The sequence below is a fragment of the Streptomyces sp. NPDC085481 genome (genome assembly GCF_044541845.1).
Taxonomy (GTDB): Bacteria; Actinomycetota; Actinomycetes; order Streptomycetales; family Streptomycetaceae; genus Streptomyces.
The window spans coordinates 166,812-222,128 of sequence record NZ_JBITTJ010000014.1; the positions used below are offsets into that span (position 1 = coordinate 166,812).

At 71.6% G+C, this 55,317-nt stretch carries 54 protein-coding genes, 1 tRNA gene and 3 pseudogenes (2 of these 58 running past the window's edge); 31 read left to right on the forward strand and 27 right to left on the reverse strand.

Going from position 1 to position 55,317, the window contains the following annotated elements; all coding sequences use genetic code 11:
* From ACIGEZ_RS26985 to ACIGEZ_RS27000, 4 genes and pseudogenes are all read right to left on the reverse strand, one after another.
* On the reverse strand, positions 1-762 hold the 5' portion of the coding sequence (locus ACIGEZ_RS26985) for a P1 family peptidase (protein ID WP_399835624.1). 288 nt of this gene lie to the left of the window's left edge; 762 of the gene's 1,050 nt are visible here — the first part of the coding sequence; the start codon lies at positions 760-762; its stop codon lies off the left edge, out of view.
* A 105-nt stretch (positions 763-867) separates the two neighbouring features.
* The gene (locus ACIGEZ_RS26990; protein ID WP_399835627.1) at positions 868-1,170 is read right to left on the reverse strand and encodes an SDR family oxidoreductase; all 303 of its coding nucleotides are present in this window, start codon (positions 1,168-1,170) and stop codon (positions 868-870) included.
* A 55-nt stretch (positions 1,171-1,225) separates the two neighbouring features.
* Positions 1,226-1,453: pseudogene (locus ACIGEZ_RS26995) on the reverse strand (winged helix-turn-helix domain-containing protein); the annotation flags it as partial.
* Positions 1,454-1,759: 306 nt separating this feature from the next.
* Positions 1,760-2,932, reverse strand: a complete 1,173-nt coding sequence (locus tag ACIGEZ_RS27000; protein WP_399835630.1) for a low temperature requirement protein A — start codon at positions 2,930-2,932, stop codon at positions 1,760-1,762.
* Between the two features lie 618 nt (positions 2,933-3,550).
* Between ACIGEZ_RS27000 and ACIGEZ_RS27005 the strand changes: the two genes are divergently transcribed.
* The 7 genes from ACIGEZ_RS27005 (at position 3,551) to ACIGEZ_RS27035 (ending at position 9,358) form a co-directional block, all read left to right on the forward strand.
* Entirely contained in the window at positions 3,551-3,865 is a 315-nt protein-coding gene (locus ACIGEZ_RS27005; protein ID WP_399835633.1) for a hypothetical protein, read from the forward strand.
* A gap of 85 nt (positions 3,866-3,950) precedes the next feature.
* On the forward strand, positions 3,951-5,129 hold the full coding sequence (locus ACIGEZ_RS27010) for an MFS transporter (protein ID WP_399835635.1): 1,179 nt from the start codon (positions 3,951-3,953) through the stop codon (positions 5,127-5,129).
* Complete coding sequence (locus ACIGEZ_RS27015) at positions 5,126-7,423, forward strand: molybdopterin oxidoreductase family protein (protein ID WP_399835637.1); 2,298 nt, start codon at positions 5,126-5,128, stop codon at positions 7,421-7,423. Before ACIGEZ_RS27010 ends, ACIGEZ_RS27015 begins: the two co-directional genes overlap by 4 nt.
* Positions 7,424-7,431: 8 nt before the next feature.
* A complete protein-coding gene (locus tag ACIGEZ_RS27020) occupies positions 7,432-8,031 on the forward strand; it encodes a 4Fe-4S dicluster domain-containing protein (RefSeq protein ID WP_399835640.1) in 600 nt (199 codons plus the stop codon).
* The gene (locus ACIGEZ_RS27025; protein ID WP_399835642.1) at positions 8,028-8,684 is read left to right on the forward strand and encodes a Rieske (2Fe-2S) protein; all 657 of its coding nucleotides are present in this window, start codon (positions 8,028-8,030) and stop codon (positions 8,682-8,684) included. Before ACIGEZ_RS27020 ends, ACIGEZ_RS27025 begins: the two co-directional genes overlap by 4 nt.
* Positions 8,681-9,100 (forward strand): hypothetical protein, encoded by a 420-nt coding sequence (locus tag ACIGEZ_RS27030; protein WP_399835645.1) that lies wholly within the window; start codon positions 8,681-8,683, stop codon positions 9,098-9,100. The genes ACIGEZ_RS27025 and ACIGEZ_RS27030 overlap by 4 nt, the downstream gene beginning before the upstream one ends.
* Positions 9,101-9,142: 42 nt before the next feature.
* A complete protein-coding gene (locus tag ACIGEZ_RS27035; protein ID WP_399835648.1) occupies positions 9,143-9,358 on the forward strand; it encodes a hypothetical protein in 216 nt (71 codons plus the stop codon).
* 19 nt (positions 9,359-9,377) lie between these two features.
* Here the strand turns inward: ACIGEZ_RS27035 and mscL are convergent, their stop codons facing one another.
* The 6 genes from mscL to ACIGEZ_RS27065 form a co-directional block, all read right to left on the reverse strand.
* Positions 9,378-9,866: a large conductance mechanosensitive channel protein MscL gene (mscL, locus tag ACIGEZ_RS27040; protein ID WP_399835651.1), complete on the reverse strand. Its 489-nt coding sequence runs from the start codon at positions 9,864-9,866 to the stop codon at positions 9,378-9,380.
* A gap of 111 nt (positions 9,867-9,977) precedes the next feature.
* Positions 9,978-10,517, reverse strand: coding sequence for a hypothetical protein (locus ACIGEZ_RS27045; RefSeq protein ID WP_399835654.1), 540 nt, complete (start codon positions 10,515-10,517; stop codon positions 9,978-9,980).
* Between the two features lie 214 nt (positions 10,518-10,731).
* A complete protein-coding gene (locus ACIGEZ_RS27050) occupies positions 10,732-11,610 on the reverse strand; it encodes an S-methyl-5'-thioadenosine phosphorylase (RefSeq protein WP_399835657.1) in 879 nt (292 codons plus the stop codon).
* A gap of 115 nt (positions 11,611-11,725) precedes the next feature.
* On the reverse strand, positions 11,726-12,037 hold the full coding sequence (locus ACIGEZ_RS27055; protein WP_399835660.1) for an FmdB family zinc ribbon protein: 312 nt from the start codon (positions 12,035-12,037) through the stop codon (positions 11,726-11,728).
* A 68-nt stretch (positions 12,038-12,105) separates the two neighbouring features.
* Positions 12,106-13,386 carry an MFS transporter gene (locus tag ACIGEZ_RS27060; RefSeq protein WP_399835662.1) on the reverse strand — a complete coding sequence of 427 codons (1,281 nt, stop codon included), beginning with the start codon at positions 13,384-13,386 and terminating at the stop codon, positions 12,106-12,108.
* Between the two features lie 272 nt (positions 13,387-13,658).
* Positions 13,659-15,215, reverse strand: coding sequence for a potassium/proton antiporter (locus ACIGEZ_RS27065; RefSeq protein ID WP_399835664.1), 1,557 nt, complete (start codon positions 15,213-15,215; stop codon positions 13,659-13,661).
* Positions 15,216-15,549: 334 nt separating this feature from the next.
* Here ACIGEZ_RS27065 and ACIGEZ_RS27070 point away from each other — a divergent pair, with 334 nt between their 5' ends.
* Entirely contained in the window at positions 15,550-18,276 is a 2,727-nt protein-coding gene (locus tag ACIGEZ_RS27070) for a penicillin acylase family protein (RefSeq protein ID WP_399835667.1), read from the forward strand.
* A 9-nt stretch (positions 18,277-18,285) separates the two neighbouring features.
* On the opposite strand, the gene ACIGEZ_RS27075 is transcribed toward ACIGEZ_RS27070, so the two are convergent.
* Positions 18,286-18,891 carry a 5-formyltetrahydrofolate cyclo-ligase gene (locus ACIGEZ_RS27075; RefSeq protein WP_399835671.1) on the reverse strand — a complete coding sequence of 202 codons (606 nt, stop codon included), beginning with the start codon at positions 18,889-18,891 and terminating at the stop codon, positions 18,286-18,288.
* 125 nt (positions 18,892-19,016) lie between these two features.
* Here ACIGEZ_RS27075 and galU point away from each other — a divergent pair, with 125 nt between their 5' ends.
* The 7 genes from galU (at position 19,017) to ACIGEZ_RS27110 (ending at position 24,601) form a co-directional block, all read left to right on the forward strand.
* Positions 19,017-19,916, forward strand: a complete 900-nt coding sequence (galU, locus tag ACIGEZ_RS27080; RefSeq protein WP_399835674.1) for a UTP--glucose-1-phosphate uridylyltransferase GalU — start codon at positions 19,017-19,019, stop codon at positions 19,914-19,916.
* A gap of 4 nt (positions 19,917-19,920) precedes the next feature.
* A complete protein-coding gene (gene glp / locus ACIGEZ_RS27085; RefSeq protein WP_399835677.1) occupies positions 19,921-21,330 on the forward strand; it encodes a gephyrin-like molybdotransferase Glp in 1,410 nt (469 codons plus the stop codon).
* Between the two features lie 57 nt (positions 21,331-21,387).
* On the forward strand, positions 21,388-21,873 hold the full coding sequence (gene moaC, locus ACIGEZ_RS27090) for a cyclic pyranopterin monophosphate synthase MoaC (RefSeq protein WP_399835680.1): 486 nt from the start codon (positions 21,388-21,390) through the stop codon (positions 21,871-21,873).
* The gene (locus ACIGEZ_RS27095) at positions 21,870-22,517 is read left to right on the forward strand and encodes a molybdenum cofactor biosynthesis protein B (protein WP_399835681.1); all 648 of its coding nucleotides are present in this window, start codon (positions 21,870-21,872) and stop codon (positions 22,515-22,517) included. The genes moaC and ACIGEZ_RS27095 overlap by 4 nt, the downstream gene beginning before the upstream one ends.
* Positions 22,514-23,131 carry a GNAT family N-acetyltransferase gene (locus ACIGEZ_RS27100; RefSeq protein ID WP_399835683.1) on the forward strand — a complete coding sequence of 206 codons (618 nt, stop codon included), beginning with the start codon at positions 22,514-22,516 and terminating at the stop codon, positions 23,129-23,131. The genes ACIGEZ_RS27095 and ACIGEZ_RS27100 overlap by 4 nt, the downstream gene beginning before the upstream one ends.
* Positions 23,132-23,277: 146 nt before the next feature.
* Positions 23,278-24,432: a gephyrin-like molybdotransferase receptor GlpR gene (gene glpR / locus ACIGEZ_RS27105; RefSeq protein WP_399835686.1), complete on the forward strand. Its 1,155-nt coding sequence runs from the start codon at positions 23,278-23,280 to the stop codon at positions 24,430-24,432.
* A 95-nt stretch (positions 24,433-24,527) separates the two neighbouring features.
* Positions 24,528-24,601, forward strand: a tRNA-Ala gene (locus ACIGEZ_RS27110).
* Between the two features lie 235 nt (positions 24,602-24,836).
* On the opposite strand, the gene ACIGEZ_RS27115 is transcribed toward ACIGEZ_RS27110, so the two are convergent.
* From ACIGEZ_RS27115 to ACIGEZ_RS27130, 4 genes and pseudogenes are all read right to left on the reverse strand, one after another.
* Positions 24,837-25,010: a hypothetical protein gene (locus ACIGEZ_RS27115; protein WP_399835689.1), complete on the reverse strand. Its 174-nt coding sequence runs from the start codon at positions 25,008-25,010 to the stop codon at positions 24,837-24,839.
* Entirely contained in the window at positions 25,004-25,570 is a 567-nt protein-coding gene (locus tag ACIGEZ_RS27120; RefSeq protein ID WP_399835692.1) for a hypothetical protein, read from the reverse strand. Before ACIGEZ_RS27120 ends, ACIGEZ_RS27115 begins: the two co-directional genes overlap by 7 nt.
* Before the next feature lie 245 nt (positions 25,571-25,815).
* Positions 25,816-25,911, reverse strand: a pseudogene (locus ACIGEZ_RS27125) (IS5/IS1182 family transposase); the annotation flags it as partial.
* A gap of 18 nt (positions 25,912-25,929) precedes the next feature.
* Complete coding sequence (locus ACIGEZ_RS27130) at positions 25,930-26,559, reverse strand: hypothetical protein (RefSeq protein WP_399835695.1); 630 nt, start codon at positions 26,557-26,559, stop codon at positions 25,930-25,932.
* 472 nt (positions 26,560-27,031) lie between these two features.
* Here ACIGEZ_RS27130 and ACIGEZ_RS27135 point away from each other — a divergent pair.
* Positions 27,032-27,807, forward strand: a pseudogene (locus ACIGEZ_RS27135) (IS5 family transposase); the annotation flags it as partial.
* A 93-nt stretch (positions 27,808-27,900) separates the two neighbouring features.
* Here ACIGEZ_RS27135 and ACIGEZ_RS27140 read toward each other — a convergent pair.
* The 4 genes from ACIGEZ_RS27140 to ACIGEZ_RS27155 form a co-directional block, all read right to left on the reverse strand.
* Positions 27,901-28,434 (reverse strand): hypothetical protein, encoded by a 534-nt coding sequence (locus tag ACIGEZ_RS27140; protein ID WP_399835698.1) that lies wholly within the window; start codon positions 28,432-28,434, stop codon positions 27,901-27,903.
* 91 nt (positions 28,435-28,525) lie between these two features.
* Entirely contained in the window at positions 28,526-29,131 is a 606-nt protein-coding gene (locus ACIGEZ_RS27145) for a DUF6461 domain-containing protein (RefSeq protein WP_399835701.1), read from the reverse strand.
* A gap of 208 nt (positions 29,132-29,339) precedes the next feature.
* Positions 29,340-30,332: a trypsin-like serine peptidase gene (locus ACIGEZ_RS27150; RefSeq protein ID WP_399835704.1), complete on the reverse strand. Its 993-nt coding sequence runs from the start codon at positions 30,330-30,332 to the stop codon at positions 29,340-29,342.
* Between the two features lie 151 nt (positions 30,333-30,483).
* A complete protein-coding gene (locus ACIGEZ_RS27155) occupies positions 30,484-30,975 on the reverse strand; it encodes a GNAT family N-acetyltransferase (protein ID WP_399835707.1) in 492 nt (163 codons plus the stop codon).
* Between the two features lie 50 nt (positions 30,976-31,025).
* Here ACIGEZ_RS27155 and ACIGEZ_RS27160 point away from each other — a divergent pair, with 50 nt between their 5' ends.
* Entirely contained in the window at positions 31,026-31,829 is an 804-nt protein-coding gene (locus ACIGEZ_RS27160; RefSeq protein WP_399835710.1) for an exodeoxyribonuclease III, read from the forward strand.
* Between the two features lie 12 nt (positions 31,830-31,841).
* Here the strand turns inward: ACIGEZ_RS27160 and ACIGEZ_RS27165 are convergent, their stop codons facing one another.
* The gene (locus tag ACIGEZ_RS27165) at positions 31,842-32,456 is read right to left on the reverse strand and encodes a MerR family transcriptional regulator (RefSeq protein ID WP_399835869.1); all 615 of its coding nucleotides are present in this window, start codon (positions 32,454-32,456) and stop codon (positions 31,842-31,844) included.
* Between the two features lie 220 nt (positions 32,457-32,676).
* Here ACIGEZ_RS27165 and ACIGEZ_RS27170 point away from each other — a divergent pair, with 220 nt between their 5' ends.
* The 5 genes from ACIGEZ_RS27170 to ACIGEZ_RS27190 all read left to right on the forward strand — a co-directional run bounded on the left by ACIGEZ_RS27170 (position 32,677) and on the right by ACIGEZ_RS27190 (position 37,288).
* Complete coding sequence (locus tag ACIGEZ_RS27170; RefSeq protein ID WP_399835712.1) at positions 32,677-34,200, forward strand: flavin-containing monooxygenase; 1,524 nt, start codon at positions 32,677-32,679, stop codon at positions 34,198-34,200.
* Positions 34,201-34,368: 168 nt separating this feature from the next.
* Entirely contained in the window at positions 34,369-35,244 is an 876-nt protein-coding gene (locus tag ACIGEZ_RS27175; protein WP_399835872.1) for an alpha/beta fold hydrolase, read from the forward strand.
* Complete coding sequence (locus ACIGEZ_RS27180; protein ID WP_399835715.1) at positions 35,241-36,122, forward strand: SDR family oxidoreductase; 882 nt, start codon at positions 35,241-35,243, stop codon at positions 36,120-36,122. Before ACIGEZ_RS27175 ends, ACIGEZ_RS27180 begins: the two co-directional genes overlap by 4 nt.
* 250 nt (positions 36,123-36,372) lie before the next feature.
* Positions 36,373-36,564 (forward strand): hypothetical protein, encoded by a 192-nt coding sequence (locus tag ACIGEZ_RS27185; protein WP_399835718.1) that lies wholly within the window; start codon positions 36,373-36,375, stop codon positions 36,562-36,564.
* Between the two features lie 190 nt (positions 36,565-36,754).
* Positions 36,755-37,288, forward strand: a complete 534-nt coding sequence (locus tag ACIGEZ_RS27190; protein ID WP_399835721.1) for a GNAT family N-acetyltransferase — start codon at positions 36,755-36,757, stop codon at positions 37,286-37,288.
* Here ACIGEZ_RS27190 and ACIGEZ_RS27195 read toward each other — a convergent pair.
* The gene (locus ACIGEZ_RS27195; protein ID WP_399835723.1) at positions 37,231-40,551 is read right to left on the reverse strand and encodes a S41 family peptidase; all 3,321 of its coding nucleotides are present in this window, start codon (positions 40,549-40,551) and stop codon (positions 37,231-37,233) included. The genes ACIGEZ_RS27190 and ACIGEZ_RS27195 overlap by 58 nt on opposite strands.
* Before the next feature lie 192 nt (positions 40,552-40,743).
* Here ACIGEZ_RS27195 and ACIGEZ_RS27200 point away from each other — a divergent pair, with 192 nt between their 5' ends.
* Both ACIGEZ_RS27200 and ACIGEZ_RS27205 read left to right on the forward strand, forming a co-directional pair.
* Complete coding sequence (locus tag ACIGEZ_RS27200) at positions 40,744-41,313, forward strand: TetR/AcrR family transcriptional regulator (protein WP_399835726.1); 570 nt, start codon at positions 40,744-40,746, stop codon at positions 41,311-41,313.
* 109 nt (positions 41,314-41,422) lie between these two features.
* On the forward strand, positions 41,423-43,609 hold the full coding sequence (locus tag ACIGEZ_RS27205; protein ID WP_399835728.1) for an MMPL family transporter: 2,187 nt from the start codon (positions 41,423-41,425) through the stop codon (positions 43,607-43,609).
* A gap of 107 nt (positions 43,610-43,716) precedes the next feature.
* On the opposite strand, the gene ACIGEZ_RS27210 is transcribed toward ACIGEZ_RS27205, so the two are convergent.
* Entirely contained in the window at positions 43,717-44,079 is a 363-nt protein-coding gene (locus ACIGEZ_RS27210; RefSeq protein ID WP_399835730.1) for an SsgA family sporulation/cell division regulator, read from the reverse strand.
* A 136-nt stretch (positions 44,080-44,215) separates the two neighbouring features.
* Between ACIGEZ_RS27210 and ACIGEZ_RS27215 the strand changes: the two genes are divergently transcribed.
* From ACIGEZ_RS27215 to ACIGEZ_RS27230, 4 genes are all read left to right on the forward strand, one after another.
* The gene (locus ACIGEZ_RS27215) at positions 44,216-45,247 is read left to right on the forward strand and encodes an energy-coupling factor ABC transporter permease (RefSeq protein ID WP_399835733.1); all 1,032 of its coding nucleotides are present in this window, start codon (positions 44,216-44,218) and stop codon (positions 45,245-45,247) included.
* Position 45,248: 1 nt separating this feature from the next.
* Positions 45,249-46,010, forward strand: a complete 762-nt coding sequence (gene cbiQ / locus ACIGEZ_RS27220) for a cobalt ECF transporter T component CbiQ (protein ID WP_399835736.1) — start codon at positions 45,249-45,251, stop codon at positions 46,008-46,010.
* Positions 45,998-46,753: an energy-coupling factor ABC transporter ATP-binding protein gene (locus ACIGEZ_RS27225; protein WP_399835739.1), complete on the forward strand. Its 756-nt coding sequence runs from the start codon at positions 45,998-46,000 to the stop codon at positions 46,751-46,753. Before cbiQ ends, ACIGEZ_RS27225 begins: the two co-directional genes overlap by 13 nt.
* Before the next feature lie 105 nt (positions 46,754-46,858).
* The gene (locus tag ACIGEZ_RS27230) at positions 46,859-48,022 is read left to right on the forward strand and encodes a serine hydrolase domain-containing protein (protein ID WP_399835742.1); all 1,164 of its coding nucleotides are present in this window, start codon (positions 46,859-46,861) and stop codon (positions 48,020-48,022) included.
* A 16-nt stretch (positions 48,023-48,038) separates the two neighbouring features.
* On the opposite strand, the gene ACIGEZ_RS27235 is transcribed toward ACIGEZ_RS27230, so the two are convergent.
* The 5 genes from ACIGEZ_RS27235 to ACIGEZ_RS27255 form a co-directional block, all read right to left on the reverse strand.
* Positions 48,039-48,545, reverse strand: a complete 507-nt coding sequence (locus ACIGEZ_RS27235) for an RICIN domain-containing protein (protein ID WP_399835745.1) — start codon at positions 48,543-48,545, stop codon at positions 48,039-48,041.
* A gap of 141 nt (positions 48,546-48,686) precedes the next feature.
* Positions 48,687-49,538: an EamA family transporter gene (locus ACIGEZ_RS27240; RefSeq protein ID WP_399835748.1), complete on the reverse strand. Its 852-nt coding sequence runs from the start codon at positions 49,536-49,538 to the stop codon at positions 48,687-48,689.
* Positions 49,535-50,026 carry a YbaK/EbsC family protein gene (locus ACIGEZ_RS27245; RefSeq protein ID WP_399835751.1) on the reverse strand — a complete coding sequence of 164 codons (492 nt, stop codon included), beginning with the start codon at positions 50,024-50,026 and terminating at the stop codon, positions 49,535-49,537. The genes ACIGEZ_RS27240 and ACIGEZ_RS27245 overlap by 4 nt, the downstream gene beginning before the upstream one ends.
* Before the next feature lie 165 nt (positions 50,027-50,191).
* A complete protein-coding gene (locus tag ACIGEZ_RS27250; RefSeq protein WP_399835754.1) occupies positions 50,192-51,841 on the reverse strand; it encodes a penicillin-binding transpeptidase domain-containing protein in 1,650 nt (549 codons plus the stop codon).
* Positions 51,842-51,942: 101 nt separating this feature from the next.
* On the reverse strand, positions 51,943-53,685 hold the full coding sequence (locus tag ACIGEZ_RS27255; protein WP_399835756.1) for a dolichyl-phosphate-mannose--protein mannosyltransferase: 1,743 nt from the start codon (positions 53,683-53,685) through the stop codon (positions 51,943-51,945).
* Positions 53,686-53,737: 52 nt separating this feature from the next.
* On the opposite strand from ACIGEZ_RS27255, the gene rsmI reads away from it, so the two are divergent.
* From rsmI to ACIGEZ_RS27270, 3 genes are all read left to right on the forward strand, one after another.
* The gene (rsmI, locus tag ACIGEZ_RS27260; RefSeq protein WP_399835758.1) at positions 53,738-54,625 is read left to right on the forward strand and encodes a 16S rRNA (cytidine(1402)-2'-O)-methyltransferase; all 888 of its coding nucleotides are present in this window, start codon (positions 53,738-53,740) and stop codon (positions 54,623-54,625) included.
* Between the two features lie 139 nt (positions 54,626-54,764).
* Complete coding sequence (locus ACIGEZ_RS27265; RefSeq protein WP_399835761.1) at positions 54,765-55,199, forward strand: hypothetical protein; 435 nt, start codon at positions 54,765-54,767, stop codon at positions 55,197-55,199.
* A 41-nt stretch (positions 55,200-55,240) separates the two neighbouring features.
* A protein-coding gene (locus ACIGEZ_RS27270; protein ID WP_399835764.1) for a TatD family hydrolase crosses the window boundary here: on the forward strand, positions 55,241-55,317 show its start. 793 nt of this gene lie beyond the right edge of the window; the window shows 77 of its 870 coding nt (coding positions 1-77); the start codon lies at positions 55,241-55,243; its stop codon lies off the right edge, out of view.

Here is a 55,317-nt window from a genome sequence, read left to right on the forward strand (position 1 = left end):
CACCGCGTCGGTGGCGACCACCGCCAGCGTGGTGTTCATGGGCGGCGGGGCGAGCTTCGCCCGGGCCTCGTCGAGCCGGCGCCGCGCGGCCTCGTGGACGGCGGGGTCGGGGTAGGCGGGGCGGCCGCCGGCGAAGTGGCTCCCGTACGGAACGCCCGTCTCCGGATCGACGGCCGAACCGACCGCGTTGACGACGACCAGGGCCCCGACGGTGATCCCCGACTCGAGAACGGTGCTCGCCGTCCCCACTCCGCCCCTCAGCCCGCCGACGACCGCCCCGGTCCCCGCGCCCACGGCACCCGTCTCCACCGGCGCGTGAGCGTCGGTCGCGGCGGCCGCCTCGACCGCGGCGCGGCCGGTGGAGGCGTCGGGACGGGCCGAGAAGTCGCCGCCCCGGCCGAGGTCGAAGACGCAGGCGGCGGGAACCACCGGCACCACATGCGCCGGATCGGGCCCGACCCGCACCCCGCGCCGCTGCTCCTCCAGCCAGGCCATCACGCCGGCCGCGGCGTCGAGGCCGTACGCGCTGCCGCCGGTCAGGACCACGGCGTCGATCCGCTGGACGACGTTACGGGGATCGAGCGCGTCCGTCTCCCGCGTGCCGGGCCCGCCGCCCCGTACGTCGACGCCGGCCACGACCCCGCCCTCCGGGCCGAGGACGACGGTGGTACCGGAGCGCGCGCCCGCCCCCCGCACACCCGCGTGACCGACCCGAAGGCCGGCCACGTCGGTGAGTGCGTCGTGCTGCTGGTGCTTGGTCATGCCTCCTGGGTACCACGGGGGTTGGGTGAGGGGGGAGGGCGAGAGCGAGGGAGCGGGAGAACCGGTCGCGGCCGGCGCGGCCGAGGGCCAGGGCGAGTGCGTCGCTCAGCGCTTGGGGCCGAGGTAGGTGCCGCCCGAGGCGTCGACCACGGTGCCGGTGATCCAGCGGCCGTCCCGGGAGGCGAGGAAGGCGACCGGGTCGGCGATGTCCTCGGGCTGACCGACCCAGGGCAGTGCCTGGCCGCCGATCAGCATCTCCTCCAGCTGCGGCATGGCGCTGAGCGCGGCCGTGAGGGCGGCGGTCCGGGTGGGGCCGGGGGCGACGGTGTTGACGTTGATGCGGCGGGCGCCGACGACGTTCGCGAGGGTGCGGGTGAAGGTCCCCATCGCGCCCTTCGGGCTCGGCACCGGTCAGCCGGTACCCGGCCGGCGAGTGCTCCACCGCCACGCCCTCCGGCAGGGCCCGGCGCAGTCGCGACACCTGCGACTGGAGGGCGTTGGCGGCGCCGGCCGGGGGCTCGTCGCCGTACAGCGCGTCGACGAGCCGCTCGGCGGCGACGGTCCGCCCCGCGTCGAGCGCGAGCAGCACGAGCAGCGCGCGAACCCGCGGGGCGCCGAGCGGGGGGAGCGGGTCGCCGGAGGCGTCGTACAGGGCGAGCGGACCGAGGAGGCGGAGGATCATGCGCCGCATTCCGGCGCAGGCGGGTGCGGCGGTCGCGGGTGGAGCGGTCAGGGCGGTGCGGTTCGAGCGCGACGACACGAACGACCCGCCCAGCGGGCGTCGCCACTCCGGCGGTACGACGGGGGCGGCCCCGCGGACAGGCGGCCCCCCGCTGCCGCGGCCCGTACGGGCCGCGGCGCCCGGGCGGTCACGCTCACGCGGTCCCGTACGGGCGGTCACGCTCACGCCCGCACGGGCGGTCCCGCACAAACCACCCCCGCACAAACCACCCCCACGCAGCCCACCGCGCTCACCCCATACCGCACGCCGCGATGCTCACGCGCCCCGCCGCGTGGCCGGGTTCCTCGTCGTGAGCGTCACGCCGACCGCCACCGTCGCGGCGGCGACGAGACCGGCCGCGAAGACGGCCCAGTGCCCGGCGAACGTACACATGAGGATCGCGAGGGAGGAGACCGGAAGTACGGACTGCTGGGCGATGCCCACCTTGAAGTACCGGGCGTGCAGCAGCCACACGCACAGGAGGAAGACGGCCGTCGGGATGGTGACGGCGGAGGAGGCGGCGAGCGTGGAGATGTGCGCCTTGCCGACCGCCTGCTCGACCGCGATCTCGATGCCTGCGCCGATCGCGGCGGCCGAGGTGAAGATCAGGTAGTGGCCATAGCCCCAGAGGAAGCCCTGGCGGTTGGAGGCGAGCCGGTCGTGGGCGGGTACGACGAAGTAGATCCACCAGGCGGCGAAGACGATGAGCAGCCCGCCGGCGGCGATCGGCAGGACCTCGCCGAGGGCGTCGTTCTCGGTGACGCCCGACTTCACGGCGACGGTAGCCGCGGCGATCGTCTCGCCGAGGACGATGATCGTGAACAGGCCGTAGCGCTCGGCGATGTGGTGGGGGTGCCACTGCGTGGTGACGTCCCGCTCGGCGAGCATGGGGACGCTCATCTCGGCGAGGGCCATGACGAGGAACACCCACGGGCGCGCGTCCTCGGGCACGAACAGGAGCGCCGTCCAGCCGACCTGGCAGGCGACGACGCCGCCCGCGTAGCGGCGGCACATGGTGCGCTCGGCGGGGTCGGTGGCGTGGTGGGCGGCGCGCAGCCACTGGGAGGAGAGGGCGAGCCGCATGACGAGGTAGCCGATGTAGACGATGAGGAAGTCGTGGTCCTCGAAGGCGCGCGAGACCCCGGCGGCGAGGATCAGGACACCGGCGATCTGGACGAGGGTGACGACGCGGTAGAGGACGTCGTCGTTGTCGTAGGCGGAGGCGAACCAGGTGAAGTTCATCCAAGCCCACCAGATGGCCCAGAAGACCATGGCGTAATTGACGATTCCGGACCCGGCGTGCCCCTCGGCGACGGCATGCACGAGCTCGGCCCCGGCCTGCGCGACGGCGACGACGAAGCAGAGATCGAAGAACAACTCGAGCGGTGTGGCGGCGCGATGCGCCTCGTCACGTGAGCGTGCGGTGAGCGGCAGCAAGGGTTGCGTCATGCCCCACAGGACAGCAGACGCGGGGGTGACGACGGGAGCACGACACCAGGGGAGGGCGGGCGGGTGCGGGTGGTTGCGGGAGGCGAGGGGCGGGTCGTGGGTGGCTGGCGGGTGACTGCAGTCCCGGGGGTGAGGGTTTCGGCCTGTGGCTGACCGGAGGTGCTGGGGGAGCGGGCTGGCTGTAGGGGTCGGAAGCGACGGGTTCCCACCTGGCAGCGGCAGGCAATGCAAACCCCGTTCTCCACGCCCGGCCCCCGGACGGCCCGAAGTCGCCTCACACGTCACACAAGTGACATGCCGTCCCATCCCGGCGCGCGAGATCGGAGAATGCACCACCGGGGGTGACCAGCGGGCCTGAAGCCCCGCCGGACGACGGCCGCCCGCCGCCAAGCCGGAGTCGGTGCACCCCACTCCACTGCCGCGCACCCCCAACCGGCCGGAAGGGCCCCACCCGCCCCCACCCACCGGCCCGACGGCCGCCCGCGGCGCCCGGCCACTACCCGGCCTCACCACCCACCGGCGGGCTTCCTGGGCGTCCGCGCGACCGAGGCTCTGCTGCGCGACACCGACCTGGTCCTTCGCGACATCAAGTCCTGGGACCCGGACACGTACAAGAAGGTGACCGGCCGGCCGCTGCAGCCGACCCTGGACTTCGCCCGCCGGCTCGCCGACCTCGGCCAGGAGGTTCACGTCCGCTTCGTGCTCGTCCCGGGTCTCACCGGCGACCCCGCCAACATCGAGGGAGTCGCCGCCTTCGCCGCCGGTCTCGGCAATGTCTCCCGCGTGGACATCCTCCCCTTCCACAAGCTCGGTGAAGCGAAGTGGCAAGCGCTCGCCAAGCCGTTCACCCTCCACGACACCCCCTCACCGACTCCGCAGCAGGTCGCCGTGGCCCGCACCGCGTTCCAGGCCCACGGCCTGTACGCCGTGTGAGTGACCCGGGGCCGTCGTGCGACACGGTCACCCCCCTGCATTGCAAAACAGGACAAAAATGAACTAGTCGCCCTACGGTGACCGCGTGACCGAGCCACCGAAGGCCCCCGCCGAGCCACCGAAGGCCCCGGCCGAGCCACCGAAGACTCCTGCCGAGCCACCGCGGGCCCCCGCCGAGATGCCGTCCGTCCTCGTCGACCCGCCGCCGCAGACACCCGCCCAGGTTCGCCGCCGCGCGACCCTCGCGGGTGTCGCCGTCTCCGTGCTCCTGATCGTCGCGATCGTCCTCGGCAGCCGGCTGCTGCGCGACTTCGACTCGGCCCTCCTTCCGTACGCGGTGGCGACCGTGTTCCTCGCCTTCGGCGTCGCCTACCGCTATACCGTCTGGGTCTCCGCCCCGGGTGCCCGGCGCCTGTTCCGGCAGGGCTGGCGTGCCTTCTTCTCCGCCGACAACTTCCGCAAGGCGCCCACCGCCCTCCCGAAGATGATCGCCACCTACCTCGGCTTCCAGAAGTTCCTCGGCGCCCGCTCCCACGCCCGCTGGGCCGCCCACCAGCTGCTGTTCTGGGGCTGCATCCTCGCCGCCTTGATCACCTTCCCGCTGACCTGGGGCTGGTTCACCTTCACCTCGTCCACCGGCTCGGGACCGGGCTACGAGATGCGGATCTGGGGCTTCAAGGTCCTCGGTTTCGACTCGTTGAACGCCGTCGGCTGGCTGATGTTCCACGGCCTGGACATCGCCGCCGTGCTCGTCATCCCCGGCGCCTCCTACTTCCTGTGGCGCCGTATGAAGGACCGCACGGCCATCACCGGCCAGCGCTTCGCCTACGACCTGGTCCCGCTGATCGCCCTCATCGTGATCTCGGTGACCGGCATGCTGCTCACCTTCTCCTCGATCTTCCTGCACGGCGGTGGCTACGAGTTCCTGGCGATCCTGCACATGGTGTCGGTGGTCTTCACCCTCATCTACATCCCCTTCGGGAAGTTCTTCCACATCGTCCAGCGGCCCGCCGCCGTCGGCATGCAGCTGTTCAAGTACACGGCGCGCCGCAAGGAAGGGGCGGCCGGCGTGGACGGCTCCGGTCTCCTCGCCTGCCGCCGCTGCGGGCAGCCCATCGACACCGCCCCCTATGTCGAGAACCTCCAGGGCACCATGCGCGATCTGAAGCTCGACTTCGACGAATGGGCCGAGTACTGCCCCCGCTGCAAGCGCGTCCTGCGGGGCAACGCCTATCTCTCCCACGTCAAGAAGGGCTTCAAGTGACCTCCCCGCTGCCTCTTGACCCGTCCGTCGCCCCGCCCGGCACCCGTAACTTCCGCGATGCCGGAGGCATCCCCGCCGACCGCTGGCACGCCGACCAGAACGGTGAAACCCTCGTCCCCACCCACTGCTGCTTCTGCGGCGTGCAGTGCGGCATGTATCTCCGGGTCGACCACGCGGGCAAGGTCTTCGGCGTCGAACCCCGCAACCACGACATCAACCGGATGCGGCTCTGCCCCAAGGGCATCAATGCCTACCAGCAGGTCAACCACCCCGACCGACTCACCTCCCCGCTCATGCGCCGCAGCCGCGACGAGCCCTTCCGTGAGGCGAGCTGGGAAGAGGCGCTCGACTTCACCGTCTCCGAGATCCGCCGCATCCAGGCCGACTACGGCAACGACGCCTTCGGCTTGCTCGGCGGCGCCAGCCTCTACTCCGAGAAGACCTATCTGGTCGGCAAGTTCGCCCGGGTCGCCCTGAAGACCCGGCACGTCGACTACAACGGCCGACTGTGCATGGTCTCCGCCGCCGGAGCCAACAAGCTCGCCTTCGGCATCGACCGGGCCGGCAACCCGTTCTCCGACATCCTCCTCACCGACTGCCTCCTCATCGCCGGCTCCAACGTCGGCGAGTGCTTCCCGGTGATGACCCAGTACCTCTGGGGGGCCCGCGACCGGGGCGCCAGTCTGATCGTCGTCGACCCGCGCGAGACGGCCATCGCCCGCACCGCCGACATCCACGTCCCCCTCAAGCCCGGCACCGACTCCGCCTTCTTCAACGCCGTCCTCCACGTGGTCGTCGCCGAGGGCCTCACCGACGAGGCCTACCTCGCCGCGCACACCACCGGCTGGGAGGAGGTGAAGAAGACCGTCGCCGACTATCCGCCCGCCCGCTCCGCCGAGATCTGTGGGGTCCCGGAGGAGCAGATCGTCCAGGTCGCCCGCGTGTTCGCCGGTGCAGACAGGGCGATGGCCTGGCACGCCCGCGGTGTGGAACACCATTCCCAGGGCGTCGAGAACTGCCTGACGATCATCAACCTGTGCGTCGCCACCGGGAACATCGGCCGCCCCGGCGCCGGCTACGGCACCATCACCGGCCAGGGCAACGGCCAGGGCGGCCGCGAACACGGCCAGAAGTCCGACCTGCTCCCCGGCGGCCGCTCCATCTCCAACCCCGAACACCGCCGCCAGATCTGCGAGGTCTGGGGCATCGACGAGTCCGAACTCCCGCCCGCCGGCACCTCCATGATGGAGATGGTCTGGCAGATGCAGCGCCGCGAGATCCGCGGCCTCATCGGCATCTGCAACAACCCCTTCGTCTCCCTCCCCAACTACGCGACCGTGAAGGAGGCGTACGACGCCACCCAGTTCCACGCCCAATTCGACTTCTTCCTTTCCGAGACTGCCGCCAACGCGCACGTCGTCTTCCCCGTCACCGTCTGGGCCGAGGACGAAGGCGTGATGGCCAACGCCGAGGCCCGGGTCGTCAAGCACAACAAGGCCCAGGAACCGCCCGCCGGCGTCCGCACCGACACCTGGGTGATCTGCGAACTCGCCAGGCGGCTGGGCGCCGCCGACAAGTTCGACTTCCCCGACTCCCGCTCCGTCTTCGAGGAGCTGCGCATGGCCTCCGCCGGAACCGTCAACGACTACTACGGCATCACCTACGAGCGGCTCGAGGAGACCGGCGGCATCGCCTGGCCCTGCCCCGACACCGACCACCCCGGCACCCCCCGCCTCTTCGAGGACGGGCGGACCTACCACCCCGACGGCAAAATTCATCTGCAGGTCGTCGAATGGCACCCACCCATGGACCCGTACAGCGAGGAGTACCCGCTCTCGCTCACCACCGGACGGACCGTCGCCCACTTCCTCTCCGGCAACCAGACCCGCCGCCTGGGTGCCCTCGTCGAGCAGACGCCCCGACCCTGGGTCGAGGTCCACCCCTCCCACGGCTTCCGCAACGGCGAGCCGGTCCGCGTCGTCACCCGCCGCGGCAGCGAGGTCTTCCCCGCCCTGGTCACCGAGGCGATCCGCCCCGACACCGTCTTCGTCCCCTACCACTGGCCCGTGCCCACCGCCGCCAACGCGCTGACCATCGACGCCCTCGACCCCCGGTCCAAGATCCCCGAGTACAAGGTCTGCGCCGCCCGCATCGAGGCCGCCGAAAGGATCGACGAGGTCCCCGCGCCGCCCACCGCCCCCGGCCGCGTCGCCTACCCGGAGACCCAGGTCTCCCGCGACGACCCCCTGCCGCCCACGTCCCCCCAGGGCCGTGGCACCTCGGAGAGGAGCTGACGCCGCACATGATGGGCCGCACGATCTTCATCGACCCGGGCCGCTGCATCGGCTGCCAGGCCTGCGTCTCCGCCTGCCGCGAATGCGACTCGCACCGCGGCAAGTCGATGATCCACCTCGACTACCCCGACGAGGGGCACTCCGTCGCCTCCCTTCCCACCGTCTGCATGCACTGCGAGGACCCCGTCGCCCCGTGCGCCGAGGTGTGCCCCGCCGACGCGATCCTGGTAACCGCCGACGGCGTCGTCCAGCAGGCCGACACCACCCGCTGCATCGGCTGCGCCAACTGCGTCAACGCCTGCCCCTTCGGTGTCCCGAAGATCGACCTCAAGGCGAAGTTGCAGATGAAGTGCAACCTCTGCTACGACCGCACCGCCTATGGCCTCGCCCCCATGTGTGCCACCGTCTGCCCCACCGGCGCCCTCTTCTACGGCACCCTCGACGAGCTCCGCGCCGAACGCCCCGGCGTCCAGGTCGCCGACTCCTTCACCTTCGGCTCGACCACCATCTCCACCGGCGTGGCCATGGTCGTCCCCGCCGACAAGGTCCAGTGGCCCGTCCCCGGCGGCCTGCCCATCGTCGAAGTCAACGGAGTGGATGTCCGATGAGCCTCACCGAGCAGCCCCCGGACAACGGCACCGAGGCACCCGACGCCGCCCAGGCCGCGCTGCGCGACCGCATCTCCGCCGACTCCCTCACCACCCGCCGCGACTACCTGCGGATCGTCGCCACCGTCTCCGGCGGCCTGGCCGTGGGCGGCATCGGCGTCGCCTCCGGCATCCTGCACCGCCACGGCGACAGCGACGGAGCCCCCGAGGCCAAGAAGATCGCCGACCAGCTCCTGCCCGGCGAGTCGCTCGCGTTCCGTTACCCCGAGGAGGAGGACCGCGCGGTCGCCGTCCGCCTGGAGGACGGCACCCTCGCCGGCTACTCCGCCGTCTGCACCCACCTCGCCTGCGCCGTGCTGTGGCGCAAGGACCGGGGGAGCGAGGGCGAGCTGTACTGCCCCTGCCACGAGGGAGTCTTCGACGCCCGTACCGGAGAGGTCACCGCCGGCCCCCCGCCCCGCGCCCTGCCCAAGGTGCTCCTGGTGGAGGACGCCGACGGCAGCGTCTGGGCCGTCGGCACCACCCGCTCCGGCGAGAGCGTCCAGGAGGGTCTGTGCCGCCAGCTCAGCGAGGAACGCCCCGGCCTGGCCGAACGCCTCGGCTGCCCGGGCGTCGCCGCAGGCAGCACGCTGGAGAGGAGCCGACGGACATGACCGACGCCCCGTTCCCCAAGGACCCGGCGGCCCCGGGCCACCAGCCCGAGACCCCGGCGAGCCTCCCGCCCCGGCCCGCCTACACCCCCGGCAGCGCCCAGCCGCGGCTCAACCGCCCGGTCCACGAGCGCTACCCCCAGATCCGCCCCACCAGCGGCTACGGCGACCCGCGGATCCGCCACACCGGTCCCGGCCCGGGCGCCGGAACCGAGCAGGAGCCCGAACGCTCCTCGAAGCTCACCGCCCGCCTGACCCTGGCCCTCACCGTGGTCATCGGCCAGTTGTGGGGGCTGACGATCGTCGTGGACGAGTGGATGGCCGGCGACACCGGCACCGCCTGGTGGGGGGCGGGCTTCCTCGTCCTGTCCTTCCTCGTCGTCCTCGGCCTGTGGCTGCTCGACCCGAAGGACCGCTGATCAGGCGGGTACGGGGCGGTGATCCCGGCGTACCCTGAAAGCATGAGCACCGCCCCCGCCCACGGACCGCGAGCAGCGAAGCAGGCCGACTCCGTACCCGAATCCCAACCCAGGCCGGCACTGATCTTCGACGATCCGCTGGACCAGCAGTCCGCGGACGACACGGACCGCGGGTGGGGCGAGCGGCCTCCGGCCGGCGGCGACAGCGCTGCCGACCTCGCGCGCTTCCTTGACGAGAAGCCGCCGCACCACCTCTGACGCCGACGCGAGCCGTCGGTCAGGAGGTGGGGTGCGCCCCCGTGCCGGCCCCGGAGGACGGACCCCGCTGGGCGACGAGGGTGTCGCGGATCTGCTTGAGCACCTCCAGCTCGCTGATCTCCAGGGTCTCCTGGACGCCTTCCTTCGCCCTGTCGTGAGCGACGCGCTTGGCCAGCACCTTGGCCATGGGCAGCACCATGAGGAAGTAGACGACAGCCGCCGTGATCACGAAGCTGAGGACGGCGCTGAGGACCAGACCCCATTCGAGCTGAATGCCCTGCATCTCGCCGTTCACGATCTGGCAGGGGTCCTTGATGCAGGACTTGTAGCTCTCCAGGTTCTTCGTGCCGAAGGCGCCGACCACCGGGTTGATGATGCCCTTCACGACCGAGTTCACAATGTTGGTGAACGCGGCACCGATGACGACCGCGACCGCCAGGTCGATCACATTGCCCCGCATGAGGAAGGCCTTGAAGCCCGCCAGCACGCTTTCCTTGTTCGCGCTCACCGTGGTGCCCTTCGTTGTGTGTGCAGTGTGCGGAGCCATTACGCCGCCAACGGCGCAAGGGCGTCCAATCCGTACACACGGGACGGTGACTTGACAGGCCGTCAGTGCGAATCAGCACAGTGTCACCGCCAGTTGGGACGTGATGCCCGCACCGGCGAGCACCGTCGCCGTAGACCGCGGAACGGAGAGGACGACCAGCGCCCCAGCGTCCGAACGAGTCTCACCCGCCTTGGGTACTTCGGCCACTCGGGCGCCCGAGGCCACCACGCGTGCCTCGCCACCCGCGCCGGTCGACGCGTCGGGGCCTGCGATGACGTCCACGCGGTCGCCCGGGCGCAGCAGTCGGACCGTGGCCGCGTCCGCGATCCGCACCGGAGCCGACACGAGCCGGACCGCGGGCGGCCGTTGCCGCTCCTGCACCGCCGGCCGGGGCGGGGGCTGGGCGACCAGGTCGTCGGCCCCGGCGGCGCCGGTCGCCGCGAGCGCGGCGGCCGTCATCGCCAGCACCGCTGCGGGGGCCCGCCGCCTGCGCCGCAAGGCCCTTCGCAGCCGCAGCTTCCCGCCGCGCACGCGCAGCGGATCGAACTGCGGAACTCCGCATGGCGCGGGCACGGAGGACGGGGTGTGGGGGAGGAAGGAGTCAGTGGTCATCGCGGATACCGCCTGTCGTGAGCCGTCCGCCGGACCGTCCGGCGAACCGCACTCACCATCCCGCTCTCGCGACGATCCCGCTTGGGCCTGTGGACAGGCGGGCAGTTGTGGACAACTTCCTCACCCCCGCGGGCGATTGCGGCCGTGCGGCGAGGTCGGGGACGCTTGAGCCAGTCCGGTCCTCGTCGGCGCGGTCCTCACCCCGGCCCGAGGCTCAGGGCAGTTCGATCCCCAGGTCCCACCCGTCGTGGGCCTGGGTGCACAGGCAGTCCCGGTCGGTCGTCGCGGGGAGCGCGCTCACCGCGTCGAAGAGCACATGCCGCAGCCGGCCCACGTTCTCGCCGAACACACGCAGTACCTCGGTGTGCGAGACGCCGTCCCCCGTCTCCGCGCCCGCGTCCAGATCCGTCACCAGTGCGAGGGAGGTGTAGCAGAGTCCCAGTTCCCGGGCGAGGACGGCCTCGGGGTGGCCGGTCATGCCGACCACCGACCAGCCCGCGGCCGCGTGCCAGCGCGACTCGGCGCGCGTGGAGAAACGGGGCCCTTCGATGACGACCATCGTGCCGCCGTCGACCGGCTCCCAGCCCTGCCCCCGGGCGGCCTTGAGGGCCACCCTGCGGCCGTCGGGGCAGTACGGGTCGGCGAAGGTCACGTGGACCACGTTCGGAACGGCACCGTCCGGGCGGGGCTCCCCGTCGAAGTAGGTCTGCGCACGGGTCTTCGTCCGGTCGACCAGCTGGTCGGGCACGACGAGGGTGCCGGGCCCGTGCTCCTCCCGCAGACCGCCCACCGCGCACGGCCCGAGGACCTGGCGGACGCCCACCGAGCGCAGGGCCCAGAGGTTGGCGCGGTAGTTGATCCGGTGCGGAGGCACGCTGTGGCCGCGACCGTGCCGGGGCAGGAAGGCGACCCGCCGACCGGCGAGCTCGCCGAGGAAGAGGGAGTCGCTGGGGCTGCCGTAGGGGGTGTCGACCGACACCTCCGTCACATCGTCCAGGAAGGAGTAGAAGCCGGAGCCGCCGATCACGCCGATCTCCGCGTACGTGTCGGTCGCCGCGTCGGTGGCGGTCTCGCTCGCCCTTTTGTTCGCCATGGCGGTCACCCTAGCCGCCTGCCTCGGAGGCGCGGCAGGCACGAACGGCCCGGGCGTGAGACGACGAATGCCCCGCCGCGCGGGGCGGCAGGGCATTCGGTCGGAGAAAGGGGGGTCAGGCCGCCGAGGTGGAGTTCGACGAGGCCGCCGGCTTCGAGTCCGAGGAGGACGAAGCCGGGGACGACGAAGAGGAGGACGACGACGAAGACGAAGCGGGCTTCGACGACGCAGGCGAGCTGCTGGACGACGAGCCACGGCTGTCGTTCCGGTAGAAGCCGGAGCCCTTGAAGACGATGCCGACCGCCGAGAACACCTTCTTCAGGCGTCCCTTGCAGTTCGGGCACTCGGTCAGAGCGTCATCCGTGAACTTCTGCACCGCCTCGAGGCCCTCGCCACACTCGGTGCACTGGTACTGGTAGGTCGGCACTTGTCTTCCTCCTGGCACTCACACTCATGGAGTGCTAACGACGATCCATAGTGACGTATTCCGCCGGTTCAGTCCACCGTCACCGGCACTCGGTGACCGATGCCACGTGCCGCGACCCGGCTCGGGATGTGCTGCTGGAGCCGCGAACGCAGGGCGAGCAGGGTGACGAGAGCGAGCAGAGTGCCCGCCATCGGCACCAGGAAGCCCGTGCTCGCGCCGTGGGCGTCGGCCAGTCGGCCGGCGACCGTCACGGCGGCGGCCTGGCCCAGCGCCACGGCGCCGGTCAGCCAGGTGAAGGCCTCGGTGCGGGCGGAGGCCGGGACCAGGGTCTCGACGATCGTGTAGCCGGTGATCAGGGCCGGGGCGATGCACAGACCCACGACCAGACCGAGCGCGCCGAGCAGCAGGACCGAGTGCGCGGACCACAGAAGGGAGGCGGCGACGGTCAGTCCGGCGTAGCCGAGGGTCAGGCGGCGACGCGGGCCGATCTTCCAGGCGACGGCGCCCATGGCGATACCGGCGAGCATGTTGCCGGCCGCGAAGATGCCGTACAGCAGACCGTTGGCGCCGGGGTTGCCGATCTCCTCGCTGAAGGCGGTGAGTGAGACCTGCATGCCGCCGAAGACCGAGCCGATGCCCAGGAAGGCGATGGCGAGGACGCGGACGCCGGGGATGGACAGGGCCGAGCGGTGCGGCTGGGCGCCGGGCTGGCCGGCCGCGGCGGTCAGGCCGAAGGCGGGCTGGGTGCTGCGCTGGGCGGCGAAGAACAGGCCGCCGACCAGGGTCAGCGCGGCCTCGGCGATCAGGCCGGCCGCCGGGTGCACCCCGGTGCACAGGGCGGTGGCGAGGACCGGGCCGACGACGAAGGTGAACTCGTCCGTCACTGACTCGAAGGCCGCGGCGGTCGGCATCAGAGGCGTGCCGTCCAGCTTGGCGGCCCAGCGGGCCCGGACCATGGGCCCGACCTGCGGCACCGAGGCGCCGGCGGGGACGGCCGCGAGGAACAGGGCCCAGATCGGGGCGCCGGCCAGGGCCAAGGCGACGAGGAGGGAGACGGACGCGGTGTGCACGAGCACGCCGGGGATCAGGACGGCCCGCTGGCCGAAGCGGTCGGCGAGCTTGCCGCTCTGCGGGGCGAACAGCGCCATCGAGACGCCGGTGACGGCGGCGACGGCGCCGGCGCTGCCGTAGGAGCCGGTGGTGTGCTGGACGAGCAGGACGATGCCGATGGTCAGCATCGCGAACGGCTGCCTGGCGGCGAAGCCGGGCAGCAGGAAGGAGAGTGCTCCCGGGGTGCGAAGCAGACGGCCGTAGCCGGGCCGCTTCTCAGAGACGACCGTGGACGCCACGGTCCATGCCTTTCTGCCGCCTGGTAGCGGGCCCGTGCACGGTGGTGCGGGTATCGCCGAGAGCTGTCCTCATGCGCGGAACTGCGGTAGATACCGGGCCCCACTGCGAGGACGCCGCGGCCGCCATACGGTCGCGCCAGCTCTGCGTCAGGCAGAGTTGGTTCGATCAAGTGTGCCTTCATGGTACAGGGAAGGGCGTCTTCCCGCCTGGGAAAACGCCCTCGGACCCGAATTAATGCCTCGGATTAACCGGATGTTCGCCTGGAGGGCCCTCAGGGCGAGCCACCGGAACGGCCCTTCGGGGAGCGCTTCCGTGGTTCCTTCGGCGGCCACAGGTGCGGTAGGTGGATGAGGCCGCGGGGGCTCTCGGGCGTTACGGCCGTGGCGCCGCCGGTGCCCAGCCAGCCGGCCAGCTTTCCGCCCTGGCCGACCGCCCGCAGGCGTCGCTCGGTGGCGTCCCGTACCGGGTCGGTGGCGACCACGAGGAGCTCGTCGCCCTGGCGCAGGACGGTGGCGGGGCCGGGGACGAAGCTCTTCTCCTCGCGGACGACCAGGGTGACGGCCGCACCGGCGGGCAGGCGGAGCTCGGCGACCTCGACGCCGTGCATCCGGGAGCCCTTCGGGATGGCGACGGAGAGCAGATGGCCGCGCAGCCGCTCCAGCGGGGCGGACTCGACGCCCAGGTCGGCGGCCTCGGACGGGTCCCCGAGCTCCAGGGCCCTGGCCAGCCAGGGCAGCGTCGGGCCCTGGACCAGGGTGTAGACGACGACGAGGACGAAGACGATGTTGAAGATCCGCTCGCTGCCCTCGATCCCGGAGACCATCGGGATCGTGGCCAGGATGATGGGGACCGCTCCGCGCAGGCCGGCCCAGGACATGAGGGCCTGCTCCTGCCAGGGGATACGGAAGGGAAGGAGGCTGACCAGGACCTCCATGGGCCGCGCGACCATGGTGAGGACGAGGCCGATGACGATGGCCGGCCAGAAGTCGTTGACGAGCTCGTGCGGGGTGACGAGCAGGCCGAGCAGGACGAACATGCCGATCTGGGCGATCCAGCCGAGTCCCTCGGCGAAGCCCCGGTTGGCGGGGGCGTGCGGCAGCTTGGCGTTGCCGAGCACCATCGAGGCCAGGTACACGGCGAGGAAGCCGGAGCCGTGGGCCATGGCGCCCGAGGCGTAGGCGACGACGGCGATGGCCATGACGGCGATCGGGTAGAGGCCGGAGGCGGGCAGGGCGACGTGGCGCAGCCCGTAGGCGCCGAGGAAGCCGACGGCGAGGCCGACCGCGGCGCCGATGGCGAGCTCGAGGGCGATCTCGCCGACGAGGACGTACCAGGCGTCGACGTGGCCGACGGTGGAGAAGGCGACGACGAGGATGACGACGGGGGCGTCGTTGAATCCGGACTCGGCCTCCAGGACGCCGGTGACCCGGGCGGGCAGCGGCACCTTGCGCAGTACGGAGAAGACGGCGGCGGCGTCGGTCGAGGAGACGACGGCGCCGATGATGAGGGCCTGCTGCCACTCCAGACCGACCAGGTAATGCGCCCCCGCGGCCGTGATGCCCACGCTCACCGCGACGCCGACGGTCGAGAGTACGACCGCCGCGGGCAACGCGGGTTTGATCTCCTTCCACTTGGTGCCCAGGCCACCCTCGGCCAGGATCACCACAAGTGCGGCATAGCCGATCACCTGGGTCAGTTCGGCGTTGTCGAAGGCGACGTTGCCGATCCCGTCCTGCCCGATGGCGACCCCGATCCCGAGATAGAGCAGCAGGCTGGGGAGCCCGCTCCGGGAGGAGATCCGCACCGCCGCCACGGCGATGAGCAGCACGAGCGAGCAGATGAGCAGGAGTTCGTTGAGCTGGTGGACAGTCAGTGGCCGTTCCTTCCCTCGCGTGCGGTCGGGGTCGTCCGCCGGATCGTTCCTCCAGCGCTTTCGGCACCCGACACTTCGTTACCTTACCTAATCTTTAACGTTTCCTTGACGTCTCCCTGTCGCCTCCTCGTACACCAGTGCGTATGTGCGCGGTCGTCCTGCGGTGGTCCTGCGGTCGTCTTGCGGTCGTCTTGCGGTGGTCTTCCTGACACCGCGTCCGGGCCCCGAGGACGCTGCGCCTAAGGTTGCTCCCGTACTCCAGGACCACCCTGCCCCTCGAAGGACAGCGATGCCCTCCAACACGACCGCGCCCCCCGCCAAGAAGAAGGGGCGGCGTGCCCGCCTGATCGTCCTCGTCCTGGTTCTCGCTCTGGTCGCGGGCATCGGGTACGGCGGCTACTGGGGCGTCAGCACCGTCCGGAGCTCGTTCCCGCAGACCACGGGCACGATCCGGATCGACAAGCTCTCCAGCCCGGTCGAGGTCAAGCGCGACGCCAACGGCATCCCGCAGATCTACGCCGACAACGAGGCCGACCTCTTCCGCGCCCAGGGCTACGTCCAGGCGCAGGACCGCTTCTACGAGATGGACGTGCGCCGCCACATGACGGCCGGCCGCCTCTCCGAGATGTTCGGCAAGAGCCAGGTCGACACCGACGCCTTCCTGCGCACGCTGGGCTGGCGCCGGGTCGCGCAGCAGGAGTACGACAAGGTCCTGTCGGCGGAGACCAAGAAGAACCTCCAGGCCTACGCCGAGGGCGTCAACGCCTATCTCGAGGACAGGGACCCGGCCGACGTCTCCGTCGAGTACGCGGCCCTGGCCTTCACCAACGACTACGCCATTGAGCCGTGGACCCCGGTCGACTCCGTGGCCTGGCTCAAGGCGATGGCCTGGGACCTGCGCGGCAACATGCAGGACGAGATCGACCGCTCGCTGATGACCAGCCGGCTGACCGCCCAGCAGGTCAAGGACCTCTACCCGGGGTACCCGTACGAGCTCCACCAGCCGATCGTCTCGCAGGGCGCCGTCGACAAGATCACCGGGAAGTTCGACCCCGACGCCAAGGCCGGCGGCTCCGGTGCCCGCACCAACGGTGGCGCCGCCGACGCGCTGACCGGCACCCAGTCCCAGCTCGCCGCGCTCTCCGACGCGCTCGACGGGATCCCGGCCCTGCTCGGCCCCAACGGCAACGGCATCGGCTCGAACTCCTGGGTCGTCGGCGGCGACTACACCACGTCCGGCAAGCCGCTGCTCGCCAACGACCCGCACCTCGCGCCGATGCTGCCGTCCCTCTGGTACCAGATGGGCCTGCACTGCCGCTCGGTCTCGGCCACCTGCCGCTACGACGTCGCCGGCTACACCTTCTCCGGCATGCCCGGCGTGATCATCGGCCACAACGACTCCATCGCCTGGGGCTTCACCAACCTCGGCGCCGACGTCACCGACCTCTATCTGGAGAAGGTCGGCGATGACGGCTACGTCGTCGACGGCAAGGTCAAGCCGTTCACGGTCCGCGACGAGATCATCAAGGTCGCGGGCGGCGGCGACCGCAAGATCACGATCCGCTCGACCGACAACGGCCCGCTGCTCTCCGACCGCTCCTCCGACCTGGAGAAGGTCGGCCAGAAGGCCCCCGTGGGCAACGCCGCCCCCGACCGCGGCACCGGCTACGGCGTCTCGCTGCGCTGGACCGCCCTGCAGCCCGGCAAGTCGATGGACGCCGTCTTCGAGCTCAACCGCGCCAAGGACTTCAAGACCTTCCGTGCCGCCGCCGAGCACTTCGAGGTCCCGTCCCAGAACCTGATCTACGCCGACACCGCCGGCCACATCGGCTACCAGGCACCCGGCCGGATCCCGGTCCGCGCCAAGGGCTACGACGGCACCCTGCCCGCACCCGGCTGGGACTCCTCGTACGACTGGAAGGGCTACATCCCCTTCGACGAGCTGCCCTACGAGTACGACCCGAAGCGCGGCTACATCGTCACCGCCAACCAGTCCGTCATCGACGAGAAGAAGTACCCCTACCTCCTCACCCGGGACTGGGGCTACGGCTCGCGCAGCCAGCGGATCAACGACCTCATCGAGTCGAAGACCAAGGACGGCGGCAAGATCTCGCCGGACGACATGCAGACCATGCAGATGGACAACCGCAGCGAGATCGCGACCCTGCTCAACCCGCTCCTGCTGAAGATCGACATCTCCGATCCGTACGTCCGCGAGGCGCAGAAGCTGCTCGAGGGCTGGGACTACACCCAGGAGCCGGACTCGGCGGCCGCCGCGTACTTCAACGCGGTCTGGCGCAACGTCCTCAAGCTCGGCTTCGGCGACAAGCTGCCCAAGGAGCTGCGCGTCGAGGGCGAGTGCATCAACGTCCGCGCCGCCGACGCCACGGGGCCGGTCGACGAGCAGAACAAGCTGGTGCGCGAGTGCGGTGAGCGCGACCCCGACACCGCGCAGCCGGACGGCGGCGACCGCTGGTACGAGGTGGTCCGCCCGCTCCTCAAGCAGGAGAAGAACGACTGGTGGAAGACCCCGGGCGACCGCCTGAACGCCCCCACCGAGACCCGTGACCAGCTGCTCGCGCAGGCCATGAAGGACGCCCGCTGGGAGCTGACGGCCAAGCTCGGCAAGGACGTCACGACCTGGAGCTGGGGCCGGCTGCACCAGCTGACCCTGAAGAACCAGACCCTCGGCACCGCGGGCCCGGGCGTCGTGCAGTCGCTGCTCAACCGCGGCCCGTGGAACCTGGGCGGCGGCGAGGCCGCGGTCGACGCGACCGGCTGGAACGCGGCCGGCGGCTACGACGTCATCTGGGTGCCGTCGATGCGGATGGTGGTCAACGTAGGCGACTGGGACAGGTCCCGCTGGATAAACCTCACCGGCGCCTCCGGCCACGCCTACAACAGCCACTACACCGACCAGACGGACAAGTGGGCGAAGGGCGAGCTGCTCGACTGGGCCTACGGGAGGGCGGCGGTCGACACCGCCGCCAAGGACACCCTGACCCTCCAGCCGTGAGGCAGTGGATCAGGGCGCGAAGCGCCTGACCCCGTCCGGGGTCACCACCGCGTGTACGGGGTGGTCGTGCGGTTCCTCCGGGACCCGCGCGACCACCTCGTTCGCGTAGAGCAGCACCACGAGCGCCGGATCCGCCTGCGCCCGTACGAGCCGGGCGAGGACCCGGTCGTACGAGCCGCCGCCCCGTCCGAGCCGCATGCCGCGCTCGTCGACCGCGAGCCCCGGCAGGAGCACCGCGTCCGCCTCGCACACCGCCTCGGGCCCGAGCCGTTCGCCGACCGGTTCGAGCAGCCCGCGGCCCGCCTTCGCGAGGCGCTCGGCCCCCTCGTACGGCGCCCAGTCGAGGTCGTTGTCGGGCAGCAGGACCGGCAGCAGGACCCGTACCCCCCGCTCGCGCAGCGTGTCGAGCAGCGCGCGCGTGCCCGGTTCGCGCCACACGGAGACGTACGCGGCGACCGTCTTCGCCTCCGCCAGCTCGGCGAGCTCCAGGGCGGCCCGCGCGAGGAGCCCGGCGGTGCGGGTGGTGTCCTCGGTGGTCAGCTCGGCGCGGGCGGCGAGGAGGGAGCGGCGCAAGACGGCCTTTTCGGACAGTTCCTCACGCGGTTCGGGGGTCAAGGCGGCTCGTAATCCTCTTGTATCGGGCGGTAGCGGTACGAGAGTTGGGATGGGCCGTGGGAGTCATGTCCTTCTCACAGCTTTTTCCCATATTCCTCCCATACCGAACGGCTAGGGTGCTCCGCATGACTCAGACGCCGTCCATCACCAAGGCTGTCATCCCGGCCGCCGGCCTCGGGACCCGGTTCCTTCCCGCCACCAAGGCGACGCCGAAGGAGATGCTGCCGGTCGTCGACAAACCGGCCATCCAGTACGTGGTGGAGGAGGCCGTCGCGGCCGGGCTCTCCGACGTCCTGATGATCACCGGTCGCAACAAGCGTCCTCTGGAGGACCACTTCGACCGGAACTACGAGCTGGAGGAGGCGCTGACCCGCAAGGGCGACGAGGAACGCCTCGCGAAGGTCCAGGAGTCCAGCGACCTGGCGACCATGCACTACGTACGCCAGGGCGACCCGCGCGGCCTCGGTCACGCCGTCCTGTGCGCTGCCCCCCACGTGGGCGACCAGCCGTTCGCGGTGCTGCTCGGCGACGACCTGATCGACCCGCGCGACCCGCTTCTCGCGCGGATGGTCGAGGTGCGCGAGCGGTTCGGCGGCAGCGTGATCGCGCTGATGGAGGTCGAGCCCTCCCAGATCCACCTCTACGGCTGCGCGGCCGTCGGCCCGACCGGCGAGTCGGACGTGGTGAAGGTGACGGGCCTGGTGGAGAAGCCGGAGCCGGCGGAGGCGCCGAGCAACTACGCGATCATCGGCCGCTATGTCCTCGACCCGGCCGTCTTCGCCATACTGCGCGAGACCGCGCCGGGCCGCGGCGGCGAGATCCAGCTGACCGACGCCCTGCAGAAACTCGTCCAGGACGAGCAGGTCGGCGGCCCGGTGCACGGTGTCGTCTTCAAGGGCCGCCGCTATGACACCGGGGACCGCGGGGACTATCTGCGTGCCATTGTCAGACTGGCGTGCGAACGTGAAGACCTGGGACCGGACTTCCGGACCTGGCTCCGCAGTTACGTCAGCGAGGAGATGTAGCACCTTGAGCAGCAGCACGGCACCGTCGCCGGACGGTTCGGCACCGTCGTCGGACAGTGCGGCACAGTCGTCGGGTGGTACGGCCCCGGAGGCCCACGGCCCGTCCGGCGACCCCTGCGCGGGCCCGGACCGCGCCCTGTGGTCCGTCGACGAGCACCTCGACGACATCCTGGCGGCGGTCGCCCCGCTCGAACCCATCGAGCTGCAACTGCCCGACGCCCAGGGCTGCGTCCTCGTCGAGGACGTCACGGTGCCGGTCGCGCTGCCGCCCTTCGACAACAGCTCCATGGACGGGTACGCGGTGCGGGTCGCCGACGTGGCCGGGGCGAGCGAGGAGTTCCCCGCCGTCCTGACCGTGATCGGCGACGTCGCCGCGGGCGCCGGCGGACTGCCCGAGGTCGGCCCCGGCCAGGCCGCCCGGATCATGACCGGCGCCCCGCTGCCGCCCGGCGCCGAGGCCGTCGTCCCGGTCGAGTGGACCGATGGCGGTACGGGCGGGGGAGCGGCCGGCGGGATGCGCCCGGCGAGCGCCGCCCCCGAGGGCGCCGGCGGCGAGGTCCGGGTGCACCGCCCCGCCGATGACCGCGCCCATGTGCGGGCGCGCGGCAGCGACGTGCAGGCCGGGGAGCTGGCCCTCACGGCGGGCACGGTCCTCGGGCCTCCGCAGATCGGCCTGCTCGCGGCGATCGGCCGCGGCACCGTGCGGGTGCGCCCCCGCCCGCGCGTGGTCGTGATCTCCACCGGCAGCGAACTGACCCAGCCCGGCGAGCCCTTGGCCGACGGGCAGATCTACGACTCCAACAGCTTCGCGCTCGCCGCCGCCGCGCGCGACGCCGGAGCCCTCGCCTACCGGGTCCCCGCGGTCGCGGACGACGCCGAGTCACTGCGGGCCGCCATCGAGGACCAGCTGATCCGGGCCGACCTGATCGTCACCACGGGCGGGGTCAGCGTCGGCGCGTACGACGTCGTCAAGGAGGCCCTGACGGCGGACGGAGAGGTCGACTTCCGCAAGCTGGCCATGCAGCCGGGCAAGCCGCAGGGATTCGGCATGATCGGCCCGGAGCACACGCCGTTGCTCGCGCTGCCGGGCAACCCGGTCTCCTCGTACGTCTCCTTCGAGCTGTTCGTGCGGCCCGCGATCCGCGCCCTCATGGGGCTCGCCGACCAGGGCGACCTGCACAGGCCGCGGGTGCGGGCGATCCTGAAGGCGGACCGCGCGCTGACCTCGCCGGCCGGCCGCCGGCAGTTCCTGCGCGGGACGTACGACGCCGAATCGGGCACCGTCACCCCCGTGGGCGGAGCCGGCTCCCATCTGATCGCGGCGCTCGCGCACGCGGACGCGCTGCTCGTCGTACCGGAGGAGGCGACCGGGGTGGAGCCCGGCACCGAGGTGGAAGTGGTCCTCATCGGCTGATGGGGCCCTGGTGGGGGTACCGTGTCGTCCCACACAGCGACCGGGAGTGTCACCGCCATGAGCACGCAGCAAGGACTCACCCACATCGACGAGGCGGGGGCGGCCCGCATGGTCGACGTCTCCGCGAAGGAGGTGACGGCCCGCACCGCCCGCGCCAGCGGCCGCGTCCTCGTCTCGCCGCGCGTGATCGAGCTGCTGCGCGGCGAGGGCGTCCCGAAGGGTGACGCGCTCGCCACCGCCCGCATCGCCGGGATCATGGGCGCGAAGAAGACCCCCGACCTGATCCCGCTCTGCCACCCGCTGGCCGTCTCCGGCGTCACCCTGGATCTGACGGTCGCGGACGACGCGGTCGAGATCCTGGCGACGGTGAAGACCACGGACCGCACGGGCGTGGAGATGGAGGCCCTGACGGCGGTGTCGGTCGCGGCGCTGACCGTCGTCGACATGGTGAAGGCGGTCGACAAGGGCGCGGTCATCTCCGACGTACGGGTGGAGGAGAAGACCGGCGGCAAGTCGGGCCACTGGACGCGGAGCGAGTCGTGACGCGCGCGGGCCGGGTGGGCGGGGCGCACGAGCACGAGCACGGGGCCCCTGCCCACGAGGCACAGGCCCCGGCGCCGCACGCCGGCGATGCACAGGCCCCGGCGCCGCTCGGCGCCGACGTCGGCAGCGCCCTCGTCGCCCCGTACGCCGCCCTCGTCGTCACCGCCTCAAACCGCGCGGCGGCCGGCGTCTACGAGGACAAGGGCGGCCCGCTGATCGCCGAGGCGCTGCGCCGCTCGGGCTTCGCCGTGGACGGCCCGCAGGTCGTCCCGGACGGCGCGCCGGTCGAGGCGGCCCTGCGCGCCGGGGTCGCCGCCGGGTACGACGTGATCGTCACCACCGGCGGTACGGGCATCTCGCCCACCGACGAGACCCCCGAGGTCACCCGCCGCGTCCTCGACCGCGAGATCCCCGGCATCCCGGAGGCGATCCGCGCCTACGGCCGCGAGAAGGTGCCGACCGCGGCGCTCTCGCGCGGCCTGGCGGGCGTCGCGCGGGGCACGCTGATCGTGAACCTGCCCGGTTCGACGGGCGGCGTACGAGACGGGCTCGCCGTCCTGGAGCCGCTGCTGCTGCACGCCGTCGACCAGATCCGTGGCGGTGACCACCCGAGACCCGCGTCGGAAGCGGGCCCGGAGTCATGATCCCGTCCTGGCCCGTGGTCCTGGTGGACGGCGATGTGCTGCTCCGCCCGATAAAGATGCGCGACCAGCGGGCCTGGCGCGAGGTGAACCGGCGCAACCGCGACTGGCTGCGGCCCTGGGAGGCGACCGTTCCGCCGCCCGGCCCCGGCGGCCCGGTCGCTCAGCGCCCCACGTACCGCCAGATGGTGCGCCATCTGCGGGCCGAGGCGAACTCCGGCCGGATGCTGCCGTTCGTGATCGAGTACCAGGGGCGTCTGGTCGGGCAGTTGACGGTCGCGGGGATCACCTGGGGCTCGATGTGCTCGGGCCATGTCGGCTATTGGGTCGACAGCGAGGTGGCCGGGCGGGGCGTCATGCCGACGGCGGTCGCGCTCGCCGTCGACCACTGCTTCCGCAACGTCGGACTGCACCGGATGGAAGTCTGCATTCGCCCGGAGAACGGACCCTCGCGGCGGGTCGTGGAGAAATTGGGATTCCGGGAGGAGGGGCTGCGGCCCCGCTACCTCCACATCGACGGCGCCTGGCGTGACCACCTCGTCTTCGCGCTGACGGCGGAAGAGGTGCCGGAGGGGCTGCTGCGCCGCTGGCACCAGGCACGACGCCAACACCAGTAATTGCGATAAGTGTTCGAATTTAATCACCAGTTGAACGCCAATCGATCTGAACAATCACAAAAAAGTTCAGTGATATCAGCCAGATCGTGCGACACACCGGGCCAATTGGCCGATGCCCTCCCGCGAACCCCTCTACGGTGTGAGACGTGAGCAGCAGCGGCCTCATCTACGCAGTCATCGTCGGGGCCTGGGCCGCCTACTTGGTGCCGATGTGGCTCCGCAGGCAGGACGAGCTGAACGAAGCCCGTCCGACGGAACGCTTCAGCACCGCCATCCGGCTGCTGTCCGGACGGGCGGGAATGGAGCGCCGGTACGCCAAGGAGCTCAAGGGTCGGGACCGCGCGGCGGAGGCAGTGGCGCCCGAGGTGGACCCGGACGCGGCGACGGAGCATCTGAGCTCGGTCGACGTCCGGGACTTCTGTGCGCCCGCGGCCAGGACGGAAGCCCGCCTGGAGATCCCCGAACCGGCATCCCCGGCCCGGGGCCAGGCACCGTCCCCCGCGCCCGCCCAGGCCCCGTCCCCCGCGCCCGCCCAGGCCCCGTCCCCCGCCCAGGCCTCCGGTCCCGCCCCGGCACCGGCGGCCGCGGCCGCCCGGCGCGCCGGGCGCACGCCCAGCGCGGCGGCCGAGCGCGCCCGCAGGGGCAAGGTCCTCGCCAGGCGCCGGCGCACCACCGTGCTCCTCTTCATGGCCTTCACCGCCGGCGCGGTCGTTGCGGCCGTCGGCGGTCTCGCCTTCCTGTGGGCGCCCGCCGCCCCGGCCGTACTCCTGAGCGCGTACATCGTGTACCTGCGCGCGCAGGAGCGGCGGCGCTTCGTCTACGTGATGGACCGGCGCAACGCCGAGGCCGCGGCCGCCCGCCTGCGCGAGAGCCGCCGCCCCGCCCCTGCGGAACCGGAGCCCCGCCCTGAGCGCGCCGAGCGCCCCGAGCCGGAGGCCCAGGCGGTCTCCCCGCAGGAGGCCGGCCGGCGCGCCCTGGTGGAGCAGACGGACCACGCGGAGTGGGTGGACCAGCAGCGCGAACGCGGCCCGGCCCGCGGCGACAGCTGGGACCCGGTCCCGGTGCCCCTCCCGACATACGTCACCGCCCCGGTCGCCCCGCGCGCCACGGGTGGCGTCGACATCACGGACCCGGAGACCTGGAGCTCGGCCCGCTCCTCCACGGCAGCGGACCCGGCCCCGCCCCCCGCCCCGGCCCCGCGCCAGCGCACCACCCCGCCCCGCACCCGCCGCGACCACGGCCGCACCCCGCTCTTCGACCAGTACGCGGACGACGACCGCCCCCGCGCGGCCAACGAGTGACCCACCCCGGGGGCCCGCGACGGCCCCCGGCTGACCTGCGGGGGAGCGGATTTCCAACTACGCCGGTCGGGATGCTAATGTTTCACACGTCGCAAGGGCCTGTGGCGCAGTCTGGTAGCGCACCTCGTTCGCATCGAGGGGGTCTGGGGTTCAAATCCCCACAGGTCCACAGACAATAGTTCTCGAGTAGCTCTCGGGAACGGTGACGAGATCCCGTCCGATCGCAAGATCGGGCGGGATCTTCGTCGTTTCGGGGATCGCTCGATGCCTGTTCGGGGTGGTGGATGGCGGCGTATCGGGTCCGGCAGGTTGCTGGGCAGACGCCTGGCCGTTGCCGAGGCATGCGAACCGGCCCCGGTCGCCCGGGGCTGGTGATGGTGCTGTGCGGCTGTGACGCTGCCCGATCAGAGGTTGGTCGGTGGATGCCGCCCCAGATCGAGTGGTGTGGGCGTGGGAATGTCCGCCCGGTCGCGACCTGGGGCAGCTGGAACAGATTCGAAGTCGGCGTCGGAGAGTCGGTCGCCGGTGCGTTCGTAGAGCCAGGTTTCCAGGATGTCCAGGTTTCCGATGGTCACCATGATCGCGATGAGGATCGTCTGGGCCACCTGGCCGGGTGCCGGCGGTGCATGGGGTTGCCGATGTTCATGTCGGCACCCTTGAGACGACCGTTGAGCCCCTCGTTGTGGGAGCGGATCGGCTTGTAACTCCGCTCCCAGGCGGGGCTGAGGTAGTGGCTGTCCTGTCGGAACTTGGCGATTTTCAGGTCTCCGGCTGCGTCGGCGGGGACGCTGATTGCGGAGGCCCCGCAGACGGCGGGCAGCGCCTCCTTGCCGGGAGGGTCCGTCCACTCTCTGTCAGGGAGCTGGATGGTTGGGCGAGCCGAGGCGTGGCTGGCGCGGGAGCGGCGATCCGCCAGTTTGATCACGGTCTGTGGCGGGCCCGAGGCGGTCGGTCGTGCAGGGCGGAGGCGTTCTCGGCGTGGACAGTTCACCGAAGGGGACGGTCCGGCCGCCGGGCATTGCGGGCGCACGGTTCCACGGGCGTCGGCGTTCTGCTTGAGCTTGAGGAAGTAGGGCAGTCGCTCGGCGACCAGAGGTGTCAGATCGTCGAGCCGTCGGCGGAAGGTCTTGTCGTCCATGCCGTGAGTGGCCTGAGCCAGGGCGTTGGGGATGTGTGGGCAGGCGAGGGAGCCGTCGATCAGTACGGCTCCTTGCCAGCTGCCCTGGATGCCACGGTCGGCCGCCTTGTAGTCCAGGGCGAGGCGGTAGCCGAGTCGGTGTACGGGGATCTGAAAGTTCTCCGGCGAGCAGCCGGTGTAGGCGCGATCTGCAGCACAGGTACCTGTCGGCAGTCGAAGCTCGGCGAGGTGCTTAACTGATCGTTTCAGAATGCGGTTCGGAGGCGGCGGAGGCATATGAGGCTGCAGGCCAGTTCGAGCAGGCCCTGGTGGAGGTCGGCGCGTCGCTCGTAGCGGGTGCGGGCCGTGGCGCACGCCTCCTACGGGCGGGGGAGCGGTGCCAGTTCGGCGTGGGTGACGGTGTAGCCGCCCTTGACGACGGGGGCGTACGGGGCCGGGGCCATACAGGTGCCGACCTCGGCGTCCTCACCGTTCGGCAGCAGGTTCACCCCGTTCCACGAGAAGCCCACCCGATCGGCCTTGCCGCCCTTTCCGCCGTCGTGCACGCTCAGTCCGACGCGTTTGCCGAGCAGGCCGGTCTCCTCGTGGCTGACCTTCGTGATGAGGGCCGTGACCGTCGCCGTGTTCGGGCCGGTGACCAGGCACTCCACTTGGCCGTCGAAGGTATAGGTGACGTTCTGGTCAGCCGAGTGGTGCGAGATGCGTACCGTCCCCCGCGCGTCGACAGGCAGCCCCGTGGGAAGCCCGGGCCGCGGGGTGCTGTACGGGGCGGCCACCGCGTCGAAGCTGAAGGAGCGTACATCGTTGTCGTTCAGGTACGGCAGTACGAAGTCCCCACTGCCGACAATCCGCGCCGCGCCCGGCCGGCGGTGGTCCGTGCGCTGCTCGGCGGACGAGGCGATGGGCGAGGTGTACAGGGTGAGCCCGGCCACCAGGGCCGCGACGGTAGCGGTGGCGGTGCGCCGAGCAGACAGCGACAGCGAAGTCATGACGATCTCCTTTTCCGCGAAGGGGAGTTGACTGGAGGAACGCGACCCATCCTTCGCTTTGACAGCCGGCCCGGTCGTCATCCCAAGGCCGCAAGATCGATGCCGCCTCATCGCCCGCGCGGCTGACCAGACGTCAGCCGAGGGTCGCACAGGGTGGATCACCGCCGGCCGCAGCCGTTCGCGGATCAGTTGTCGCGTTGGCGCCGCCCAGGCCCCCGGCTCAAGTGGGGCACTACGAAGACACCGTCCGTAGGAAGGACGGGATCCTGCTGCACGCCGACCGGACCCTGTCCTTCGCCGGGCGGCTGGTGAGCGGCGGGCCACCGTTGGCCCGGCACCCTCTTCACGGTCTCGCCGCCAGGCAGCTGACGGACACCGGAGTCGTCGGTCCGGCGCGCTCCAACTGATCACTTCAGAATGAGTTGAGTCGCGGGTCTTGTGCGCGACGATCTTGGTCGGCAGGGTGTCCGGGGTGCGTGCTGATCTTGTTCCTGACGACCTGTGGGAGCGGGTGGCCCCGCTGCTGCCGCCTGCTCCCGAACGGCGCCATCGCCACCCCGGGCGGCTGCGCGTTCCCGACCGAGTGGCGCTCGCCGGCGTCATGTACGTGCTGCGGACCGGTGTCGCGTGGCGCGATGTCCCCGCAGAGACCGTGGGCTGCTCCGGCGTGACCGCCTGGCGCCGGCTGCGGGACTGGACCGAGGCAGGCGTCTGGCCACGCCTGCACGCCGCCCTGTTGTCCGAGCTTCGCCGCGCCGGTCTGCTGGATCTGGACGACTGTTCCGTGGACGGGTCGCACGTCCGGGCTCTCAAAGGGGGGATCACGTGGGCCCCTCGCCCGTCGACCGCGCCCGCCCCGGCTCCAAGCACCACCTGATCGTCGACCGGCACGGAACCCCGCTCGCCGTCACGCTCACCGGCGGCAACCGGCACGACGTCACCCAGCTCCTGCCGCTGCTGGACGCCATCCCATCGCTCCGGGGACTGCGGGGACGCCCCCGCCGCAAACCCCGACGACTGTATGCGGACCGGGGATACGACTTCGACAAGTACCGCCGCCTGCTGTGGAAGCGCGGCATCAAACCACTGATCGCACGACGCGGCGTCGCCCACGGCTCCGGACTGGGCAAGGTGCGCTGGGTCGTCGAGCGCGCCTTCGCCTGGCTCCACCAGTTCAAACGGCTCCGCACCCGCTACGAACGACGCGCTGACCTCCGATCCACTTCCGCCCAGGTCAGCGCGTGCGCCCACAGCTCAGTCACGACACCACTCTGCCGTGTGCAGCCGCCACAGCTCCAGCCGATATCGAGCGGACTCCGGCAGGACAGAGAGGGTCCTTGCTCAGCCTTCTGCCTCGGGATCGACTGCCTCGGGGAAGCCCAAGCGATCCAGCAGGTTGGTGAAGACTTCCTCGGCGAACGTCTCGTCGGATCGCAAGATCTCCTCGATCGCGGTTGCTGCCACGCCGTCGCCGACTCCCGCAGAACGAGCCCAATCCAGGGCGCGGCGGGCGTCGTCGGGTACGGCGGCGTCCATCTCAGACAAGGGACGGTCCGACATTTCTGCCGCGATCTTCAGATTCAGCCACGCGTCCCACATGTCGCCCTCAGGTTCCAACCCCCAGACCAATGCGACGTCGCTGTCGTGTACCAACGCCACGCAGGCCGGAGCCCCGGTCCACTCGACCACAGCTCGCAGGACGTCCTCGGGTCTGCCGGGAAAGGTCCCGTGGAACTGCCACGTCTGCCATCCACCGGGCCGTGGCCAGCAAGCGGTTATGCCGCCCTCGTTGTCCTCTTGCGCACCGCCGAAGACCGGGGCCTCAATGAGCGGACGCTCACTGCGACCGAAGACCAACTCACCCGAAAACCCCATCGTCGCTCCTCTCCAGCACCGTTGCCCGCACGATATGGGCGACCTCTGACAATGGAGCCTCGTCGACTCCTGCCGGGCTCAGGGGTAGCGGTCAGCGGATTCGTATGGTGGTGCAGGTGAACGTCGTGTCCTGGAGCAGCGCGGGGGTGATGGCGACGCCGGTCAGGTGCTCAGCCAGAGCGAACGCCGCCGGTGAGGACAGATCCGTCTCCGGGTCGTCATCGTCGAAGTGGAAGTCGATCCGCTGCATGACGTCGAGGAGTTCGTCGGGCGGTGCGCCCCAGCGGTCCTCTGGGAACATGGGGTCGAAGCACAGTCGCAGGACCTGGTCCTCTGCCCAGAGGAACGTGCCGACGCCGTTGATGTTGACGAAGTGCGAGACCCAGCTCGCCCCGGCGGAGGCCGGCAGCGCTCGTTCTTCGGTGACCCCGAAGTAGCCGTTGGGCTCGATCAGCAGTGTCCAGCTACCCACCGTCGTCATGGCGACCAGTTGCCGGTCCCCTTCCTCCAGGTCGTACTGGGCGAAGGTCGCGTCGACGACTGCGGCTATGCCCTGCACGGGTGCCTCCGGCCGTCCTTCGAGCCGGGACATCAGCTCAGCGGGCGACAGCCCCCGCACCAGGGTGAAGCAGTACGCCTCGGCGATGTCTGGAAAGTCGTCCTCGAACCACGCGTAGTCCGCTCCGCTCTTCGTCATGCCGCCCATCCTTGCCCAGCGTCTGACAGCGGACGACGACCGGTCGTCGGCCAGGTGGGGAACGATCTCCATCGGCTTGGGAAGCGATCTTCGTACGCCTCTGGAGTGCCTGGTCAGGCGTACTCGTGAACACCCCACAGACACAGAGGATCCCGTCCGGTCGCAAGATCGGGCGGGATCCTCTGCTTTTGTGTCGTGTGCGGAACGGTCAGGACGTCTGGGCCTTGTTGTAGAGGTTCTGGGCGTCGGCGCCGAAGTACGGGCCGAACATGCGGTTGGGCAGGAACGTGTAGCCGAAGCTGTTCACCGAGGTCTGGAGGCCTGTGCCGGTGGCTTCGTTGAAGGAGGTGAACCAGGGGCCGCCGCTGGAGCCGCCGGTCATGTTGCAGGCGAGGCTGTGGTCCTGGGAGAACAGGAAGTCCTTGGACGTGTTGCCCGCGCAGTAGATCAGCTTCGTGCCGTCGTACGGGGAGGCGGCCGGGAAGCCGAAGGCGTACATCGGCTTGTTGTAGCCGCCGTTGAACTGGATGCCCTGGGCGCCGGTGACCGAGGTGAGGGTCTGGCCGTTCAGGGGGGCGACGACGGCGGCGCCGACGTCGTAGTTGATGTCCTCGCTCGCCTCCCACTGCGGGGTGGTGAGGGTCTTGGTGGCCGTCCACTGGCCGTACGGGGCGTTGCCGTTGTCGTAGGCCGGGACGAAGACCCAGTTGGTGTGCCAGGCGCCCTGGTACTTCACGCAGTGGCCGGCGGTGATGACGGTGCTCGCGTTCTGGCTGGTGACCGCGTTGCCGGAGCAGGAGGCCGTACGGCCCTGGAAGGTGAAGAAGACGCGGCCCGAGGTCTTCACCACCGCGCCGCCGGCCGTCCAGGCTCCGCCCGCCTGCGGGAAGGCGGTGGGGGAGGCGGCGGGAGCGGCGGCGTGGGCGGATGTCGCCGAGGCCTTCGTCGGGGCGATCGTGGTCGGGGTGGCCTTGCGCGGTATCTCGTGCCGGGCGGCGCCCGGCGTGACCCGGAGGTCCAGGGGAGTGGCCGAGCGCATGCGGTCCGGGGTCCAGAAGGCGGTGGCCGCGCGCTGCTCGGTGGCCTTGAACGAGTGGCCGGTGTCACCGGCGGCCTGCGCCGTTCCGGTGGTCGTCAGCGCCCCGGCGAACAGGGCGCCCACGGACAACAGCACGGCTGTGGCTAAGCGATGGCGTCTCACGCATGTCTCCTTCTGCCGGGGCAGGTGGGGGAACGAGAACGGTGCGGATCGGCGTGCGTGAGGCAGCGTGCCAGAAGGAGACGTGATTGTCAGGGGCGCGTCATGGACAAAATCGTGCCCGCCTCGGAGAGGGCCTTGCGGGTGGGCGGACTCAGAGGGGCTTCGCGAAGCAGCGGCTGTTGGGGTACTCGCGGTAGTAGCCGAACTTCGCGCACGGCTCGTAGCCGCTCGACGTGTAGAGCGCGATGGCCTCCGGCTGTGCCGTACCCGTCTCCAGGACCATGCGGGTCCGGCCGGCCGCGCGGGCGTCCGCCTCCAGGATGGCGAGGATGCGGCGGGCCAGGCCGAGGCCGCGGGCCTCGGGGGTCACGTACATGCGCTTCAGCTCGGCGTCGCCGTCGTGGTAGCCCTCGTCGTTCTCGTCCTGGGTGCGCCAGCCGCCGGTGGCGACCGGGCGGTCCTCGGAGTCGTACGCGAGGAGGTAGAGGCCTCGCGGGTGGGCGAACATCGACGCGTCGAGCGGTGTGAGATCGCCCTCACCGTCACCGTCGTCGTCCTTGTAGCGCTCGGCGTACTCCAGCTGGACGGCGTCGTTCAGCTTCACCGCGTCCGGGTGGTCGAAGGGGGTGGGGCGAATATCCATGCGAAGCATCGTACATGTATACGATGTCTGGGTGTCGGTATTCTCCCGGGATGCTCACCGTCACGTCCGTGAATGTCAATGGTCTCCGAGCCGCCGCCAAGAAGGGCTTCGTCGGGTGGCTGGCCGGGACCTCCGCCGATGCGGTCTGCCTCCAGGAGGTGCGCGCCGAGGAGGCGCAGCTGTCCGCCGAGGTCCGCGCCCCCGAGGGCTGGTTCACCGCCCACGCGCCCGCCGCCGCCAAGGGCCGCGCCGGCGTCTCGCTCTACACACGGCGCGAGCCCGACGCCGTACGCGTCGGCTTCGGGTCGGCCGAGTTCGACGGCAGCGGCCGCTACATCGAGGCCGACCTGCCCGGCGTCACCGTCGCCAGCCTCTACCTGCCCTCCGGGGAGGTCGGCACCGAGCGGCAGGACGAGAAGGTCCGGTTCATGGACGCGTTCCTGCCGTACCTGAAGGAGCTCAAGGAGCGCGCCGCCGCCGACGGCCGCGAGGTCGTCGTCTGCGGCGACTGGAACATCGCCCACCGCGAGGCCGATCTCAAGAACTGGAAGGCCAACCAGAAGAACGCCGGCTTCCTGCCCGAGGAGCGGGCCTGGCTGTCCCGGGTCCTCGACGCGGGTGACGGCGGGTACGTGGACGTCGTCCGCGCGCTCCACCCCGAGCAGGACGGGCCCTACTCCTGGTGGTCCTACCGCGGCCGCGCCTTCGACAACGACAGCGGCTGGCGGATCGACTACCAGGTCGCCACGCCCGGACTCGCCGCCAAGGCCGTCAAGGCGTACGTCGAGCGGGCCGCCACCCATGCCGAGCGGTGGAGCGACCACGCGCCCGTCACCGCCGTCTACGAGCTGTGAGCCGGTGACGCGTCAGGAGCGCAGCCGCCGGTCCAGCGCCAGCGACAGCTCCGCCTCCACCACGCTCTTCGCCAGCGGCCGCAGCCGCTGCACGTCCTGCTCGGCCGCGTACTTGCCGAGCAGCTCCGTGAAGAGCTCCGCCAGCGCCTCCGCGTGTTCGCGGACCCGGCCGCCCGCCTCCAGGACGGCGGCCAGCGGGACGCCCTCGCGGACGAGGGCGGCGGAGACGTCGAGGAGGCGGCGGCTGATGTGGACGATGTCCTCGCCGTCGGTGGCGAGGTAGCCGAGGTCGAGCGCGGCGGCCAGGTTCTCCGGGGTGACCTCGCCGGCGAAGTGGTCGGCGAGCTCCTCCGGGGTGAGGCGGACCGGCTCCTCCTCGGTGGGGGGGCCGAGTTCGAGGACCTCGCCGACGTTGCGCCCGGACTCGAAGGCGGCGGTGAGGTCGGCGATGCCGTTGAGGGTGTGCCCGCGCTCCAGGAGCGCGGCGATCGTGCGGAGCCGGGCCAGGTGGTGCTCGTCGTACCAGGCGATACGGCCTTCGCGGCGGGGCGGCGGGATCAGTCCGCGTTCGCGGTAGAAACGCAAGGTGCGCACGGTGATGCCGGCCTCGGCGGCCAGCTCGGCCATGCGGTACTCGCGCGGGGCGCCCTCCTGCCCCGGAGTCGCCGCCTGTTCTCCTGATCGTTCTGCCACGCCCGCCAGCCTATGTCGTACCGCCCGGTGCCTAAGTTGTACCGGCGGTAACTTTCCCCCGCCTTACCCCTACCGCTCGGTATGGCGCTGCTCTACAGTCCCGATTGTGCCAGTGATTGCTGGCGTAATCTTGGCCGGGCGCACGGGAGGCGGCATGGCGAAGCACGAGCACGTACGAGTGGCGGTGATCGGATCGGGGTTCGGTGGACTCGGAGCGGCCGTCCGGTTGCGCCGCGAGGGGATCACCGACTTCGTCGTCCTGGAGCGGGCCGACTCCGTGGGCGGCACTTGGCGCGACAACAGCTACCCCGGCTGCGCCTGTGACGTTCCCTCCCATCTCTACTCCTTCTCCTTCGCACCCAACCCCGACTGGCCCCGCACCTTCTCCGGCCAGCGCCACATCCGCGCGTACCTGGAGCACGTCACCGACACCTTCGGGTTGCGCCCGCATCTGCGGTTCGGCCACGAGGTGACCCGGATGACCTGGGACGGCGACGAGCTTCGCTGGGAGATCGAGACGACCGGCGGCACCTTCTCCGCCGACGTCGTCGTCTCCGCCACCGGACCGCTGTCCGACCCCAAGATCCCCGACATCCCCGGGCTCGCCGACTTCCCCGGCAAGGTCTTCCACTCCGCCCGCTGGGACCACGACCACGACCTCACCGGCCGGCGCGTCGCCATGGTCGGCACCGGCGCCTCCGCCATCCAGATCGTCCCGGCCATCCAGCCGAAGGTCGGCCGGCTCACCCTCTTCCAGCGCACGGCACCGTGGGTCATGCCCCGCGTGGACCGGGCCATCAGCGGCCCCGAGCGCTGGCTGCACCGGACGCTGCCGTTCACGGCGACCGCCCGCCGCGGCCTGCTGTGGGGCATCCGCGAGCTCCAGGTCAGCGCGTTCACCAAGCGGCCCGACGAGCTCGGCCTGGTCGAACGGCTGGCCAAGGCCAACATCGCCCGCTCCATCAAGGACCCGCAGCTACGGGCCAGGCTGACCCCCTCGTACCGCCTCGGCTGCAAGCGCATCCTGCTCTCCAACGCCTACTACCCGGCGCTCGCCCAGCCCAATGTGGACGTCGTCGCCTCCGGCCTGAAGGAGGTCCGTGGCAACATCGTCGTCGCCGCGGACGGGACGGAGACCGAGGTCGATGTGATCGTCTTCGGGACCGGCTTCCACGTCACCGACATGCCGATCGCCGACCGGGTCGTCGGAGCCGAGGGCATCACCCTCGCCGAGTCCTGGAAGACCGGCATGGAGGCGCTGCGCGGCGCGACCGCCGCCGGCTTCCCCAACTGGATGACGATCATCGGGCCCAACACCGGCCTCGGGAACTCCTCCATGATCCTCATGATCGAGTCCCAGCTGAACTACATGGCCGACTACCTGCGCCAGCTCGACGTGCTCGGCGGGCGCGCCGCCCTCGCCGTCCGGCCCTCCGCCGTCGGTGCCTGGAACCGGCGTGTGCAGGCCCGGATGGGGCGGACCGTGTGGAAGTCGGGCGGCTGCGAGAGCTGGTACCTGGACGCCAACGGCCGTAACACCACGCTGTGGCCGGGCACGACGGGCGAGTTCCGGCGCGAGACGCGGAGCGTGGACCTCTCCGAGTACGAGGTGCTGCGCGCCCCCGCGAAGGCGGCGCCGGCCCGCCGTACCTCCCGCAAGAAGGAGGCGGTCAAGTGAGCGCGAGGGAAAGGGGTGGTCAGGTGAGCCCGCGCGACGACCGCGATCAAGAAGGGGGCCGTCCGGTAAGCCCGCGTGAGACGGCCGCGATGAAGAAGGGGGCCGCCCGGTGAGCCCGCGTGAGACGGTCGCGATGAAGAAGGGGGCCGGCCGGTGAGCCCGCGTGAGATGACCGCGACCTCCGCCGACGGTTCGCCGATCCACATCGAGGTGTACGGCTCCGAGGGCGCCCCCGCGGTCGTCCTCGCCCACGGCTGGACCTGCTCGACCCGCTTCTGGGACGCGCAGATACGGGACCTCGCCGCCGACCACCGGGTCATCGCCTACGACCAGCGCGGCCACGGCCGCACCCCGGCCCCCGAGCCGGGCGGGCAGGGCTACTCGACGACGGCGCTCGCCGACGACCTGGAGGCGGTGCTCGCCGCCACCCTCGGCCCCGGCGAGCGGGCCGTCCTGGCCGGCCACTCCATGGGCGGCATGACGATCATGGCCGCGGCCGGGCGCGCCGGCTTCCGGCAGCACGCCGCCGCCGTGCTGCTCTGCTCGACCGGGCCCTCGCGGCTCGCCGCCGAGTCCCTCGTCGTACCGCTGCGGCCGGGCCGGCTGCGGACCCGGCTGACCCGCTCGGTCCTCGGCGCGAAGGCGCCGCTCGGGCCGGTCACGCCCGTGTCGAAGAAGGTCCTCAAGTACGCGACGATGGGCCCGGGCGCGGCGCCCGGACCGGTCGAGGCCTGCGCCCGGATCGTGCACGCCTGCCCGCGTACCGCCCGGGTCGGCTGGTCGCAGGTCCTGGCCGAGCTCGATCTGGAGGCGGGCGTACGGGAGTTGCGGCTGCCCGCGGCCGTGCTCGTCGGCACCGCCGACCGGCTCACCCCGCCCGTCCACTCCCGCGCCATGACGGCCGCCCTGCCGCACTGCACGAGCCTGGTCGAACTGGCGGGGATGGGCCACATGACGCCGGTGGAGGCCCCGGAGGCCGTCACCGCGCAGATCCGCGAACTGACGCTCACGTACCTGGGCGTGAAGGAGGAGGCAGAGGCATGAGCAGGGTGAGCCTGGAAGGACAGGTGGCGGTCGTCACCGGAGGAGCCCGTGGCGTCGGCGAACTCCTCGCCCGCAAGCTCTCCGCGCGCGGGGCGAGGATCGCGCTGGTCGGCCTGGAGCCGGAGCTCCTGAAGGAGGTCGCGGGCCGGCTGCACACCGAGGCCGACTGGTGGCACGCGGACGTCACCGACCACGAGGCGATGGCGAAGGTCGCGGCCGAGGTCAAGGAGCGCTTCGGCAAGGTCGACATCGTGGTCGCCAACGCCGGTGTCGCGGCGGGTGGTCCGTTCGTGGACTCCGACCCGGTCGCCTGGCGGCGGGTCATCGAGGTCAACCTGATCGGCGGCGCGGTGACGGCCCGGGCCTTCCTGCCGGTCCTGATGGAGTCCCGCGGCTACTTCCTGCAGATCGCCTCGCTCGCGGCGATGACACCGGCGCCGATGATGACGGCGTACTGCGCCTCCAAGTCGGGTGTGGAGGCCTTCGCGCACAGCCTGCGCGCGGAGGTCGCGTACAAGGGCGTGAAGGTCGGCGTCGGCTATCTCTCCTGGACCGACACGGACATGGTGCGGGGCGCGGACCAGGACGACGTGATGCGCGAGCTGCGCTCCCGGCTGCCGTGGCCGTCGAACCGCACGTACCCGCTCGGCCCGGCCGTCGACCGGATCGTCGCGGGCGTCGAGCGCCGCTCGGCCCATGTCTACGCCCAGTGGTGGCTGCGCGGGATGCAGTCGACCCGCGGATACCTGCCGGGGATCATCGCCACGGTCGGGCAGCGCGAGATGAAGCGTTTCGCGCCGCGGCTCGGTTCGGTCCCGAAGGGCCTGGTCGGCGCGGGTGGGGCGGCCGACGAGCAGGCGCGTACGGGGCGGGTGTGAGGACAACGGGGACGACGTCCGGCAGGAGCTTCACGGGCTCCGTCACGGGCCCGTCACGACCTTCGTCACGGGCTTCGTCGCGAGCTCCTTCACGGGCTCCTTCGCGGGCCCCGTTTCGAGCTTCGTCACGACCTTCGTGACGGTCCGTATTTGATCGAAATGCGCGCGATGTCCCGCCGTGTCAGTCTGGTCGAGGCCCAAGGGGGCGACACGCCCCGTATCCCTCACACCCTTCTAGGAGTGAACCTTCATGGGCATCAAGGACCAGTTCCAGGACAAGGCGGAGCAGCTCAGGGACAAGGCGCAGGACGCCACGCGCGGTGCCAAGGACGAAGCGTCCCAGCGCGCCTCGCAGGCCAAGGAGCGCGCGCAGAAGCCCTCCGAGCGAGAGCGCCAGGAGTCCCAGCAGCAGCACCAGGACGAGATGGACTTCGACGCCTGACGTCTGCCCTGTGAGGAAGGCGCACCCGGGACGCCGGGTGCGCCTTCGCGCATGTCGGCGCCGGTGCGCGGCCGACCGTCATCGGCCGGCGGTCATCGACCGATCGGTCATCGGCCGGCCGGTCATATGAATGATCGAGCCTGTGGATAACCGGCGGCGCGGAACTGGGGAGTTACGTACGGTGGCGCTCATGTCCGTACTTGAGTTCGCGATTCAGCGACTGCGCTCCGATCACGCGCCCGCCCTGCTCGCCTTCGAGCGGGAGAACCGGGCCTATTTCGCCACCACCGTGCCCGACCGGGGCGACGCGTACTTCGCCGAGTTCGACGCGCGGCACCGGGCGCTGCTCGACGAGCAGGAGAGCGGGGAGATCATCTTCCATGTGCTCGTCGCGGCGGACGGGGAGATAGTAGGGCGGGTCAACCTGGTGGACGTGGCCGACGGCGCGGCCGAACTCGGCTACCGGGTGGCCGAGAGCGCCACCGGGCGCGGGGTCGCCACCCGGGGCGTGCGGGAGGTGTGCCGGCTGGCCGCCGAGGAGTACGGGCTGCGGCGGCTGATAGCCAGGGCCTCGCCCGACAACGCGCCGTCCCGGGCGGTGCTCGCCCGGGTCGGGTTCGGTGCGGTCGGGAGTGTGATCCTCGACGACGGGCTGCCGGGGATCGCCTACGAGCTCGACCTGGGCGGCAGTTTCGGGCGCGCGAGGTCCGGCACCTCTTCGTAGCCGGGCGGGCTGGCGGCCGGGGTCTCGTCGAGCAGTGCGAGGGCGATGTGGACGGCGTCGTCGAGCTGGGCGTGCCGGCCCTCGGCCCAGTCGAGGGGGGTGCGGAGCACCGCGAGGTCGGGTTCGACGCCGTGGTTCTCGATGGACCAGCCGTATTCGGGGAACCAGGCCGCGTTCATCGGCACGGTGATCTGGGTGCCGTCGCCGAGCCGGTGGCGGCCGGTCATGCCCACGACCCCGCCCCAGGTGCGCTGGCCGACCACGGGTCCGAGGCCGAGGAGTTTGAAGGCGGCGGTGATCATGTCGCCGTCGGAGGAGGTGGCCTCGTCGGCGAGGGCGACGACGGGGCCGCGGGGAGCATTGGAGGTGTACGAGACGGGCTGGGCGTTACGGGTCAGGTCCCAGCCCAGGATCCTGCGGGTCAGTTTCTCTATCACCAGCTCGCTGATGTGGCCGCCGGCGTTGCCGCGGACGTCCACGATGAGGGCCGGCCGGGAGACCTCCATCCGCAGGTCGCGGTTGAACTGGGCCCAGCCGGAGCCGCCCATGTCGGGGATGTGCAGATAGCCGCAGTGGCCGCCGCTGATCTCCCGTACCACCGCGCGCCGTTTCGTCACCCAGTCCTGGTAGCGAAGGGGGCGTTCGTCGACGAGCGGGACGACGGCGACGCGGCGGGAGCGGCCCTCTCCCTCGGCGGGGGTGAAGGTGAGCTCGACGGTGGTGCCACCGGTGCCGGACAGCAGCGGGTAGGGGCCGGCGACCGGGTCGACCGGGCGGCCGTCGACGTGGGTGAGCACGGCGCCCTCGCGGATGCCGGTGCCGGCCAGCGGCGAGCGCGCCTTGGAGTCGGAGGAGTCGCCGGGCAGGATCCGCTTGACCAGCCAGCCGTCCTCCCGGTGCACGAGGTTGGCCCCGAGCAGGCCCTGCGGCCGCTGGTAGTGCGGCGGTCCCTCGTTGCGGCGGGCGGGGGAGACGTACGCGTGCGAGGTGCCGAGTTCGCCGAGGACCTCGCGCAACAGGTCGGCGAACTCGTCGGGGGAGGCGACGCGTTCGACGAGCGGGCGGTACTGGTCGAGCACCGCCGTCCAGTCGAGCCCGCCCAGGTCGGGCTCCCAGAAGTAGGCGCGGATGATCCGGCCCGCCTCGTCGAAGGCCTGCCGCCACTCGGCGGCCGGGTCGACCTCGTGCACGATGCGGCGCAGGTCCAGGTAGACGGTGGAGTCCCCGTCGCCCATCTCGTTGGCGGGGACGGCCCGCAGTTCGCCCTCGTCGACCACGACGAGCCGTGATCCGTCGCCGCTGACGGCGAACCAGTCGAGGTGGCCGACGAGTTCGGTCTTGCGGGCCTTGGTGATGTTGTAGTGCTCCAGGGTGGGCCGGGGCGAGGGGTCGGACGGGTTGGCGAAGGTCTCGCCGAGGGCGCCGGAGATCGGCCAGCGCAGCCAGACCAGGCCGCCGCCGGCGACCGGGTGCAGGGCGGAGTACTTGGAGGCGGTGACGGGGAAGGGGGTGACCCGGTCGGCGAGTCCCTCGATCTCGACCGTCACGGTGCCGTCGCCGGTGCCCGCCTCCTCGTCGGCGGGGTCCATGCCGCCGGCCGCGGGGCGGCCGTCGGGCAGCAGCGCGAAGGGAGAGGGGGTCGCCGAGGAGAGGGGGACGAGGTAGGGGCGGCAGCCGAGCGGGAAGGAGAGGTCGCCGGTGTGCACGTCGTAGACGGGGTCGAAGCCGCGCCAGGAGAGGAAGGCGAGATAGCGGCCGTCGCGGGTGAAGACCGGGTTCTCGTCCTCGAAGCGTCCGTTGGTGACGTCGACGATGGTGCGGGCGCCGGGGCCGGAGATGCGGGCCATCTTGATGGAGCGCAGCGAGCGGCCGATGCCCGGGTGGGACCAGGTCAGCCAGGCGCCGTCGGGGGAGAAGGAGAGATCGCGGACGGGGCCGTTGACGGAGCGGATCAGTTCGGTGGCCTCGCCGTTGGATTCCTCGGTGGCGTCGATGAGGAGGAGGCGCCCGTCGTTGGAGGCGAGGGCGAGCCGCTCGCCCTCGGGGTCGGAGACCAGCTCCTCGACCCGGCCGAGTTCGCCCGAGGCGAGGCGGCGCGGTGCGCGGTCGCCGCTGGCCCGCGGGAGGTAGGCGACCTCGATGGCGTCCTCGCCCTCGGCGTCGGTGACGTAGGCGACCTGGCCGCCGCTGCCCAGCATCTCGGGCAGCCTGACCCGTACGCCGGGGGTGTCGGTGATGGTGCGAGCGGGGCCGTCGCGGTGGGTGAGCCAGTAGAGGCTGCCGCGGACGGAGACGGCGCTGGCCCGGCCGGTCTCGTCGACGGAGAGCGCGTCCACGTGGTGGGCGGCGGGCACCTGGTAGGGGCGGCGTCCGGCGCGCGGCCCGCCGAGCCGTACGTCCAGGCGGCGGGGCCGGGAGCCGGCGGTCAGCTCGTCGACGATCCACAGTTCGCCGGCGCACTGGTAGACGACCCGCCGCCCGTCGCTGGAGGCGTGCCGGGCGTAGAACTCGTCGTGGTCGGTGTGGCGGCGCAGATCGGTGCCGTCGGGCAGGCAGGAGTAGAGGTTGCCGATCCCCTCGTGGTCGGAGAGGAAGGCGATCCGGTGCCCGCCCTCGCCCTCGGGCCCGGCGACGAACATGGGTGTGTCGAGCTGGCCGCCGAGGTCCGGGAGCAGCTGCTCGCCGTGCAGCCAGAGACGTCCCATGGCGCCGCCCCGGTAGCGCTTCCAGGAGGCCGGCTCGTGCGGCGGCCGGCCGGTGAGCAGCAGGGTGCGGCGCTGTCCCGCCGCGCCTTCGGCGGGGGAGTGGCCGAGGTCGAGGTCGGCGACGGCGATGTCGGAGACCGGGCCCCAGGGCATGCGGCCGCCGGGTGAGCCGTCGGTGGGCACGGTGTAGGCCCAGGAGAAGTACGAGAAGGGCTGGCCGTGCGAGGAGACGGCGAGGATGTCGCCCTCGGGGGACCAGCCGCACACGCGGGTGTCGGAGGAGCCCCAGTAGGTGAGCCGCCGGGCGGGGCCGCCGTCCACCGGTGCGAGGTGGATCTCGGGGTCCAGGCTGCGCCAGCTCGTATAGGCGAGGTGGCGCCCGTCGGGCGAGAAGCGCGGGTGGCCGACCCGGGTCCGGTCGACGGTGACGCGCCAGGCCCGGCCGGGGCGGTGTCCCTCGGGCACGAGGGGGGAGACCCAGAGGTCGTCCTCGGCCACGAAGCACAGCAGCTCGTCGTGGAGGTGCGGGAAGCGGAGATACGCGACGTCGTCACTCACCTCCTCATGCTTTCCGCGCGGAGGGGGTGCGGCAACTCGTACGTCAGTCCAGCCGTGTCGGGCCGGATCGTGGGACCGCCTCGGGCTGTGGCCCAGGACACGTACGAAACGGTTTCGTTTCGCTTGCTCGGGGGGTATCGTCTTGGTGTACGAAACCGTTTCGTTCGCTGACATCGGATCAGGAGGCCGGTCATGGCCAGCAGGCTCACCCCCGAGAGGGAGGCCGAGCTCTACGAAGCCGTGCTCGAGCTGCTCCGCGAGGTCGGCTACGACGCCCTCACCATGGACGCCGTCGCCGCCCGTACCCGATCCAGCAAGGCCACCCTCTACCGCCAGTGGGGGAGCAAGCCCGAACTCGTCGCCAAGGCCCTGCGCCACAACAAGCCGGTCTCGCTCGCCGAGATCGACACCGGCACCCTGCGCGGCGACTTCCGGGCCATGCTGGAGCGGACCGACGACTGCCAGATGGAGAAGGACTCCGCGCTGATGCGGGGCCTGGCCCATGCCGTCCACAACAACCCCGACCTGCTCCAGGCACTGCGCGAGCTGCTCATCGAACCCGAGATGACCGGCCTCGGCGAGGTGCTGGGCCGAGCGGTCCGGCGGGGCGAGATCGCCGCCGACAACCCGGCGCTGAAGCTCGTGCCCCACATGCTGATCGGAGCGTTCATCGCCCGCCCGCTGATCGACGATCAGCCGGTGGACCACGCCTTCCTCAGCGCCTATCTCGACGCCGTCGTGCTCCCCTCACTCGGCGTCTGACCCCCGCACCACACGCACCACGCACTTGCGCACCTCCTGACGTCGCACCGCTCACGCCGTCGGGCCGGCTCCCCATGCCCTGTCCCACTCACACCGGGAGTACGCCCCCGTGGCCACGTTCCTCTACAAGCTCGGCCGGTCCGCCTTCCGGCGCCGACGGCTCGTCGCCCTGCTCTGGGTGGCGCTCCTCGCGCTCGCCGGAGTCGGCGCCGCCACCGCGCCCACCGCGACCTCCAGCTCCTTCTCCATACCCGGCACCGAGGCACAGCGCGCCTTCGACCTGCTCGAACAGCGCTTCCCCGGCGGCAGCGCCGACGGCGCCACCGCCCGCGTGGTCTTCAAGGCCCCGGCCGGTCAGTCCATGAAGGACCCCGCCAACAAGGCCGCGGTCGAGAAGACGGTCGCCGGGCTGAAGTCCGGCTCCGACCAGATCGCCCAGGTCACCGACCCGTACACCGGCAAGGCGATCTCGCAGGACGGCTCCACGGCCTACGTCTCCGTCGCGTACAAGGTCAACGCGATGGAGCTGACCGACCGGACCCGCGAGGCACTCAAGGAGACCGGCGAGGCCGCGCAGGGCAAGGGGCTCACCGTCGAGATCGGCGGCGACGCGCTGCAGACCATGCCGGAGACCGGCGCGGGCGAGATCGTCGGCGTGGTCATCGCGGGCATCGTGCTCGTGATCACCTTCGGCTCGCTGGTGGCGGCCGGACTCCCGCTGCTCACCGCGATCATCGGTGTCGGCATCGGCGTCTCGACGATCACCGCACTCGCCAGCGTCCTCGACCTCGGCTCCACGACGTCCACCCTCGCGATGATGATCGGCCTCGCGGTCGGCATCGACTACGCCCTGTTCATCGTCTCCCGCTACCGCGCGGAGCTCGCCGAGGGCCGTGAGAAGGAGGAGGCCGTCGGCCGCGCCGTCGGCACCGCCGGATCCGCCGTCGTCTTCGCCGGCCTCACCGTGGTCATCGCCCTGGTGGGCCTGGCCGTCGTCAACATCCCGATGCTGACGAAGATGGGCTTCGCCGCCGCGGGCACGGTCGTGATCGCCGTACTCATCGCGCTCACCCTCATCCCGGCGCTGCTCGGCTTCGCCGGCGACAAGGCCGTCGGCCGCAAGCAGCGCAAGGCCGCCGCACAGGGCCTCGCCAAGGACGACAAGCCGAACGCCGGCACCCGCTGGGCCCGCTTCGTGATCCGCCGCCCCCTGATGGTGCTGCTCGTCGGCGTCCTCGGCCTCGGCGCCATCGCCGTACCGGCCGCCTCCCTGGAGATGGGTCTGCCGGACGACGGCGTCAAGCCCGCCTCCGCCACCGAGCGCCGCGCCTACGACCTCCTCTCCGACGGCTTCGGCCCCGGCTTCAACGGCCCGCTGCTCGTCGTGGTCGACGGCGACAAGGCGGCCGCCGACAAGACGGTCGGCACGATCAAGAGCCTGGACGGCGTCGTGGCGGTCACCCCGCCCACCCCGAACAAGGCCGGCGACACCGCCATGATCACGGTCGTCCCGAAGGACCGCCCTTCGTCGGTGCAGACCGAGGACCTGGTCCACGACATCCGCAGCGCGACCGGCGACGACGTCCTGGTCACCGGTGCCACCGCGATGAACATCGACTTCTCGCAGAAGATGAACGACGCGCTGCTGCCCTACCTGGCGCTGGTCGTCGGACTCGCCTTCCTGCTCCTGATGGTGGTCTTCCGCTCCATCCTGGTCCCGCTCAAGGCGGCCCTCGGCTTCCTGCTCTCCGTGGTCGCCGCCCTCGGCGCGGTCGTCGCGGTCTTCCAGTGGGGCTGGCTCGGAAGCCTGTTCGGGGTCGAGCAGACCGGCCCGATCATGTCGATGATGCCGATCTTCATGGTGGGCGTGGTCTTCGGTCTCGCGATGGACTACGAGGTCTTCCTGGTCACCCGGATGCGCGAGGCGTACGTCCACGGGGCGCGCCCCGGCGAGGCGATCGTCACCGGCTTCCGGCACGGGGCCCGGGTCGTCACCGCCGCCGCGGTGATCATGATGGCGGTCTTCGCGGGCTTCATCGGCTCCAGCGAGCAGATGGTCAAGATGATCGGCTTCGGTCTGGCCGTCGCCGTCCTCTTCGACGCCTTCGTGGTCCGCATGGCGATCGTCCCCGCGGTGCTCGCACTCCTCGGGCACAAGGCCTGGTGGCTGCCGAAGTGGCTCGGCCGGGTGCTGCCCAACGTGGACGTGGAGGGCGAGGGCCTGTCCGCGAAGGACGCCGGCGACGGCGGCCGGGACGGCGACCACGACAAGGACCGGGAGCTGGTCTCGGCCTGAGCCGACCGCCCGGCCTCATGAACTCCGGGGCCGCCGCGCGAGCGGGCGGTGCGCCCCGGACCGCGCCGGAACCCGTGGGGACGGGGACCCGACGCGGCCCTGCGCCGTCATCGCGTCGAGGTCGACGCGGTGGCGGCGTAGGTGTGCCGGATGAAGCGCATCAGGGCCGTCGTGTCGAACTGGACCACGGCCACGCCGTCGGCGGAGTGGAACTCGACCACGGTCTGGACCCGGCCGCAGGGCCACACCCCTATGTCCCCGCGCCGGGCGGGCGCGCGTAGTCCGGTCTCGAGGAGCGAGCGCGGAAAGGACCACTCGATGTTGCCGGGGAAGACGAAGCGGACGGTCGCGGGCGAGAAGTCGGCGTCATAGCGGAGGGCGACGGGGACGGGGCGGGAGAGTGGGGCGTCCGTGACGACCCGCCCCCGGGCGCGGTCTTCGACGGCATGATCATCGGTGGCGTGCGGCATCGAACGACTCCTCACACTCGTCCTCTTTGTCATCTAATGTCCCATATTTCCTGGCGGATGCGAGGGCTGAGGACGCCGCTTCTGTGATGTCTGCGCTCTTGCAAGGGCTTTGCAGGTGCGCCTTATCATTCGGGACGTGCATGTACCCGATGGATTCATCAACGCCCCCGTGTCGGCCGTCGCCGGTGTCGTCGCCGCCGGCGCCGTCGCCGTCAGCCTGCGCGGAGCCCGCAAGGAACTGGACGAGCGGACGGCCCCGCTCGCCGGCCTCGTCGCCGCCTTCATCTTCGCCGTACAGATGCTCAACTTCCCCGTCGCGGCCGGAACAAGCGGGCACCTCCTCGGCGGCGCCCTCGCGGCGATCCTCGTCGGCCCCTACACCGGGGTGTTGTGCATAGCCGTCGTCCTGCTGATGCAGGGCGTCCTCTTCGCCGACGGCGGCCTCACCGCGCTGGGCGTGAACATCACGGTCATGGGCGTCGTCACCGTCGTCGTCGCCTACGCGCTCTTCCGCGGCCTGGTCCTCGTGCTGCCGCGCACCCGCCGCTCGGTGACCGTCGCCTCCTTCGTCGCCGCGCTCGTCTCCGTGCCGGCCGCGGCCACCGCCTTCACCGCGATCTACGCGATCGGCGGCACCACCGACGTCCCGCTGCCCAAGGTCCTCACCGCGATGGTCGGCGTCCACGTCCTCATCGGCATCGGCGAGGCCGTCATCACCATGCTCACCGTCGGCGCGGTCATCGCCGTACGCCCCGATCTCGTGCACGGGGCGCGCGGCCTGAGCGCCCCGCTCAAGCTGCGCGTGGACGGCGAGCTGGTCGACGCGGCGCCCGCCACCCCCGTCGCCCCGGCCGGCTCCCCGAAGAAGCTGTGGATCGGCGGCGTCGTCACCGCGCTCGTCCTCGCCGGCTTCGTCTCCTTCTACGCCTCCGCCAGCCCGGACGGCCTGGAGAAGGTCGCCGCCGACAAGGGCATCGACGCCAAGGTCGAGCCGCACGCGGCCGCCGACTCCCCGCTCGCCGACTACGGCGTCAAGGACATCACCGACGCCCGCCTCTCCGGCGGTCTCGCGGGGGTGATCGGCGTCGGCGCGACCCTCGCCGTCGGCAGCGGCGCCTTCTGGGCCGTACGCCGCCGCAGGAACGCCACGACCGGGGCGCGGGTCTGACATGGGCGCCGGGCACGCGCACAAGCTCTACCGGCAGGGGCACTCGCCGGTGCACGCGCTGCCCCCGCATACCAAGCTGGCCGCCGTCTTCGCCTTCGTCGTCGTGGTCGTCTCCACGCCCCGCGAGGCGATCTGGGCCTTCGCGCTGTACGCGGTCCTGCTCGGCGTCGTCGCCGGACTGGCCCGGGTGCCGGCGGGCTTCCTGCTGAAGCGGCTGCTCATCGAGGTCCCGTTCGTCGCCTTCGCGGTCCTCATGCCGTTCGTGGTTCCCGGCGAGCGGACGACGTTCCTCGGGATCTCGCTGAGCGTCCCCGGCCTGTGGGGCGCCTGGAACGTGCTCGCCAAGGGCACCCTCGGCGTCGCCGCCTCCGTGCTCCTCGCCTCCACCACCGAGCTGCGCGCCCTCCTCCTCGGCCTCCAGCGGCTGAAGCTGCCGCCGCTCCTGGTGCAGATCGCCTCGTTCATGATCCGCTACGGCGATGTGATCAGCGACGAGATGCGCCGCATGTCCATCGCCCGCCGTTCCCGCGGCTTCGAGGCGAGGGGCGTACGGCACTGGGGCGTCCTCGCCAAGTCCGCCGGGGCCCTCTTCATCCGCTCGTACGAGCGCGGGGAGCGGGTCCACCTCGCCATGGTCAGCCGCGGCTACACCGGGTCGATGCCGGTCATCGACGAGGTCACCGCCACCGCCGCCCAGTGGCGGTACGCCGCCGCGCTGCCGGCCGCCGCCCTTCTCATCTGCCTTCTCGGATGGACGCTATGAGCACCCCCGCCTCCCTCGAGGTCTCCGGCCTCGCGTACGCCTACCCGGACGGCCACCAGGCCCTGTTCGGGGTGGACCTGACCGTCGGGCGCGGTGAGCGGGTCGCCCTGCTCGGCCCCAACGGCGCCGGCAAGACCACCCTCGTCCTGCACCTCAACGGCATCCTCACCGGCGGTGCGGGCGGCGTGACGGTGGCCGGGCTGCCGGTGGAGAAGCGGAACCTGGCCGAGATCAGGCGCCGGGTGGGCATCGTCTTCCAGGACCCCGACGACCAGCTCTTCATGCCGACCGTCCGCGAGGACGTGGCCTTCGGGCCGGCCTCTGCGGGCCTGCGGGGCGCCGAGCTGGAGGCCGTGGTGCAGCGGGCGCTGGCCCGGGTCGGCATGGCGGAGTTCGCCGACCGGCCGCCGCACCACCTGTCCTTCGGGCAGCGGCGCCGGGTGGCCGTGGCGACGGTGCTCGCGATGGAGCCGGAGATCCTGGTCCTCGACGAGCCCTCATCCAACCTGGACCCGGCCTCGCGGCGCGAGCTCGCCGACATCCTGCGCTCCCTGGACGTCACCGTCCTCATGGTCACCCACGACCTGCCGTACGCCCTGGAGCTCTGCCCGCGGGCGGTGATCCTCAGCGAGGGCGTGATCGCGGCGGACGGCCTGACCGCCGACATCCTGACCGACGAGGAGCTCATGTCCCGGCACCGCCTGGAACTCCCGTACGGCTTCGTGCCGAGCTCCGTGGCCTGAGGCCGGCCTGAACGCGTGAGGCCGGGCCCTGGAGGGCCCCGGAATCGGCGTGCGGCCGGCCACGTTGCACCATGGGGGGCGAACGACGAGAGGGAGTGTGGGCACGTGGACGTCCGGGGCACGGTGGCGGCGGGCTTCGAGCCGGTGAGGGACGCGTTCCTGCGCAACTTCGAGCAGCGCGGCGAGCGGGGCGCGGCGGTCGCGGTCTACCGCGACGGCACGAAGGTCGTCGACCTGTGGGCGGGCACGCGCGACGTCGACGGCGAGGCCCCGTGGGCGGTCGACACCGCCCAGGTCGTCCGCTCCGCCACCAAGGGCGTCGCCTCCGCCGTCCCGCTCCTGCTCCACCAGCGCGGCCAGCTCGACCTGGACGCCCCGGTGGGCACGTACTGGCCCGAGTTCAAGGCCGCAGGCAAGGACCGGGTGACCGTACGGCAGCTGCTCGCGCACCGGGCGGGCGTGCCGGTCCTCGACCACCCGCTGACCCTGGCCGAGGCGACCGACCTCGCGACGGCCACGGCGGCGATAGCGGCGCAGACCCCCGTCTGGGAGCCGGGCACCGCCCACGGCTACCACGCGCACACCTTCAGCTGGCTGCTCTCCGGCCTGGTCCACCGGGTGACCGGCCGCACCATAGGCCGCTGGGTCGCCGAGGAGATAGCCCGCCCGCTCGGCCTGGACCTGTGGATAGGACTGCCCGCCGACGAGGTCCACCGGGTCGGCCGCCTGGGGCCGGTGGAGGAGCTCGAGCCGGCCGACAGCCCGGCCCTGCGCCTGCGGCCGAAGCGCGCGGTCACCGAGGCGTACAAGGACCCCGACTCCCTGACCCGCCGCGCCTTCGGGGTGATCACCCCGAAGCCGGACGAGAACGACCCGCTCTACCGCACGGCCGAACTCCCCGGCTCCGGCGGCGTCTCCACCGCCCGCGCCCTCGCCCGCTTCTACGCCTCGACGATGGGCCCGGTCGACGGCGGCCCCCGCCTCTTCGCCCCGGCGACGCTGACGCTGGCCCGCACGGAGGAGTCGACGGGCCCCGACCGGGTACTGGTCGTCAACACCCGCTTCGGCCTGGGCCACATGCTGCACGGCCCGGCCTCCCCGCTCCTCGGCCCCACGTCCTTCGGCCACCCGGGCCGGGGCGGCTCGCTCGGCTTCGCCGACCCGGCCTCGGGCATCGCCTTCGGCTACGTCACCAACGGCATGCGCAGGACGGTCACGGCGGACCCGCGCGCCCAGGCCCTGGTCCGGGCGGTGCGCGCGGCGCTGTGACCGTCAGCGCGGTGCGTCAGCGGGCGTACCAGACCTGGTCGTTGTAGTCCTCGCAGTCGTACTGGAAGACCCGGCTGCCGTAGTCGAAGCCCTGGACCACCAGGCACTTGCCGCTGTTGAGGTTCTTCAGCTTGAAGGTGTCCCCGCTGGAGGTGGCGACCTTCTGCCACAGCTGGTCGGCCCAGGGTCCGCACTCGAACTGCTCGGCCTTGTTGCCGCTCTCCACGCCCCGGACGAGCAGGCACTTCCCGCTGTTGGCGTTCTTCAGCCGGTAGGTGCCGGTGGTCTCGAGGTAGGTCTCGTCGAAGACCCACTTCTGGTCGGCCCAGTCCCCGCACTCGTACTGGACGGCGGGGTTCCCGTTGTCCCCGCCCTGCACGAGCAGGCACAGGGCGCTGTTGGCGTTTCTTATCTGGAACGCCGGCTCCGCCACGGCGGACGCGGCCCCCGACGCCCCGACGACCGTGGCCGCCGCCAGAGCGGCGGTGGCCAGGGTGGTGCCCATGGTGCGCGATCTGATCATGTGATCTCCCTCGTAGGTGTACGCGATCTTGATCAGGACGATAGGCGGCCGGGTTGGACCTTGTCGCCCAAAGAGGGATGTGGAGGAAACGTTCCGGTTGAGCGCCCGGCTTCGTACCTGCCACGGCGCGTCCGCCGGCGCTCAACTCGCGTACAGCATCAGCCCGATGCCCACCACCATCAGCCCCGCCGCCGCGATCCTCGGTCCGCCGAAGCGTTCCTTGAAGAGCAGCGCGCCGATGGCCGCGCCCACGATGATGGAGGACTCGCGCAGGGCCGCGATCGGGGCGAGGGGGGCCTTGGTCTGGGCCCAGAGGACCAGGGCGTAGGCCGCGACCGACATGGCGGCGCCCAGGAGGCCCCGGGCGGCGTACGGGCGGAGTTCGCCGGCCAGGCGGGAGCGGCGGCGGTGGAGGGCGTAGGCGGGGATGACGAGGCCTTCCAGGAGCATCAGCCAGGCGATGTAGCCGAGCGGGGTGCCCGAGGCGCGGACGCCGATGCCGTCGACGACGGTGTACGCGGCGATGGACAGGCCCGTCGCGCCCGCGGCCAGCAGGGCCGGCCAGTGCGGGCGGGCGCCCTTGCCGCGGATGCCCCACAGGGCGAGGCCCGTCAGGCCCGCGCTGGCCACCGCGACGCCCGCGAGTTGCCGGGTGTCCGGGATCTCGGCCAGGAAGACGGCGGCCAGCAGGGTCACCACCAGCGGGGCCGTGCCCCGCGCGATCGGGTACATCTGGCCGAAGTCGCCCAGGGTGAAGGACTTCATCAGCAGGGCGTAGTAGCCGATGTGCAGGGCGGCCGAGACGGCCAGGTACGGCCACGCCTCCGCGGCCGGCAGCGGGGTGAAGCAGGCGGCGACGGCGCCGATGAGCGCGCCGCCGCCGGAGATGAGCGTGAAGGAGAGCAGCTGGTCCCCGATGCGCGCGGCGATCGCGTTCCAACTGGCGTGCGTCACGGCCGCGATGAGCACGGCCACGGCGACCAGTGGGGTCACGCCGTGTGCTCGCGGACGTCCACCAGCGCCCCGCCCGCGTGGGCGATCAGCGTCTTGGGGTCGAGCGCGAACACGGTGTGCGGGGTGCCGGCCGCCGCCCACACCACCTCGTGGTCGAGCAGCCCGCGGTCGGCCAGCACCCTGGTCCTGGTGCGGTGCCCGAAGGGCGGGACGCCGCCGATCGCGTACCCGGTCGTCTCCCGCACCGCTCGCGCGTCCGCGCGCGTGACGGCCTGGGCGCCCAGCTCCTGCCGTACCCGCTCCACGTCCACCCGCGAGGCGCCGTCCATCAGGACGAGCACCGGGACCCCGTCCGCCGCGAAGATCAGCGACTTGACGATCTCCGACACCTCGCAGCCGATGGCCTCCGCGGCCTGCTGGGCGGTGCGCGTCTCGGCCGGGAAGCGGCGGATCTCGACGTCGAGGCCCAGGTCCTTCAGGGCCGCGGCGAACTGGGGGTGGGCTGCGGACATGTCTGCGGTGGTCATGGGCGGCACGGTAGCGGTAGGTGTAGGCGGCACGCGACGGGATTCCGACCCGTGGATCGGTGGAGGGATCCGTGGGGGGATCCGTGGGGGGGATCCGAGGGATCCGAGGGATCCGTGGCGGGTCCTTGGATCGTGCGGCGCCGACGCCCGCCCGCCCGCGCCCCGCTACCCCGCCCGCAGCACCTGCGCCACGATCGGGCCCGCCGCGTCGCCGCCGTGGCCGCCGTTCTCGACGAAGGCCGCCGCCGCCAGGTCGTCCGAGTACCCCGTGAACCACGAGTCGGACGTCGCCTGGCCGCCGACCTCCGCCGAACCCGTCTTCGCGCCCTTGTCGCCGCCCACCGAGGCCATCGCCTTGGTGGCCGTGCCGTCGGAGGCGGTCGCGGTGCGCTTCAGCATCGCGCGGAGCTGGCGGGCCACCGAGGACGGCAGCGGGCGCTGGGCCTCGGCGAGGGTGCGGTCGTCCACCTCGGGGGCGACCAGATAGGGCTGCTTGAAGCTGCCGTGCTTCGCGGTGGCGGTGATCGAGGCGATGGTCAGCGGGTTCATCTGGACGGTGCCCTGGCCGATGTACTGCGCCGCGGCCTCGCCGCCGGTCGCCTCGGGGACCGAGCCGTCGAACGACTTGATGCCGGTACGCCATTCGAGGCCGATGCCGAAGACGTCACGCGCCTCCTTCCCGAGGGCGAAGTCGTCGCCCACCATCTCCTTCACGTCGTCGATCTTCTTGATGAAGGCGGTGTTGCAGGAGCGGGCGAAGCTCTCGGCGAAGGTCGCGCCGTCGAGCGAGAAGCCGCCGAGGTTGTGGAAGCTGCGCCCGTAGTACGTGACGTTCGGCGGGCACTCGGTGACCTGGTCGGCCTTGACCAGGCCCTTCTCCAGGAGCAGCGCCGCGGTGACGATCTTCAGGGTGGAGCCGGGGGCCTTCGTGCCGGAGAACGCCGTGTTGAAGCCGGTGGCGGGGTTGTTGGCGACCGCCCGTACCGCGCCGGTGGACGGCTTGATCGCGACGACCGAGGCCGTGCCGTACCGTTTCACCGCCTGCTCGGCCGCCGCCTGCACATCGGCGTCGATGGTGGTCTCCAGCTTGCCCGGCTCGCCCTTGGCGAGGGTGAGCAGCGTGGTGTTCGGCACGCCCTCGACGCCGGAGTCGACGAAGGTCTCGATGCCGGGCCTGCCGCCCGTCGTGGCCCCGTACCGCTCGCGCAGCTCGTCGAGGACGGGCCCGAGCGAGGGGTACTTCTCCGCGGTGAGCACCCGCCCCCTGCGGTCGACGGCCCGGACCTCGGCCGACTTGGCGCCGCCGGTGCGGATCGACGCCGACTTCGAGGTCAGCTTGGGGTGCAGGACGGCCGGCTTCCAGTCGACCAGCGGCCGGCCGGTGGTCAGCCCGCGCACGACGGTGAGCTGCGAGGAGTACGTCCAGGGCTTGGAGACGCCCTGGTACGTGACGGTCGCCCGCACCGTGAACGGCACCGTCGTGCCCGTCACGGGCCCGGGCGTGATGGTCGCGGCGGACACCTTGGCCTGCTCCCGGAAGCCGAGGAGGGCCGGACCGGCGTCGACCGGGTTGTTGGTGAGCTGCGCGGCCCGGTCGGACTCGCCGGTGGCCCAGGCCCCGAGGAAGTCCTTCACGGTCGTCGTCACCTCCTCGGTGCCGAGCGGCCCGGATCCGTGCGTGGACTCCGCGCGCGTCCCCGTCCCCGACGACCCCCCGTTCATCGCGGTCCAGAGGTTGTAGCCCCCGTACCCGACCCCGCTCGCCACGACGACGAACGCCCCACCGACGATCGCGACCTTCGTCCCACTGCGCATGGCTGCGCTCCCTCCCCCAGGTGACTTCGCGTCAGCCTAGGGGTCAGGAGTGACGGGGAAGACGACCGTTACCGGAAAGCGACCGGACCGTCTGTTTTCCGCTATACCCAGGTGTCGAGCCACATCCGGTTGCGCCACTGGTCCATCGGAATGGTCTGTCCGGTGTACAGGGGCCAGAAATAGATGAAATTCCAGACGATGAGCAGGACGAGCACACCCGCGCCCACCGCCCCGAAAGTGCGGCGCCTTTCCGAGGAACCCGGGGGTCCCAGGATCGCCCCGATCATCATCGTCACCGCGAGGCACAGGAACGGTACGAACACCACCGCGTAGAAAAGGAAAATGGTGCGGTTCTGGTAGAGGAACCACGGCGCCCAGCCGGCCGCGATGGCGCAGGCGATCGCACCGGCCCGCCAGTCGCGGCGGAAGAACCAGCGCCACAGGACGTAGAGGATCGCGAAGCACGCCGCCCACCACAGCAGCGGGGTGCCGAGCGCCAGGACCTCCTGGGCGCACTTCTCGGCGGCGTTCGCGGGGCAGCCGGCCGTGCCGGGGGCGGGGGACTCGTAGAAGTACGAGACCGGGCGGCCCAGGACGATCCAGCTCCACGGGTTGGACTCGTAGGTGTGCGGCGTGCTCAGCCCGACGTGGAACTTGTAGACCTCGGTCTCGTAGTGCCACAGGCTGCGCAGCCAGTCCGGCAGCCATCCCCAGGTGCCGCCGCCGTTCAGCTTGTCCTGCTCGGCGGCCCAGTTGCGGAAGTAGCCCTTGTCGGTGGCGATCCAGCCGGTCCAGGTGGCCAGGTAGGTGGCGATGGCGACCGGGACGACTGACACGAAGGCCGGGACGAGGTCCCGCCTGGCCACCGCCGCGTACGGGCGGAACGCGCCGGCCGTACGGCGGGCGCCGAGGTCCCACAGGACCGCCATCAGGCCGAACGCGGCCATCACGTACAGGCCGTTCCACTTGGTGCCGGCCGCGAGGCCCAGCATCACGCCGGCCGCGAGCCGCCACGGCCGCCAGCCGAGCCGCAGGGTCTCCGCGACCGAGGCGTCAGGTCGCAGGACCCCCTCGTCGTCCTCCGGCAGCGCGGCCGCGAGCCGGGCGCGTGCCTTGTCGCGGTCCACCACCAGGCAGCCGAAGGCCGCGAGCACGAAGAACATCAGCACCTGGTCGAGCAGCGCGGTGCGGCTCATCACGAAGTGCAGCCCGTCCACGGTGAGCAGCGCGCCGGCCAGACAGCCCAGGAACGTCGAGCGGAACAGCCGCCGCCCGATCCGGCACAGCATCAGCACCGACAGGGTGCCGAGCAGCGCCACCATGAAGCGCCAGCCGAAGGGCTCGAAGCCGAAGATCTTCTCGCCGATGCCGATGACCCACTTGCCGACCGGCGGGTGCACGACATAGCCCGGGTCGGTCGGCACGAGCACCGTGTCCGGCGCGGTCAGGATCGTCTTGTCGATGTCCTTCGGCCACGCCCCCTCGTACCCCTGGTTGATCAGGGCCCAGGAGTCCTTGGCGTAGTACGTCTCGTCGAATATCACCGCGTGCGGCTTGCCCAGGTTCCAGAACCGCAGCGCGCCCGCGACCAGCGCGACCAGCAGCGGACCGCCCCAGGAGGCCAGCCGCCAGAGCCGGTCGGCGACCGCGGGGGAGACCCCGAGCAGCGACCAGAGCCGTGGTGAGGGGCGGGTGTACGGGGGCACGAGCCGCTCCCGCAGCCCGATGGACAGGGAGCTCGTGGTGGCCGGGCGGTAGCCGAAGCGCCGCAGCCGCTGCTGCCACGAAGAGGGCTCTGCCACGGTGTGCTGACCCTCCAGGGCCTCGGGTGCGGTACTGGTCACCGCGCCATCGTAGGGAACGCGCCTGTGCGCGTCGCCTGTCCGGGCTGGGAGGATGACCCTTGTGACAGGAACGCTGGTACTCGCAGGGACCCCCATCGGCGACATCGCGGACGCCCCGCCGCGGCTCGCCACCGAACTGGCGAACGCGGACATCGTGGCCGCCGAGGACACCCGAAGGCTGCGCGGGCTCACCCGCGCGCTCGGTGTCCACACGACCGGCCGGGTCGTCTCCTACTTCGAGGGCAACGAGTCCGCCCGTACCCCGGAGCTGGTCGAGGCGCTGGCCGGCGGGGCCCGGGTGCTGCTCGTGACCGACGCCGGCATGCCGTCCGTCTCCGACCCCGGCTACCGCCTGGTCGCCGCCGCCGTCGAGCAGGACATCAAGGTCACCGCCGTGCCGGGCCCGTCCGCCGTGCTCACCGCGCTCGCCCTGTCCGGGCTGCCCGTGGACCGCTTCTGCTTCGAGGGCTTCCTGCCCCGCAAGGCCGGCGAGCGGCTCGGCCGGCTCCGCGAGGTGGCCGCCGAGCGGCGCACCCTCGTCTACTTCGAGGCCCCGCACCGGCTCGACGACACGCTCGCCGCGATGGCCGAGGTCTTCGGCGCCGAACGCAGGGCCGCCGTCTGCCGCGAGCTGACCAAGACCTACGAGGAGGTCAAGCGCGGCCCGCTCGGCGAGCTCGCGGTGTGGGCGGCCGAAGGCGTACGGGGCGAGATCACCGTCGTCGTCGAGGGCGCCCCCGAGACCGGGCCCGCGGAACTGGACGCCGAGGAGCTGGTGCGCAGGGTGCGGGTGCGCGAGGAGGCGGGGGAGCGGCGCAAGGAGGCCATCGCGGCGGTGGCCGCCGAGGCGGGGCTTCCCAAGCGCGAGGTGTTCGATGCCGTGGTCGCGGCAAAGAACGCGGCTGCGCCGGGCCCCGGAAACGGTAAAGGACTAATCTGAAAGGCAAAGCGGAACCCGGCGGCGGGCCCGCCTGAAGGGCCTTAGGGCAAGGAAACGCCAAAGAGCGTCCATTCTTTTCCCGACGCTGATGCGCTCCGGCCCGAAAAGGCGTCCACTGGATCAGTGGAGAGGAGCTGGAATGAGTGAGATCACCGGCACCGGAACGCCCGTCGCCCATGAGGCGTACGCCTTCGCGTGCATGCGCTGCGGTTACGGCTGGGAGCAGGCGTACGACATAGAGCACCACGTCGACGCGAGAGGGCACGAGTTCGTCGTCTACAAGGCCGACGGGGAGCGGGTCCCGTCGCCGCTCGCCAAGCCCACCTGCATGAACTGCGGCGGTCATGTCGTCCGCATCATGCGCGCGGGCCAGGTGTCCTCCGTACTCGACATGATGGCCGCGGCCGAGCGCCACAGCCGCGGGGCCAGGGCGACCAAGCCGGTGTCCATCGCGGGACCCATCGGCCAGGAGCTGACGGAGGACGTCCCCGCCGGCCCCGAGGAGGAGAGACCCCCGGTCCCGCACCACTGGCACCTCTCCGACCTGCTGCATCCGTTCCGTTCCCGGCGGTAGTGCCTCGCGGTTGAACTCATGGCCCTCGTACGATCGGGGCCATGAGTTCCAAGGACGCCCCGCCGCCGCTGCCCGAGCCCCTGCTGGTCCCGGTCGCGGACTCGCACACCCACCTCGA

Excerpts from the sequence above, each read along its gene's own strand:
- ACIGEZ_RS27165 (WP_399835869.1), bottom strand. The coding sequence starts at position 32,456 with ATGGCCGAGCTGGCCGCCGAGGCCGGCATCACCGTGCGCACCTTGCGT.
- ACIGEZ_RS27050 (WP_399835657.1), bottom strand. The coding sequence starts at position 11,610 with ATGGCGAACAAAAGGGCGAGCGAGACCGCCACCGACGCGGCGACCGAC.
- ACIGEZ_RS27265 (WP_399835761.1), top strand. The coding sequence starts at position 54,765 with ATGAGTGAGATCACCGGCACCGGAACGCCCGTCGCCCATGAGGCGTAC.
- ACIGEZ_RS27235 (WP_399835745.1), bottom strand. The coding sequence starts at position 48,545 with ATGATCAGATCGCGCACCATGGGCACCACCCTGGCCACCGCCGCTCTG.
- ACIGEZ_RS27045 (WP_399835654.1), bottom strand. The coding sequence starts at position 10,517 with ATGACCACTGACTCCTTCCTCCCCCACACCCCGTCCTCCGTGCCCGCG.
- ACIGEZ_RS27020 (WP_399835640.1), top strand. The coding sequence starts at position 7,432 with ATGATGGGCCGCACGATCTTCATCGACCCGGGCCGCTGCATCGGCTGC.
- ACIGEZ_RS27000 (WP_399835630.1), bottom strand. The coding sequence starts at position 2,932 with ATGACGCAACCCTTGCTGCCGCTCACCGCACGCTCACGTGACGAGGCG.
- ACIGEZ_RS27130 (WP_399835695.1), bottom strand. The coding sequence starts at position 26,559 with ATGACTTCGCTGTCGCTGTCTGCTCGGCGCACCGCCACCGCTACCGTC.
- ACIGEZ_RS27025 (WP_399835642.1), top strand. The coding sequence starts at position 8,028 with ATGAGCCTCACCGAGCAGCCCCCGGACAACGGCACCGAGGCACCCGAC.
- ACIGEZ_RS27185 (WP_399835718.1), top strand. The coding sequence starts at position 36,373 with ATGGGCATCAAGGACCAGTTCCAGGACAAGGCGGAGCAGCTCAGGGAC.
- ACIGEZ_RS27070 (WP_399835667.1), top strand. The coding sequence starts at position 15,550 with ATGCCCTCCAACACGACCGCGCCCCCCGCCAAGAAGAAGGGGCGGCGT.
- ACIGEZ_RS27035 (WP_399835648.1), top strand. The coding sequence starts at position 9,143 with ATGAGCACCGCCCCCGCCCACGGACCGCGAGCAGCGAAGCAGGCCGAC.
- ACIGEZ_RS27175 (WP_399835872.1), top strand. The coding sequence starts at position 34,369 with ATGACCGCGACCTCCGCCGACGGTTCGCCGATCCACATCGAGGTGTAC.
- ACIGEZ_RS27170 (WP_399835712.1), top strand. The coding sequence starts at position 32,677 with ATGGCGAAGCACGAGCACGTACGAGTGGCGGTGATCGGATCGGGGTTC.
- moaC (WP_399835680.1), top strand. The coding sequence starts at position 21,388 with ATGAGCACGCAGCAAGGACTCACCCACATCGACGAGGCGGGGGCGGCC.
- ACIGEZ_RS27245 (WP_399835751.1), bottom strand. The coding sequence starts at position 50,026 with ATGACCACCGCAGACATGTCCGCAGCCCACCCCCAGTTCGCCGCGGCC.
- ACIGEZ_RS27250 (WP_399835754.1), bottom strand. The coding sequence starts at position 51,841 with ATGCGCAGTGGGACGAAGGTCGCGATCGTCGGTGGGGCGTTCGTCGTC.
- rsmI (WP_399835758.1), top strand. The coding sequence starts at position 53,738 with ATGACCCTTGTGACAGGAACGCTGGTACTCGCAGGGACCCCCATCGGC.
- ACIGEZ_RS27160 (WP_399835710.1), top strand. The coding sequence starts at position 31,026 with ATGCTCACCGTCACGTCCGTGAATGTCAATGGTCTCCGAGCCGCCGCC.
- ACIGEZ_RS27115 (WP_399835689.1), bottom strand. The coding sequence starts at position 25,010 with ATGGTGACCATCGGAAACCTGGACATCCTGGAAACCTGGCTCTACGAA.
- ACIGEZ_RS27225 (WP_399835739.1), top strand. The coding sequence starts at position 45,998 with ATGGACGCTATGAGCACCCCCGCCTCCCTCGAGGTCTCCGGCCTCGCG.
- ACIGEZ_RS27100 (WP_399835683.1), top strand. The coding sequence starts at position 22,514 with ATGATCCCGTCCTGGCCCGTGGTCCTGGTGGACGGCGATGTGCTGCTC.
- galU (WP_399835674.1), top strand. The coding sequence starts at position 19,017 with ATGACTCAGACGCCGTCCATCACCAAGGCTGTCATCCCGGCCGCCGGC.
- ACIGEZ_RS27200 (WP_399835726.1), top strand. The coding sequence starts at position 40,744 with ATGGCCAGCAGGCTCACCCCCGAGAGGGAGGCCGAGCTCTACGAAGCC.
- cbiQ (WP_399835736.1), top strand. The coding sequence starts at position 45,249 with ATGGGCGCCGGGCACGCGCACAAGCTCTACCGGCAGGGGCACTCGCCG.
- ACIGEZ_RS27120 (WP_399835692.1), bottom strand. The coding sequence starts at position 25,570 with ATGGACGACAAGACCTTCCGCCGACGGCTCGACGATCTGACACCTCTG.
- ACIGEZ_RS27155 (WP_399835707.1), bottom strand. The coding sequence starts at position 30,975 with ATGGATATTCGCCCCACCCCCTTCGACCACCCGGACGCGGTGAAGCTG.
- ACIGEZ_RS27180 (WP_399835715.1), top strand. The coding sequence starts at position 35,241 with ATGAGCAGGGTGAGCCTGGAAGGACAGGTGGCGGTCGTCACCGGAGGA.
- ACIGEZ_RS27145 (WP_399835701.1), bottom strand. The coding sequence starts at position 29,131 with ATGACGAAGAGCGGAGCGGACTACGCGTGGTTCGAGGACGACTTTCCA.
- ACIGEZ_RS27190 (WP_399835721.1), top strand. The coding sequence starts at position 36,755 with ATGTCCGTACTTGAGTTCGCGATTCAGCGACTGCGCTCCGATCACGCG.
- ACIGEZ_RS27030 (WP_399835645.1), top strand. The coding sequence starts at position 8,681 with ATGACCGACGCCCCGTTCCCCAAGGACCCGGCGGCCCCGGGCCACCAG.
- ACIGEZ_RS27210 (WP_399835730.1), bottom strand. The coding sequence starts at position 44,079 with ATGCCGCACGCCACCGATGATCATGCCGTCGAAGACCGCGCCCGGGGG.
- ACIGEZ_RS27140 (WP_399835698.1), bottom strand. The coding sequence starts at position 28,434 with ATGGGGTTTTCGGGTGAGTTGGTCTTCGGTCGCAGTGAGCGTCCGCTC.